This window comes from Alcanivorax hongdengensis A-11-3, from assembly GCF_000300995.1.
Taxonomy (GTDB): domain Bacteria; phylum Pseudomonadota; class Gammaproteobacteria; order Pseudomonadales; family Alcanivoracaceae; genus Alcanivorax; species Alcanivorax hongdengensis.
In genome coordinates, this window is the sequence record NZ_AMRJ01000002.1 from 170236 (window position 1) to 225524 (window position 55289).

At 61.5% G+C, this 55289-nt stretch carries 63 protein-coding genes, 1 tRNA gene and 1 riboswitch (2 of these 65 only partly in view); of the genes, 39 read left to right on the forward strand and 25 right to left on the reverse strand.

The window, feature by feature from the left end; translation table 11 throughout:
* From sufD to A11A3_RS02410, 5 genes are all read left to right on the forward strand, one after another.
* Window positions 1-928: the 3' portion of a Fe-S cluster assembly protein SufD gene (sufD, locus tag A11A3_RS02390; protein ID WP_008927667.1), read on the forward strand. It extends 299 nt beyond the left edge of the window; the window shows 928 of its 1227 coding nt (coding positions 300-1227); its start codon lies off the left edge, out of view; the stop codon is at window positions 926-928.
* Entirely contained in the window at window positions 925-2139 is a 1215-nt protein-coding gene (locus A11A3_RS02395) for an aminotransferase class V-fold PLP-dependent enzyme (RefSeq protein ID WP_008927668.1), read from the forward strand. The genes sufD and A11A3_RS02395 overlap by 4 nt, the downstream gene beginning before the upstream one ends.
* A gap of 82 nt (window positions 2140-2221) precedes the next feature.
* A complete protein-coding gene (locus A11A3_RS02400) occupies window positions 2222-2581 on the forward strand; it encodes a HesB/IscA family protein (RefSeq protein WP_008927669.1) in 360 nt (119 codons plus the stop codon).
* 3 nt (window positions 2582-2584) lie between these two features.
* Window positions 2585-3145, forward strand: coding sequence for a putative Fe-S cluster assembly protein SufT (gene sufT / locus A11A3_RS02405; protein ID WP_008927670.1), 561 nt, complete (start codon window positions 2585-2587; stop codon window positions 3143-3145).
* A 10-nt stretch (window positions 3146-3155) separates the two neighbouring features.
* A complete protein-coding gene (locus A11A3_RS02410) occupies window positions 3156-3695 on the forward strand; it encodes a SufE family protein (RefSeq protein WP_008927671.1) in 540 nt (179 codons plus the stop codon).
* Between the two features lie 20 nt (window positions 3696-3715).
* Here the strand turns inward: A11A3_RS02410 and A11A3_RS02415 are convergent, their stop codons facing one another.
* The 3 genes from A11A3_RS02415 to iscR form a co-directional block, all read right to left on the reverse strand.
* A complete protein-coding gene (locus tag A11A3_RS02415) occupies window positions 3716-4276 on the reverse strand; it encodes a heme NO-binding domain-containing protein (protein WP_008927672.1) in 561 nt (186 codons plus the stop codon).
* Window positions 4277-4368: 92 nt separating this feature from the next.
* Entirely contained in the window at window positions 4369-5523 is a 1155-nt protein-coding gene (locus tag A11A3_RS02420) for an IscS subfamily cysteine desulfurase (RefSeq protein WP_008927673.1), read from the reverse strand.
* A gap of 41 nt (window positions 5524-5564) precedes the next feature.
* Complete coding sequence (iscR, locus tag A11A3_RS02425; protein WP_008927674.1) at window positions 5565-6029, reverse strand: Fe-S cluster assembly transcriptional regulator IscR; 465 nt, start codon at window positions 6027-6029, stop codon at window positions 5565-5567.
* A gap of 218 nt (window positions 6030-6247) precedes the next feature.
* On the opposite strand from iscR, the gene A11A3_RS02430 reads away from it, so the two are divergent.
* Window positions 6248-6324 (forward strand) — tRNA-Met (locus A11A3_RS02430).
* Between the two features lie 208 nt (window positions 6325-6532).
* Here A11A3_RS02430 and A11A3_RS02435 read toward each other — a convergent pair.
* The 8 genes from A11A3_RS02435 to A11A3_RS02470 form a co-directional block, all read right to left on the reverse strand.
* Window positions 6533-6751, reverse strand: coding sequence for a hypothetical protein (locus tag A11A3_RS02435; RefSeq protein ID WP_008927675.1), 219 nt, complete (start codon window positions 6749-6751; stop codon window positions 6533-6535).
* A gap of 105 nt (window positions 6752-6856) precedes the next feature.
* Window positions 6857-7378, reverse strand: a complete 522-nt coding sequence (locus A11A3_RS02440; RefSeq protein ID WP_008927676.1) for an outer membrane protein OmpA — start codon at window positions 7376-7378, stop codon at window positions 6857-6859.
* A 188-nt stretch (window positions 7379-7566) separates the two neighbouring features.
* Entirely contained in the window at window positions 7567-8589 is a 1023-nt protein-coding gene (locus A11A3_RS02445) for a c-type cytochrome (RefSeq protein ID WP_008927677.1), read from the reverse strand.
* Window positions 8586-9209, reverse strand: a complete 624-nt coding sequence (locus tag A11A3_RS02450; protein ID WP_008927678.1) for a c-type cytochrome — start codon at window positions 9207-9209, stop codon at window positions 8586-8588. The genes A11A3_RS02445 and A11A3_RS02450 overlap by 4 nt, the downstream gene beginning before the upstream one ends.
* An 86-nt stretch (window positions 9210-9295) precedes the next feature.
* The gene (locus A11A3_RS02455; RefSeq protein WP_008927679.1) at window positions 9296-9907 is read right to left on the reverse strand and encodes a TPM domain-containing protein; all 612 of its coding nucleotides are present in this window, start codon (window positions 9905-9907) and stop codon (window positions 9296-9298) included.
* Window positions 9907-10620, reverse strand: coding sequence for a TPM domain-containing protein (locus A11A3_RS02460; protein WP_008927680.1), 714 nt, complete (start codon window positions 10618-10620; stop codon window positions 9907-9909). Before A11A3_RS02460 ends, A11A3_RS02455 begins: the two co-directional genes overlap by 1 nt.
* On the reverse strand, window positions 10620-11210 hold the full coding sequence (locus A11A3_RS02465; RefSeq protein ID WP_008927681.1) for a LemA family protein: 591 nt from the start codon (window positions 11208-11210) through the stop codon (window positions 10620-10622). Before A11A3_RS02465 ends, A11A3_RS02460 begins: the two co-directional genes overlap by 1 nt.
* Window positions 11194-11523, reverse strand: coding sequence for a GIY-YIG nuclease family protein (locus tag A11A3_RS02470; protein WP_008927682.1), 330 nt, complete (start codon window positions 11521-11523; stop codon window positions 11194-11196). Before A11A3_RS02470 ends, A11A3_RS02465 begins: the two co-directional genes overlap by 17 nt.
* A gap of 77 nt (window positions 11524-11600) precedes the next feature.
* Here A11A3_RS02470 and A11A3_RS02475 point away from each other — a divergent pair, with 77 nt between their 5' ends.
* From A11A3_RS02475 to uca, 10 genes are all read left to right on the forward strand, one after another.
* The gene (locus A11A3_RS02475; protein ID WP_008927683.1) at window positions 11601-11996 is read left to right on the forward strand and encodes a hypothetical protein; all 396 of its coding nucleotides are present in this window, start codon (window positions 11601-11603) and stop codon (window positions 11994-11996) included.
* A gap of 86 nt (window positions 11997-12082) precedes the next feature.
* The gene (locus A11A3_RS02480; protein WP_008927684.1) at window positions 12083-12448 is read left to right on the forward strand and encodes a HopJ type III effector protein; all 366 of its coding nucleotides are present in this window, start codon (window positions 12083-12085) and stop codon (window positions 12446-12448) included.
* Window positions 12449-12521: 73 nt separating this feature from the next.
* Window positions 12522-12842 carry a hypothetical protein gene (locus A11A3_RS02485; protein WP_008927685.1) on the forward strand — a complete coding sequence of 107 codons (321 nt, stop codon included), beginning with the start codon at window positions 12522-12524 and terminating at the stop codon, window positions 12840-12842.
* 39 nt (window positions 12843-12881) lie between these two features.
* Window positions 12882-13661: a dienelactone hydrolase family protein gene (locus A11A3_RS02490; RefSeq protein WP_008927686.1), complete on the forward strand. Its 780-nt coding sequence runs from the start codon at window positions 12882-12884 to the stop codon at window positions 13659-13661.
* 200 nt (window positions 13662-13861) lie between these two features.
* A riboswitch (guanidine-I (ykkC/yxkD leader) is annotated at window positions 13862-13961 on the forward strand.
* A gap of 56 nt (window positions 13962-14017) precedes the next feature.
* Window positions 14018-15082 carry a putative urea ABC transporter substrate-binding protein gene (locus A11A3_RS02495; protein ID WP_008927687.1) on the forward strand — a complete coding sequence of 355 codons (1065 nt, stop codon included), beginning with the start codon at window positions 14018-14020 and terminating at the stop codon, window positions 15080-15082.
* Window positions 15083-15145: 63 nt separating this feature from the next.
* A complete protein-coding gene (locus tag A11A3_RS02500; protein ID WP_008927688.1) occupies window positions 15146-15964 on the forward strand; it encodes an ABC transporter permease in 819 nt (272 codons plus the stop codon).
* Window positions 15965-15977: 13 nt separating this feature from the next.
* Window positions 15978-16769, forward strand: coding sequence for an ABC transporter ATP-binding protein (locus A11A3_RS02505; protein WP_008927689.1), 792 nt, complete (start codon window positions 15978-15980; stop codon window positions 16767-16769).
* A 23-nt stretch (window positions 16770-16792) separates the two neighbouring features.
* Window positions 16793-17509 carry an urea amidolyase associated protein UAAP1 gene (locus A11A3_RS02510; RefSeq protein ID WP_008927690.1) on the forward strand — a complete coding sequence of 239 codons (717 nt, stop codon included), beginning with the start codon at window positions 16793-16795 and terminating at the stop codon, window positions 17507-17509.
* An 80-nt stretch (window positions 17510-17589) separates the two neighbouring features.
* Window positions 17590-18231 (forward strand): urea amidolyase associated protein UAAP2, encoded by a 642-nt coding sequence (locus tag A11A3_RS02515; protein WP_008927691.1) that lies wholly within the window; start codon window positions 17590-17592, stop codon window positions 18229-18231.
* A gap of 83 nt (window positions 18232-18314) precedes the next feature.
* A complete protein-coding gene (uca, locus tag A11A3_RS02520; RefSeq protein WP_008927692.1) occupies window positions 18315-21902 on the forward strand; it encodes an urea carboxylase in 3588 nt (1195 codons plus the stop codon).
* Here uca and A11A3_RS02525 read toward each other — a convergent pair.
* Genes A11A3_RS02525 through A11A3_RS02535 form a run of 3 tightly spaced genes read right to left on the reverse strand, consistent with a single transcriptional unit; the run spans window position 21899 to window position 23027 of the window.
* Complete coding sequence (locus tag A11A3_RS02525; protein WP_008927693.1) at window positions 21899-22627, reverse strand: glutathione S-transferase family protein; 729 nt, start codon at window positions 22625-22627, stop codon at window positions 21899-21901. The genes uca and A11A3_RS02525 overlap by 4 nt on opposite strands.
* 16 nt (window positions 22628-22643) lie before the next feature.
* Window positions 22644-22835 (reverse strand): DUF1272 domain-containing protein, encoded by a 192-nt coding sequence (locus A11A3_RS02530; RefSeq protein ID WP_008927694.1) that lies wholly within the window; start codon window positions 22833-22835, stop codon window positions 22644-22646.
* A gap of 12 nt (window positions 22836-22847) precedes the next feature.
* Window positions 22848-23027 carry a hypothetical protein gene (locus tag A11A3_RS02535; protein ID WP_008927695.1) on the reverse strand — a complete coding sequence of 60 codons (180 nt, stop codon included), beginning with the start codon at window positions 23025-23027 and terminating at the stop codon, window positions 22848-22850.
* Window positions 23028-23179: 152 nt separating this feature from the next.
* Here A11A3_RS02535 and rapA point away from each other — a divergent pair, with 152 nt between their 5' ends.
* From rapA to A11A3_RS02550, 3 genes are all read left to right on the forward strand, one after another.
* On the forward strand, window positions 23180-26050 hold the full coding sequence (rapA, locus tag A11A3_RS02540) for an RNA polymerase-associated protein RapA (protein ID WP_008927696.1): 2871 nt from the start codon (window positions 23180-23182) through the stop codon (window positions 26048-26050).
* Complete coding sequence (locus A11A3_RS02545; RefSeq protein WP_008927697.1) at window positions 26050-26712, forward strand: alpha/beta hydrolase; 663 nt, start codon at window positions 26050-26052, stop codon at window positions 26710-26712. Before rapA ends, A11A3_RS02545 begins: the two co-directional genes overlap by 1 nt.
* Before the next feature lie 116 nt (window positions 26713-26828).
* Window positions 26829-27242, forward strand: a complete 414-nt coding sequence (locus A11A3_RS02550) for a hypothetical protein (protein WP_008927698.1) — start codon at window positions 26829-26831, stop codon at window positions 27240-27242.
* Window positions 27243-27314: 72 nt separating this feature from the next.
* Here A11A3_RS02550 and A11A3_RS02555 read toward each other — a convergent pair whose 3' ends face one another.
* From A11A3_RS02555 to coxB, 3 genes are all read right to left on the reverse strand, one after another.
* The gene (locus tag A11A3_RS02555) at window positions 27315-28199 is read right to left on the reverse strand and encodes a cytochrome c oxidase subunit 3 (protein WP_008927699.1); all 885 of its coding nucleotides are present in this window, start codon (window positions 28197-28199) and stop codon (window positions 27315-27317) included.
* Between the two features lie 130 nt (window positions 28200-28329).
* The gene (gene ctaD, locus A11A3_RS02560) at window positions 28330-29937 is read right to left on the reverse strand and encodes a cytochrome c oxidase subunit I (RefSeq protein ID WP_008927700.1); all 1608 of its coding nucleotides are present in this window, start codon (window positions 29935-29937) and stop codon (window positions 28330-28332) included.
* A 14-nt stretch (window positions 29938-29951) separates the two neighbouring features.
* Window positions 29952-31115, reverse strand: a complete 1164-nt coding sequence (gene coxB, locus A11A3_RS02565; RefSeq protein WP_237738816.1) for a cytochrome c oxidase subunit II — start codon at window positions 31113-31115, stop codon at window positions 29952-29954.
* A 414-nt stretch (window positions 31116-31529) separates the two neighbouring features.
* On the opposite strand from coxB, the gene A11A3_RS02570 reads away from it, so the two are divergent.
* A complete protein-coding gene (locus tag A11A3_RS02570) occupies window positions 31530-31862 on the forward strand; it encodes a DUF1820 family protein (RefSeq protein WP_008927702.1) in 333 nt (110 codons plus the stop codon).
* A gap of 375 nt (window positions 31863-32237) precedes the next feature.
* Here the strand turns inward: A11A3_RS02570 and A11A3_RS17650 are convergent, their stop codons facing one another.
* Together A11A3_RS17650 and A11A3_RS02575 are read right to left on the reverse strand one after the other, a co-directional pair.
* Window positions 32238-32378: a hypothetical protein gene (locus A11A3_RS17650; protein WP_157375249.1), complete on the reverse strand. Its 141-nt coding sequence runs from the start codon at window positions 32376-32378 to the stop codon at window positions 32238-32240.
* 199 nt (window positions 32379-32577) lie between these two features.
* The gene (locus A11A3_RS02575; protein WP_008927703.1) at window positions 32578-32832 is read right to left on the reverse strand and encodes a twin transmembrane helix small protein; all 255 of its coding nucleotides are present in this window, start codon (window positions 32830-32832) and stop codon (window positions 32578-32580) included.
* A gap of 107 nt (window positions 32833-32939) precedes the next feature.
* On the opposite strand from A11A3_RS02575, the gene A11A3_RS02580 reads away from it, so the two are divergent.
* From A11A3_RS02580 to A11A3_RS02615, 8 genes are all read left to right on the forward strand, one after another.
* Window positions 32940-33692 (forward strand): SURF1 family protein, encoded by a 753-nt coding sequence (locus A11A3_RS02580; protein ID WP_040296644.1) that lies wholly within the window; start codon window positions 32940-32942, stop codon window positions 33690-33692.
* Between the two features lie 5 nt (window positions 33693-33697).
* Window positions 33698-34312 carry a redox-active disulfide-containing membrane protein gene (locus tag A11A3_RS02585; RefSeq protein WP_040296607.1) on the forward strand — a complete coding sequence of 205 codons (615 nt, stop codon included), beginning with the start codon at window positions 33698-33700 and terminating at the stop codon, window positions 34310-34312.
* 99 nt (window positions 34313-34411) lie between these two features.
* The gene (locus tag A11A3_RS02590) at window positions 34412-35467 is read left to right on the forward strand and encodes a COX15/CtaA family protein (RefSeq protein ID WP_008927706.1); all 1056 of its coding nucleotides are present in this window, start codon (window positions 34412-34414) and stop codon (window positions 35465-35467) included.
* Entirely contained in the window at window positions 35464-36375 is a 912-nt protein-coding gene (gene cyoE / locus A11A3_RS02595; RefSeq protein WP_008927707.1) for a heme o synthase, read from the forward strand. The genes A11A3_RS02590 and cyoE overlap by 4 nt, the downstream gene beginning before the upstream one ends.
* 49 nt (window positions 36376-36424) lie before the next feature.
* Window positions 36425-36895, forward strand: a complete 471-nt coding sequence (locus A11A3_RS02600) for an Mpo1 family 2-hydroxy fatty acid dioxygenase (RefSeq protein WP_008927708.1) — start codon at window positions 36425-36427, stop codon at window positions 36893-36895.
* 90 nt (window positions 36896-36985) lie between these two features.
* The gene (locus A11A3_RS02605) at window positions 36986-37573 is read left to right on the forward strand and encodes a LemA family protein (RefSeq protein ID WP_008927709.1); all 588 of its coding nucleotides are present in this window, start codon (window positions 36986-36988) and stop codon (window positions 37571-37573) included.
* 9 nt (window positions 37574-37582) lie between these two features.
* Window positions 37583-39478, forward strand: coding sequence for a M48 family metallopeptidase (locus A11A3_RS02610; protein WP_008927710.1), 1896 nt, complete (start codon window positions 37583-37585; stop codon window positions 39476-39478).
* A 149-nt stretch (window positions 39479-39627) separates the two neighbouring features.
* Window positions 39628-39993 (forward strand): hypothetical protein, encoded by a 366-nt coding sequence (locus A11A3_RS02615; protein WP_008927711.1) that lies wholly within the window; start codon window positions 39628-39630, stop codon window positions 39991-39993.
* Here the strand turns inward: A11A3_RS02615 and A11A3_RS02620 are convergent.
* Window positions 39990-41024 (reverse strand): GNAT family N-acetyltransferase, encoded by a 1035-nt coding sequence (locus A11A3_RS02620; RefSeq protein ID WP_008927712.1) that lies wholly within the window; start codon window positions 41022-41024, stop codon window positions 39990-39992. The two genes, A11A3_RS02615 and A11A3_RS02620, sit on opposite strands and share 4 nt — an antisense overlap.
* 192 nt (window positions 41025-41216) lie before the next feature.
* Here A11A3_RS02620 and A11A3_RS18140 point away from each other — a divergent pair, with 192 nt between their 5' ends.
* Window positions 41217-41807, forward strand: coding sequence for a cold shock domain-containing protein (locus A11A3_RS18140; protein ID WP_008927713.1), 591 nt, complete (start codon window positions 41217-41219; stop codon window positions 41805-41807).
* 64 nt (window positions 41808-41871) lie between these two features.
* Window positions 41872-43407, forward strand: a complete 1536-nt coding sequence (locus tag A11A3_RS02630; RefSeq protein ID WP_008927714.1) for a sodium:solute symporter family protein — start codon at window positions 41872-41874, stop codon at window positions 43405-43407.
* On the opposite strand, the gene A11A3_RS02635 is transcribed toward A11A3_RS02630, so the two are convergent.
* Window positions 43368-44015: a hypothetical protein gene (locus tag A11A3_RS02635; RefSeq protein WP_008927715.1), complete on the reverse strand. Its 648-nt coding sequence runs from the start codon at window positions 44013-44015 to the stop codon at window positions 43368-43370. The genes A11A3_RS02630 and A11A3_RS02635 overlap by 40 nt on opposite strands.
* Window positions 44012-45271, reverse strand: a complete 1260-nt coding sequence (locus A11A3_RS02640; protein ID WP_040296608.1) for an exo-alpha-sialidase — start codon at window positions 45269-45271, stop codon at window positions 44012-44014. Before A11A3_RS02640 ends, A11A3_RS02635 begins: the two co-directional genes overlap by 4 nt.
* Before the next feature lie 401 nt (window positions 45272-45672).
* On the opposite strand from A11A3_RS02640, the gene A11A3_RS02645 reads away from it, so the two are divergent.
* From A11A3_RS02645 to A11A3_RS02660, 4 genes are all read left to right on the forward strand, one after another.
* Complete coding sequence (locus tag A11A3_RS02645; protein WP_008927717.1) at window positions 45673-46377, forward strand: START domain-containing protein; 705 nt, start codon at window positions 45673-45675, stop codon at window positions 46375-46377.
* Between the two features lie 91 nt (window positions 46378-46468).
* A complete protein-coding gene (locus tag A11A3_RS02650; protein ID WP_008927718.1) occupies window positions 46469-47209 on the forward strand; it encodes a lysophospholipid acyltransferase family protein in 741 nt (246 codons plus the stop codon).
* Window positions 47210-47425: 216 nt separating this feature from the next.
* Window positions 47426-48265 (forward strand): SDR family NAD(P)-dependent oxidoreductase, encoded by an 840-nt coding sequence (locus A11A3_RS02655; RefSeq protein ID WP_008927719.1) that lies wholly within the window; start codon window positions 47426-47428, stop codon window positions 48263-48265.
* A 5-nt stretch (window positions 48266-48270) separates the two neighbouring features.
* Window positions 48271-48891, forward strand: coding sequence for a DUF938 domain-containing protein (locus A11A3_RS02660; RefSeq protein WP_008927720.1), 621 nt, complete (start codon window positions 48271-48273; stop codon window positions 48889-48891).
* On the opposite strand, the gene A11A3_RS17890 is transcribed toward A11A3_RS02660, so the two are convergent.
* A complete protein-coding gene (locus tag A11A3_RS17890) occupies window positions 48848-49105 on the reverse strand; it encodes a DUF1145 domain-containing protein (RefSeq protein ID WP_040296609.1) in 258 nt (85 codons plus the stop codon). The two genes, A11A3_RS02660 and A11A3_RS17890, sit on opposite strands and share 44 nt — an antisense overlap.
* Before the next feature lie 135 nt (window positions 49106-49240).
* On the opposite strand from A11A3_RS17890, the gene rhlB reads away from it, so the two are divergent.
* From rhlB to A11A3_RS02680, 3 genes are all read left to right on the forward strand, one after another.
* Entirely contained in the window at window positions 49241-50461 is a 1221-nt protein-coding gene (gene rhlB, locus A11A3_RS02670; RefSeq protein ID WP_008927721.1) for an ATP-dependent RNA helicase RhlB, read from the forward strand.
* Window positions 50462-50463: 2 nt separating this feature from the next.
* Window positions 50464-50784, forward strand: a complete 321-nt coding sequence (glpE, locus tag A11A3_RS02675) for a thiosulfate sulfurtransferase GlpE (protein ID WP_008927722.1) — start codon at window positions 50464-50466, stop codon at window positions 50782-50784.
* A gap of 124 nt (window positions 50785-50908) precedes the next feature.
* The gene (locus tag A11A3_RS02680; RefSeq protein WP_008927723.1) at window positions 50909-51913 is read left to right on the forward strand and encodes a hypothetical protein; all 1005 of its coding nucleotides are present in this window, start codon (window positions 50909-50911) and stop codon (window positions 51911-51913) included.
* Window positions 51914-52067: 154 nt separating this feature from the next.
* Here A11A3_RS02680 and A11A3_RS02685 read toward each other — a convergent pair whose 3' ends face one another.
* Window positions 52068-53534: a PhoH family protein gene (locus A11A3_RS02685; RefSeq protein ID WP_008927724.1), complete on the reverse strand. Its 1467-nt coding sequence runs from the start codon at window positions 53532-53534 to the stop codon at window positions 52068-52070.
* 312 nt (window positions 53535-53846) lie between these two features.
* On the opposite strand from A11A3_RS02685, the gene A11A3_RS02690 reads away from it, so the two are divergent.
* Window positions 53847-54308 carry a methyltransferase family protein gene (locus A11A3_RS02690; RefSeq protein ID WP_040296610.1) on the forward strand — a complete coding sequence of 154 codons (462 nt, stop codon included), beginning with the start codon at window positions 53847-53849 and terminating at the stop codon, window positions 54306-54308.
* Here A11A3_RS02690 and A11A3_RS17395 read toward each other — a convergent pair.
* The gene (locus A11A3_RS17395; RefSeq protein ID WP_237738817.1) at window positions 54223-54876 is read right to left on the reverse strand and encodes a C40 family peptidase; all 654 of its coding nucleotides are present in this window, start codon (window positions 54874-54876) and stop codon (window positions 54223-54225) included. The genes A11A3_RS02690 and A11A3_RS17395 overlap by 86 nt on opposite strands.
* A 212-nt stretch (window positions 54877-55088) precedes the next feature.
* On the opposite strand from A11A3_RS17395, the gene A11A3_RS02700 reads away from it, so the two are divergent.
* Window positions 55089-55289 carry the beginning of a M14 family zinc carboxypeptidase gene (locus tag A11A3_RS02700; protein ID WP_008927727.1) on the forward strand. 852 nt of this gene lie beyond the right edge of the window, so 201 of the gene's 1053 nt are visible here — the first part of the coding sequence; the start codon lies at window positions 55089-55091; its stop codon lies off the right edge, out of view.

Here is a 55289-nt window from a genome sequence, read left to right on the forward strand (position 1 = left end):
CGCGCCCGCCGTGGCCGGCCTGGAAACGCCCTTTGCCGTCTACAACAGCGCCGTGGCCCGTGCGGTGGTGCTGGAAGTGGCCGCCAATACGCGCATCGAGCAGCCCATTCATGTGCAGATTCAGGCCGCCAGCGACGCACCGGCCCACTGCAACCCGCGCGTGATCGTCAAGCTCAACAACGGCGCCGAGGCCACCGTCATCGAGCATTACCACGGTGAAGGCCAGGCACTGACCAACGCGGTCACCGCCCTGATCACCGCCGACAACGCCCACCTGACCCACTACCGTCTGCAGGGCGAAGCGGCCAGCACCCTGCACATCGGCACCCTGATCATTGATCAGCAGGGCATCAGCCAGGTAGACAGCTATCAGCTAATGACCGGCAATCGCCTGCGCCGCAACGATGTGCATGCCCTGGTCGGCAAAAGCGGGGCGGAACTGACCATGAAAGGTATCTTCGTGGTCCGCGACAAAAGCCATGTGGACAACCAGCTGTGCGTGGAGCACCGGGTACCCGACTGCCAGTCCGACCAGAACTTCAAGGGCCTGGCCGGGGAAAACGGCAAGGCCGTGTTCAACGGACGCATTCACATCCATGAAGGGGCCAAGGGCACCAATGCGGAGCTGTCCAACAAGAACCTGCTGCTCAACGTGGGCGCCGAGATCAACACCAAGCCGGAACTGGAAATCTACAACGACGACGTCAAGTGTGCCCACGGCACCACCGTCGGCCAGCTGGATGCCACCCAGCAGTTTTACCTGCAATCGCGGGGCATACCGGCCGCCGAAGCCAAACGCATGCTGAGCCTGGGCTTCGTCAATGAACTGCTGATGGCCCTGCCCCACGAGACCGTGGCCGAATGGGCCCGACCATGGCTGGAAGCCGAGTTGACCCACGCCAGGCCGGCGGGGGAAGGCGCCGCATGAGCGTGGACATCAATGCCCTGCGCGCCCAGTTCCCGATTCTGGACCAGCAGGTCAACGGCAAGCCACTGGTCTACCTGGACAATGGCGCCACCACCCAGAAGCCGGTGGCGGTGCTGGATGCCCTGCAGAACTACTACCGCGGCGTGAATTCCAATGTGCACCGCGGCGCCCATCACCTGAGCGACCAGGCCACCGGCCAGTTCGAGGGCGCCCGCCAGACCGTGGCGGACTTTCTCAACGCCAGCCGCGAAGAAATCCTCTGGACCAAGGGCACCACGGAATCCATCAACATGGTGGCCCAGTGCGTGGCCCGCGAGCGCCTGCAAACCGGTGATGAAGTACTGATCGCCACCAGCGAACATCACGCCAACATCGTGCCCTGGCAGCAGGCCTGCGCCGCTACCGGCGCCAGCCTCAAGGTGATTCCGCTGCGCGAGGACTGCAGCCTGGACCAGGATGCCTTCGAGCAGCTGCTCAACGACAAGACCCGGATCTTTGCCATCGGCCATGCCAGCAATGCGCTGGGCACCCTGAACCCGGTGAAGGACATGATCGCCAAGGCCAAAGCCGCAGGCGCCATCACCCTGGTCGACGGCGCCCAGGCAGTGGGCCACTTCCCGGTGGACGTAAAGGCTCTGGACGTGGATTTCTACGCGTTCTCAGGCCATAAGCTGTTCGGCCCCACCGGCATCGGCGTGCTCTATGGTCGCCGCGAACAGCTGGAGGCCATGCCGCCCTACCAGACCGGCGGCGAAATGATTGAAACAGTGAGCTTCGAAAAGAGCACCTGGAACCAGCTGCCCTACAAGTTCGAGGCCGGCACCCCCAACATCGCCGGCGCCATCGGCCTGGCCGCCGCCATCCAGTGGCTCAACGGGCAAGACCGCGGTGCCCTGCTGGCCCACGAAGACGCCCTGCTGAAGCGGGCTACGGCCCTCGCAGAGGCCTGCGACGGCTTGAAAATCATCGGTACCGCCGCCAGTAAAGTCAGTGTGTTGTCCTTTTTACTGGACGGCGCCCACCCGGCGGATGTGGGCATGCTGCTGGACAAGCAGGGCGTGGCCGTACGCACCGGCCATCACTGCACCATGCCATTGATGGACAGCCTTGGCATTCCGGGCACTGTGCGCGCGTCATTCTCGATTTATAATACCCTTGATGAGGTGGATCGCCTGTTCCAGGCGCTGGAGAAAGTGAAGACGTTTCTCTAACCGACGCACAACAGGCACAACACCTTGCCCGCGACGGCTCCGGGGACAGTTCAACCATGCATTGCGCAAGGTAGGTATCACCATGACAGTTCAGACATTCCAGCCCGGCCAGATCACCCTGCATCTGACTGAGGCCGCCAACAAACAGGCCCTGCGGGAAATCGCCCGCGCCAATGCCGCCGGCATCCGTCTGGATCTGGACGAATCCGGTTGCTCCGGCTTCATGTACGTACTGGATTTCGTGGACGACGCAAAAGACGGCGACAAGCTGTTTGTCATCGACGGTGTGAACCTGTATGTCCCGGAAAAATGGCTGCCCATGCTCAATGGTCTGGTGATCGACTACGTCACCGAGGGCGTCAACAGCCTGTTCAAGTTCCGTAACCCCAACGCCACCGGCGAATGCGGCTGCGGCGAAAGCTTTACTGTCAACGAGGTCTGAGCCTTGTTTGAGACCACCAAGCCCCAGGAACAGCGCACCGTTGTCGTTCAGCGTGATGTGCCGGCCCGCAAGGTGCCGGACGGTACCCGCATTACCATTCCCAAGAACAGTTTCGTCAATTTGCGCCAGGCCCTGGGCGGCACCTACACGGTGACCATCAACGGCAACATGGCACGCATTGACGGCACCGACGCGGATGCCATTGGTCAGCAGCCGCTGGAGCTGGATTTCGCACCGGCCAACGAAGACGGCACCGTCCGCCAGGAAGACCTGGAAAGCACCCTGCAAACCATCTTCGACCCGGAGATTCCGGTCAGCATCAAGGAACTGGGGTTGGTCTATGGCTGCGACGTGATTCACCGTGACGGGCAAAACGTGGTGCAGATTCGCATGACGCTCACCGCCCCCAACTGTGGTATGGGTCCGGTACTGGTCGGCGATGTGGAAGACCGGTTGGCCAAGGTGCCCAATGTGGACAAGGTGGAAGTGGCGCTGGTGTTCGATCCGCCCTGGAGCCGGGACATGATCAGCGAGGAAGCGCAGCTGGAACTGGGATTGTTTTAATGAACGTCTGATGTCGGACGTCCGACACCAGGCCCAACGGCCGATTCCCTTCTTTTGTTTTGCGTCCGACATCCAACGTGCGACCACGGAGTTCAATGACGTGCAATTCGACATTCACAGCATCAAGCTTGGCCAGGATGTAACCGCCGAGGACATTGCCGAGGACCTGGAATTCCTGGATGACTGGGAAGAACGCTACCGCTATATCATCGACCTGGGCAAACAGCTGCCAGGCCTGCCCGACACGCTGAAAACCGAAGACCGCTTCGTGCGTGGCTGCCAGAGCCAGGTATGGCTGGAAACCGATTACGACAGCGAGGCCGACACCCTCTACCTGGCGGTGGACTCCGATGCCCTGATCGTCAAGGGCCTGGCCGCCATTGTACTGTCAGCTCTTAATCGCCAGAGCCCGCAGGCGGTGCGCGACTACGACATGGATGCTTTCTTCGACAGGATCGACCTGCTGGGCCACCTGAGCCCGACCCGGGGCAACGGCCTGCGTGCCATGGTCGCCAAGATCAAGCAGCAGGCCGGACAGCTGGCGGCCTGAGCCCCTGCGCCTGGCAGGCCCTAGACCACCGCACGCCGGGCCGGCGCCCCGATCTGCACCACAAAACGGCGCTGGCCACTCTCTTCCCGCCCCTCCTCCAGCAACGACACCGATTCGCCATAATAGGCGGCCACGCCGCGCACACAGCCAATCGCCAGAGCACTCATGTTGCGGTGGGATTTGTAGCTGACTTCCAGGCGCCCCGGCGCCAGCTCCGTCACATCGATGCGCGGGGGTTTAGCCTCCGGGTCTTTCATGCGGATCACCCGCTGATGGATGCGCTCTTCCATGTTGAGCAGAAAGGTCACCGCATCCCATTCGGTAGGAATCATGGCCTTGTACATGCGAATCAGCGGCGGGATCACCCACTCACCAAAGTCTTCCAGAATGGCATCCCGGGTCGCACCGGTGAGCGAGACGGCGGCCTCCAGCAACGCATCCAGCTCCCGGTCCGGATAAATGCGGATCGGCACATAGGCCCGGCCCGCCAGGTCCGCCCGCTGGCGAATTGCCTGCCAGGCCTCACTGCCATGTTTTTCCACCACGTAGTGCTTGAGATTGGACAGAATCACACCATGCATACCACATCCCCCATTGTTACTCTTACAGGATAACAATGGAAAACGGCGTAACAGGCACCGTCCACCGGTGAAATACTGCCGTCAGGAAGGTATCAGCCGGCCCGCACTTGGCGAAGCCGGTTCACCGTCTCGGTAACATGGGCAATGACCCGTTCGATATCCTCGGCGCGGGTGAAACGGCCCACGGAAAAACGGATGGAGCCATGGGCCAGGGCATCGGCAATGCCCATGGCCTTGAGTACGTAGGAAGGCTCCAGCGACGCGGAAGTGCAGGCGGAACCGGAAGACACCGCCACCTGGTTCATGGCGGTCAGCAGCATCTCGCCATCGACACCGGCAAAGGCCACGTTCAGGTGTCCGGGCAGACGCTCGGCGCCCTCGCCGTTAAGGGTCACCTGGCCCAGTGCCTGCAGCCCGCTCCAGAGACGATCGCGCAACCCGGCGATTCGTTCGTTGTCCGCGTCGCGCCGGCTCATGGCCAGGGCAAACGCCTCACCCATACCAACAATCTGGTGACTGGCCAGGGTGCCCGAACGCATGCCCCGCTCATGGCCACCGCCGTGGATCTGCGCCGCCACCTGCACGCCCGGAGTCCGGCGCACATAGAGCGCGCCGATGCCCTTGGGGCCGTAGATCTTGTGCGCACATACTGACACCAGATCCACCGGCAACGCCTGTACATCCAGCGCCAGCTTGCCGGCACTCTGGGCCGCATCGGTATGGAACAGCGCGCCATGCTCACGGCACAGGGCGCCAATGGCGGCAATGTCGTTGATCACCCCGGTTTCGTTGTTGGCATGCATCACGGACACCAGCACGGTGTCCTCACGCAGCGCCTGGGCCACGCTTTGCGGCGCGATACGGCCGCTGGCATCGGGTTTCAGGTAGGTCACCGGGTGGCCCTGGCGTTCCAGCCAGCCACAGGCATCCAGCACCGCCTTGTGCTCAGTGGCCGCCGTGATCACATGGCCACCGCCGCGGGCTTCCAGCACCCCTTTCAGGGCCAGGTTGTTGGCCTCGGTGGCGCCACTGGTCCAGACGATTTCCCGGGGATCCGCGTTGAGGGCATCGGCCACCTGCCGGCGGGCGTTTTCCACCGCCTCCTCGGCCAGCCAGCCATACAGGTGGCTGCGCGAAGCGGGGTTGGCAAAGGTCCCTTCCGGGCCCAGATAGCGGACCATCACGTCGACCACCGCCGGGTCCACCGGGGTAGTCGCCGCGTAATCCAGATAAACGGCATGACTCATGATCAGAAAACTCGGCTAAGCGTAGGGCTGGGGCAACAATTTCAGAGGCTGCTAACGGACAAACGTTGTTGATGGCGATCCTGGCGCTCGGCCACCTGCTTCACTTCCTGGCGGGCCACCAGCTCACCCAGGGAAATGCCACTGAGAAACTGCTGAATCTGATCGGACAGATCACACCACAGATGGTGTGTCAGGCAGGTATCCCCTTCCTGGCAGTCACCGTGCCCCCCACAGCGGGTGGCATCCACGGACTCATCCACCGCGGCAATCACCGCCGCCACATCAATCTGGTCACTGGTGCGACTGAGCTGATAGCCACCGCCGGGCCCGCGCACACTGCTGACCAGTTCGCGCCGGCGCAACTTGGCGAACAGCTGCTCCAGGTAGGAGATGGAGATGCCCTGCCGCTCGGAAATGTCCGCCAGCGACACCGGTCCGCGCTCGGCATGCAGAGCCAGATCGAGCATGGCGGTGACCGCGTAACGGCCCTTGGTGGTCAGACGCATATCCACACCTTTTTTACGTGTATTTCAAAGTCCAAAGCCTAGTAATCCCGAGCAAATCGGTCAAGTATTATAGCATGTTATCGATAATCATTATCAACTTCGGCATGCCACCACCCCGCCCTGCCAGCGGCGCCGGGCAAACTGCTCAAACATTGCCCAGCCATGGCCACCAGCGCTTGACACCCGCAGCCGCCTCGCGGAGAATTCGCGCCTCAAATGGCAAGGTAGCTCAGCTGGTTAGAGCACAGCACTCATAATGCTGGGGTCGGCGGTTCAAGTCCGCCCCTTGCTACCAATACGAAAAGGCCTGACGGAAACGTCAGGCCTTTTTTGTTGCTCGCAGGAAGGGAAACGGCGACAACCTGCTGATTTGCCGATTGCCACTTTTCTGGAAGGCACTCTCTCCAGCCCCTCTCCCGCAAGCAGGAGAGGGAAAAGGGCCAAAGGGGCTTGATGAAGAGGATTACAGACGAGAAGGGGCTTTCAAAGACAGCCCCTCGCCATCAGGGCCGAATCACAAAACAATAATCGTGGCTGAGCTGCATGCGCAGGCAATGTTGTTCGGGGCAACCCTCTTCCCAGCGAGTTTCACCCAGATCCAGATCAAAGAAGGCGGTGTTGCGGGCAATGCGCTTCAACCGCTCCACATCACTGGATTCGCTGATCAATACCGCATCATAGTCAAATTTGGCGTCACTGCTTTTTTCTTTAAATAATTTCATAGTGCCTCCATGTGCCGCCTTGAAAACACCGGGTGTCTTCACCGGTGTGAAAACGGCTCTGTCCTGATACTGCATGGAGTCTGTTTTGTTGGAAAGCCCAGGTATTCATTTAAAGGTGTACTGTAACCCCAGGGTATAGGTGTCCACCCGGTTGTCATCCAGCTCGTAACGGTTATAGCCCCCGCGGAACCGAAGCGCATCCAGCCCGTAGATAAACCCGGCTCCCCACAGCACATCCACGCCGTCATCGTTGCTGCCACCATCCACATCCGCCTGCCAGCGCGATGCCCCCAGGCGGGCGAACAGGTCGGTGCCGGTGGCCACATGCACGGTACCGATGGCGGCCATTTCAAGGGCGGTAATCGTCAGATCATGGTCGGCATAACGCCCCAGACTGCCATATCCCCCTTCCAGCCCCAGAGAGGCGCTTTCCGGGTAGGCGCGGAAGGCCATGCCGCCGAGGGCGGAAAAGGTGTAATCGGTGGAGTCAAAACCGGACGGGGCCGATCCCGCGTCCAGATCCGTCCAGCCACCCCGGAAGGTGCCGTAGACGGTGGATTCAGCCCAGCCTGGGCTGCTCAAGGACAAGGCGCCAAGCATCAGTGCGCCATACCAGCGTGTCTTCATTATCCGCTCCCTGCGTATTGTTTATTTCCTGAAGGGCAAACTCTAGCACAGGGTTTCCCCTGTGCCAGGCCACCGGGACAGGCGGAAATTTCCGGCGCCCGACGGCATGCTTCTTCGCCATGAAACATTCACCTTGACCATGAAAAGAGGCGCCGCAGCGCCTCACGGGTATTCCCGGTGACAGCCCCTCAGGGCACGGTCGCGGAGGGCGGTGCCTGACTGCCCAGTACCTGGCCATCCACGCTTTGCCCATAGCGCGCATAGTCATGGTGATGGAATTGTTTGGCGGTGCCTTGCACCGAGCCGTCAAAGCGCGGGTCCTGCGGGCGCTCGTGGCTGTTGACGAAAAAGGCCACGTCCCAGGCCTGTTGCTCGGTGAGTGCCGGATTCCCCAGTGGCATCGCTGCCTTGATAAAGCGAGCGGCGGTTTCCACCTTGTGCATGCCGGCGCCCCAATTGTAGGAGTGCTTGCCCCACAGGGGCGGAAAACCATAACCGCCATCGGCGGCCTGCTGCCCCTGGCCATCGGCACCATGGCAAAGCGCACAGTTGGCCTGAAAGACGGCCTGGCCCCGCTCGTAGGAGGGGGCCTGCTGGGGCTTGCCGATGTCGGGGAAGCCCTTGCTGGGCAGGCTCTCGCCGACAGTGGTGCCTTTGGCCAGCCAGAAGGAATACGCCTCAAGGGCCTGCAGGATATCGCTGCCGCGCGGCGGCGCCTTGCCGTTCATGCTATAGGTGAAGCAGCCCTGCAGACGTTCGGCAAAATCATTAACGTGCTGGTTCTTGCTGCGATACGCCGGGTACATGGGCCAGGCGGCCCGCATGGGGGCGGTCTTGTCATAGCGACCGGCGTCAAAGTGGCAGCTCTGACAACGCAGATCATTACCCACGTACTGGCCGGCATACTGCCCGGGATCGGCAAAAATCTGCTCGCCCTTGCGCACCAGCGCGCCGAACTCGTTATCCGGTATGGCACTGCGCGGGGGCGGCCCGGCATCCGGGCCTGCGCCGGTATTATCCGTGGCAGAAGCCGACTCGGGCGATGACGCTTGGGGCGGGCTATCCGGCGAGCCATCGCTGTTGTGTACCACGATGTCACTGCGGAAACTCTGCGGGCCGCCACCGGTGAGCCAATAGCCGAGTCCGGTGGCAACGCTGCCCAGCAATACACAACCGCCAATCACGATCAGCAAGGGATGCGACTTGTTCATGGTTGCCCCTCCTGGCCAGGAGCCGCTGACAACGACGCCAGATAATCCGCTACCGCGGCCAGATCCGCATCATCCAGCCGCTTGGCCACGGCGCTCATGAGCCCCTGGGGGTCCCCCTGGCGTTTGCCATTGCGCCAGGCTTTCAGTTGGTCCTGGAGGTATCCGGCGGGCTGGCCGGCCAGGCCCGGGAAATCCTTGCCAATCCCTCGGGCATCCGGGCCGTGGCACTGCACGCAGGCGGGGATGTCATCCTGCCAGCGACCGTGGCGCACCAGCTCGGCACCGGCGCCATTGTCAGCCGGGGGATTGCTGCCGGGTGCAGCCGGGGATTGTTTGCTGAAATAGCGGGCCAGCGTGGCACGCTGGGCGTCACTAAGACCGGAGGCCATGGGTTTCATGATGGGGTTGTCGCGCTGGCCGCTGGCGAAGGCATCCAGCTGGCGTTTGAGGTAGGTTTCCCCCAGCCCGGCCAGATGTGGGTAGGCGCCCATGCCGCCCTGGCCCTTCTGACCGTGGCAGGCGGCACAGGGTTGTGCCAGCGATTGCGCCGTATCGGCGGTTTCAGCCAGCGCCGCCGATGACAGTATCAGCAGGCCGGCCAGTAGCGGGATTCTTGTCATGATTGGCATCCTCTCCCTGAATGCGGGGGCGACCCCTGATCATGACAGTAGCACCAACCAAACCCCTGCGACCAGCAAGGGTATGACTACAGAATCACCAGATGATTGGGCAGTTCGTTTTTCTGTTCCGTGGCCGGCACATGTTCGGCCAGCTTGTCGCCGCAGGCCTGGATGCAGGCCACAAACCCTTCGGCCACCTGGCCGGCTTTTACGCGGGCGATAAAGGCATCGACGATGCGCTGCCACTCGCTGTCATCCACATGGCGGGCAATGCCGGCGTCGGCGAGGATTTCCACATAATGCTCGGCCTCACTGACAAAAATCAGCACGCCGGTGGCTCCCCGGGTGTGGTGCAGGCCCTGTTCGATAAAGGCACGCCGGGCCAGCCCGGTGGCACGCCAGTGCTGCAGACGCCGGGGTACCAGCCGGCGCTGCAACGGCGCCAGCCGGAACAATACCGCCAGCACGATCAGCGTGGCCCACTGGGCCAGCAACACCTCTACCGGAGACAACCACACCGGGGTAAACGCCAGCACCAGCGGGACCAGTAGTGATAACAGCGCCGCCCACAACAGGGTCACGTAGCGATAATCGTCCGCCTGCCGGGCCAGTACCGTGACCAGCTCGGCATCGGTGCGCTTTTCCTGCTCAGCAATGGCTTGCGCCACCTGCTTGCAGGCCTGTTCACTCAACAGCATTACCAGCCTCCCGAGGCGCCACCGCCCCCAAAACCACCACCGCCGCCGCCGAAGCCGCCGCCTCCAAAACCACCGCCGCCAAAGCCGCCACCGCCGATGGGCATGAACATGCCGCCACGACCCCCACGGCCGCCGCCCATGCCACCAAACGTCAGCAGCACAGTCACCACGATCAGCACGGCAAAGATGATCAGTGAGGTCAGGGGGGATGCCTTGTGATGGCTGGGCTGGCGCCCTTTGTATTCACCCTTGATGGCCTGCAGGATCGCCGTGGTACCGGCATCGATGCCGTTGTAGAACTGGCCCTGCTTGAAGGCCGGCAGGATTTCCCGCTGGATAATGACGCTGGACAGGGCATCGGTGAGCGTGCCTTCCAGACCATAGCCCACCTCGATGCGCACCTTGCGTTCGCTGGGCGCGACAATCAGCAGCACGCCGTTATCGTGTTCCTTGCTGCCGATCCCCCAGTGGCGGCCCAGCTGGTAGCCGTAATCAGCAATGTCGTAACCTTGCAGATCCGCCAGCGTCACCACCACCAGCTGATTGGAGGTGCCCTTCTCGGCCCGGGCCAGTTTGGCAGACAGGGCCTGCTGCTGGCTGGCATTCATCAGCTTGGCCTGGTCCACCACCCGGCCACTGAGCTCGGGGAAGGTGGGGGCGGCCCAGGCCTGGGCCGCCGCGACCAGCAATAGTAACAGACTGAAAAAGCGCATCAGTTGAAGTTCACGGCCGGCGCCTGGTCGGCGTCTTCGCTGGTGGCTTCGTAGGTATCGCGGATCGGCATGTCACTGTAGAGCAGGCTGTGCCAGATTCGCCCGGGGAAAGTACGAATCTCGGTGTTGTACTTCTGCACCGCGGCAATGTAGTCACGGCGAGCGACACTGATACGGTTCTCGGTGCCTTCCAGCTGGGACTGCAGAGCCAGGAAATTCTGGTTGGCCTTCAGGTCCGGGTAGCGCTCGGCCACTACCATCAGACGCTGCAGGGCAGAGCCCAGCTGACGCTGGGCCTGCTCGAACTGCTTGAGCTTTTCCGGGTTGTTGAGCAGGTTGCCGTCCACCTGGATGGAGCCCACCTTGGCGCGGGCCTGGGTCACATCCACCAGCACCTCTTTCTCGTGGCTGGCATAGCCCTTGACGGTATTGACCAGGTTGGGAATCAGGTCCGCCCGGCGCTGGTACTGGTTTTCCACCTGGGACCAGGCCGCCTTGACCTGCTCGTCATAGGAGGGAATGTTGTTGACGCCACAACCGGCCAGCCAGCCGGCCAGGGTGATCAGAATCAGGCTACGCCACAGTGTCATTACCTTGTTCTCCATCAGTGTCTTCTATCCAGATCGATAGCGGCGAACGACGTTTTTCCTCGCGCAGCGCCATCAGCAATTTGTCCTTGTTGGCCCGGCTTAGCTGTTTGAGCCGAGCCTCCAGCTGGCTGGCGGTGGAACGGTCGCCCCCCGGCAACAGCAGAATCGGCACCACCGGGCGACGCACGCGGGTATAGCGCGCCCCTTTCGGGCCGTGATTGTGTTCATGAAAGCGGCGTGCCGGCTCGGTGCAGATACCCGTATAGAGGGATCGGTCCGCACAACGCACCATATAGACCCACCACTGTTGCATGCTTTTACATCTGTCCGCGAAATCATTGCTATGATGCCAGAGACGATTCTGACAACAAGCTCAACAAGGATGAAAATATGGTTACCTACCTTTACTGGTTCCTGGTCGCCGTACTGGTGATCGCCACCCTGGTCGGTATTGGCGCCCGTGCCGGCAAATGGAAACCCGCGGTGATCATCGCGGTGATCATCTGGCTGGCGGCCACCCTCGCCTATTACTTCTGGCTGCAGCAGGTCTTCGTGAAACGCTTTGGTGGCACCATGAGCATCGCTATCGAGGAAGGTCACTACCATCTCAATGCCACCTGGAAAGACGACAATCTGTGGATCGAGGACTACGACCCGGAAACCAACGAATGCATTTTCCGCGAGTATTCCCGCGGCAACATGCTGCAGGGCAAGGTGGTCTTGAAAGACTGTAATCCCCTGGGGGCCCGCCGCATGGCGCCCGCGCTACCGGCGGCTGGCGAGTAACACGGCGGCCTTCCCCTGTTCCGGTGATGACGCTACCCTTTGCGCCTCTTGCAGGCTGCTTTCCCCATCACCGGAACAGGATTCCCATGAGCAACTCCGTTGAAACCCTTCTGTTTGCCCTCAAACTGATGCCCGAAGCCGTGGCTTTCGAGCAGGTTCAGGCCGCCATCGACGAAAACTACCACTACACCCCGACCCGCTTCACCAACGGCAGCGGTGAAGACATGGTGGTGAACGAGGCTGGCACCAATGAGGGCTCGTGCAAGATTTTCGCCTTCGCCAAATTGCACAGGCTCAATGACGCGCAAACCCTGGCCTGCTTTGGCCATTTCTTCCGCGAGCACGTGCTGGGCAATCCGGGCGGCGACGACCATGCCAACATTCGCACCTTCATGCGCCATGGCCACGCTGGCATCCACTTCGACGGCGATGCCCTGAGCCCGAAAAACTGACCGCCGGCGGGCTGGCGAGGCCACGCCAGCCCTGTTATGGTCAGTAGTTCACTCGCAACCCCAGACCGGTCCCGTGAAAGTTCTCAGCAGCAAGGAACAGCAGCGCCAGCAACTGGAGCGCGACATGGAACGCTTCCTGTCCCGCGGTGGCGAGATCCAGCAGGTCCCCAGTGGCGCCAGTGGCACCAACCCGGTCAACGGGAAAGGCCATCAAACCGTCCTTTTCAATGGCCCGCGGCGGCTCGCGCGCACCGACCTCTCCGAGGTGGCGGCCACCATTGACGCCCGCAAGCACAAACCACGCAGAACGCGACTGACGCACTCACGCCCGCGCCGCCGTTTGATCTATGATGACTTTGGTGAACCCCTGCGCTGGGTCTGGCAGGACAAGTAACACCGCAAGCAATATTCACAATCAAGGGAACTGCACGTGATGAAACAGCTGCTGATGTGGCTGGTGGCGGGGCTGCTGTGCGCCTCGGCCCGGGCCGAAGTGATTGAAACCCCGGTCAAACTGCCCGATAATCTGGGCAGTGGCTATCTCTATGTGAACGACGATTATGACACCCCCGGCCAGGCGGTGATTGTGGTGCACGAGTGGTGGGGCCTGAATGACTATGCCCGCAGCCGGGCTCGCATGCTGGCGGAAAAAGGCTATGTCAGCCTGGCCGTGGACATGTACGGCAACGGCAAGGTCGCCACGCACCCCAAGGACGCCAAGGCCTTCATGGACGCGGCCATGGCCGAACCGGACCTGATGAATGCCCGCTTCGATGCGGCCCGTAAACTGTTGCTCAAGCAGCAGCAGGTCAATCCCAAACAGATTTACGCCATCGGCTACTGCTTCGGCGGCGGCATTGTGCTGCAACAGGCGCGACGCGGCCTGGACCTGGCCGGTGTCGCCAGCTTCCATGGCAGCCTGGGAACCGATCACCCGGCGGGCCCCGGTGATATCAAGGCCCGCATTCTGGCCGCCGTGGGTCAGGATGACCCGACCATCCCGGCTGATCAGGTACGCGGCTTTGTGGCGGAAATGCTCAACGCCGGCGTGGACGTTCAATTGCTGAGCTTCCCGGGGGTCAAGCACGCCTTCACCAACCCCAAGGCGGACGAACTGGGCAAGCGCTTTTCCCTGCCGCTGGCCTACGATGCCCATGCGGATCAGGCCAGCTGGGCGGCCCTGCTTGCCTTTATCGGCCCGAGAAAGCGCTAACCTTCTCCGGCAGGCACCGTTTTGGTGCGCCCGCCCCGCTCTTGCGCACGCTACTGCCCACAGCAGCGCGCGCAAGACGCCTTGCTCCCTTGCCAGCCCGTGTATTCCGGCCTTCCAGCGGAGTTGGCATCGCTCTTGCTCTGATTTCCTTCGAGGAATCGAATGGCCTCGCTGCCATCACGCACTCACGACAATCTGACGCAATAGACAGCTAGGGTTCCGGTCAGCACCGCTGATGCCTGGTCCGAGAGCGGTCGACCTTCTAGCAAGGTTACACGGCGGGACAAAAGCCCGGGAGGACACGATGACGGCATTGTCATTGGATTCCTCACCGTCCGTAGCCAAGGAGGTCCGTCATGACCCGTTCCGCAAAAACCGCCGTCGCCGCCGGCGCACTGGCCCTGTTCACTGCCCTGATGCCGGTATCGGCATTCGCCAAGGATAAATTCAGCGTCTGCTGGTCCATCTACGTGGGCTGGATGCCCTGGGATTATGGCGCCGAGCAGAAGATCGTCGACAAGTGGGCGCACAAGTACGGCATCGACATCGATGTGGTACAGATCAACGATTACATCGAATCCATCAACCAGTACACCGCCGGCCAATATGACGGCTGCACCATGACCAACATGGATGCCCTGACCATCCCCGCCGCCGGCGGCGTGGACTCCACCGCCCTGATCGTCGGCGATTTCTCCAACGGTAACGACGGCATTGTGCTCAAAGGCAAGGACAAGCTGGCCGATATCAAGGGCCAGAACGTCAACCTGGTGGAATTGTCCGTGTCCCACTACCTGCTGGCCCGGGCCCTGGATACCGTGGGTCTCAGCGAAAAGGACCTGACGGTGGTGAATACCTCCGATGCGGATATGGTCTCCGCCTATGCCAGTGACGATGTCACCGCCGTGGCCACCTGGAACCCGCTGCTCAGCGAAATCAGAAAAATGCCCAACAGCCACGAGGTGTTCAATTCCTCGCAGATCCCCGGCGAGATCATCGACCTGATGGTGGTCAACTCCGACACCCTGAAGACCAACCCCAAGTTCGGCAAGGCGCTCACCGGTGCCTGGTATGAAATCATGGCCACCATGGCCGCCGACACCCCAGCCGGCAAGGCCGCCCGCCAGTTCATGGCCAAGGCCTCCGGCACCGACCTGGCCGGCTATCAATCCCAGCTCGACTCCACCCGCATGTTCTACCAGCCGTCCGAGGCGGTGGATTTCGTCAACAGCGCCACGCTCAAGAGCACCATGGGCAAGGTGGCGGAGTTCTCCTTCCAGCATGGCCTGCTGGGTGAAGGCGCTCCGGATGCCGGCTTTGTGGGTATCGAAACACCCACCGGCGTGTACGGCAACAAAGGCAACGTGAAGCTGCGCTTTATCCCCGACTACATGGCCATGGCCGCCGACGGGACCCTGTAATCAGGCACGCGCCAGGCGTCCGTTTCCGGGCGTCTGGCATCTCATGCATTGCCGGAAATCGCCATGAAAAAACTGATCAACCGCCAGCCGGGCCGCGTGGGCCAGTGGGCACTGGGGCTGCTGCCCTTCGTGCTGCTGATCATTGCCTACCTGATAGCCTCGGACGCCAGGCTGGCGGCCAATGCCAACGACAAGTTGCTGCCGGCGCTGAACAGCTTCGCCGATGCCATTCAGCGCATGGCCTTCGAGCCCAGCAAGCGCAGCGGTGACTACCTGCTGTGGGTCGACACCCTGGCCAGCCTGCAGCGCCTGGCCATGGGCGTGGGCATCAGTGCCCTGATGGCGCTGGCGGTGGGCATTGCCAACGGCACCATTCCCTACATTCGCGCCACCCTGTCGCCGCTGGTCACCGGCCTGTCACTGGTGCCGCCCATGGCCATGCTGCCGGTACTGTTCATTATTTTCGGGCTGGGAGAACTGGCCAAGGTGATGCTGATCATCATTGGCATCACGCCTTTTTTGATTCGCGATCTGCAACAACGGGCGCTGGAAATTCCCCGCGAGCAGATCATCAAGATGCAGACCCTGGGAGCCAACAGCTGGCAGATCATTACCCGACTGGTTTGGCCACAGCTGATGCCACGGCTGATCGGCGCCGTGCGCCTGTCGCTGGGCCCGGCCTGGCTGTTCCTGATCGCCGCCGAGGCCATCGCCGCCACCGAAGGGCTGGGTTACCGCATCTTTCTGGTACGGCGTTATCTGGCCATGGATGTGATTCTGCCCTATGTGGTGTGGATTACCCTGCTGGCCTTTGCCATCGACTTCATGCTCAGCCGCTACTCGCGCTGGCGTTACCCCTGGTTCCATCAACAGGGCCATTAACGGAGGAGTGACGATGGCGATTATCGAAATGAAAAACCTGTGGAAGGAATACGGCGACCAGGTGGTGCTGGAGCGCCTCAATGCCCGGGTGGAAGAAGGCGAATTTGTCACCGTGGTGGGCGCCTCCGGGTGCGGCAAGACCACCTTCCTGAAACTGCTGCTGGGTACCGAACAACCCAGCCGTGGAGAAATGCTGCTGGACGGCGCACCGCTGCCCGCCGAACCGGACGAAAGCCGCGGCATCGTGTTCCAGCGATATTCCGTACTCAGCCACCTGACCGCCCTGCAGAACGTGATGCTGGGCGGCGAGCTGCAAAACAGCCGCTGGCTGGGCCACTGCGTGGGCAAGACCCGCAAGGCCCTGCAGAAAGAGGCGCGGGCCATGCTCGACAGCGTCGGCCTGGGCCAGGCCATGGACAAGTATCCCCACGAACTGTCCGGCGGCATGCAGCAACGACTGGCCCTGGCCCAGGCACTGATCAAGAAGCCGCGCATCCTGCTGCTGGACGAGCCCTTCGGCGCCCTTGACCCGGGCATCCGTGCCGATATGCATCAGCTGGTGCTGTCATTGTGGAAGAGCCAGAAGCTCACCGTCTTCATGATCACCCACGACATTAACGAAGGCTTCTACCTGGGCACCCGGCTGTGGGTATTCGACAAGCCACGGCTGGACCCGCAGGCCCCCGGCGCCTATGGCGCACGCATCACCTATGACCTGCCGGTGGGCAACTGCGAGAAGAATACCCTCACCCGCATCAACCGGAGCGTCGGCAATACCAGCCGCGCCATCAATGACACCCTTTAACGAGCCCATGCAAGGAGTTCACCATGACCGATGTGCTCTACCACACCACCCTGCCCGGCAGCGCCCACTGGTCGTTGCGGGTACGGCGAGGCATGCAGCTGCGCTTCACCGACCTGGAAGGCGGCGCCAACCTGGCAGTGCTGATGTACAACCCGGAAGACCTGCTGGAACGCTATAACGCCCCGGACACCCTGAAGGGCCAGCACACCTTCAAGCTGACCCGCGGCAACTGCCTGTACTCGGACATGGGCCGGGTCTTTGCCTCCATGGTGGAAGACGACTTTGGCTGGCATGACAGCGTTTGCGGCACCCTCACCGAGAAAACCCTGCGGCAAAAATACGCCGTGCGTTCCTACCAGGATTGCCACAACCAGTGGACGTTGAGCGGCGAACACAGCTTTCTCACCGAGCTGGCCAAGTACGGCCTCGGCGAACGGGACCTGGCCGCCAACCTCAACCTGTTTTCCAAGGTGGCCGCCGATGACGACGGCAACCTGGTGTTCGATGCCGGCGCCGCGAAAGCCGGTGCCCGTGTCACCCTCAGGTTTGAAATGGACACCCTGGTGATCCTGCACACCTGCCCGCATCCGCTCAACCCGGCAGCGGACTATCCCATGAAGCCGGTACAGATCGAGATGCTGAAAGCCGAGCCGGTCCGCGACGACGATTACTGCAAGACCTTCCTCCCGGAAAACGGCCGCGCCTTTGAAAACAACCGGCTCTACCACCTGGGAATTTAATTTTTTGTGGGAGCTTGCTTGCAAGCGAAATATCCACCATTCGCGTGCAAGCACGCTCCTACAGCACGAAGGAAACGGACATGATCAAAGAAAGCACCCGACAGCCGGAACAGGCCTGCTTCCGTGAAGTGGTGGCCGCCGGGGATTATTTCATCCGCACCCTTGACCAGGGCCAGACCGTGCGCCTGCTGGACCTGGAAGGCAACCAGGCCGCCGACACCCTGTTCTACAGCGCCGCCGACCCGGCCGAGCGCTACAGTGCCATGGACACCATCCGTGAACAGGGCAATGTCTATCTCACCGCCGGCACCGTGCTGATGAGCAATCGCATGAACCCGCTGCTGGAGATCGTCGCCGATACCTGCGGCCGCCATGACACCCTGGGCGGCGCCTGTGCCACGGAAAGCAACACCGTGCGCTACGACCTTGAAAAGCGCTGCATGCACGCCTGCCGCGACAGCTGGATGCTGGCCGTAAACCAGCACCCGGAATTTCACCTGGGCAAACGCGATATCACCCACAACATCAATTTCTTCATGAATGTGCCGGTGACGGCGGAGGGCGGGCTGACCTTCGAGGATGGCATCTCCGCCCCGGGCAAATACGTGGAACTGACCGCCCGCATGGATACGGTGATCCTGATTTCCAACTGCCCGCAGCTCAACAACCCCTGCAACGGCTATAACCCGACCCCCATCGAAGTGCTGATCTGGGACCACTGAGCCCCGTCACACTCCCCGGGGACGACCCCGGCGGCCAAGGATTCACGGCGGGACGACCCGCTGAGCCAAAAAGAGACACCGTCATGTTTAGCAAAGTGCTGATTGCCAACCGCGGCGCCATTGCCACCCGGGTTACCCGCACCCTGAAAAAGCTGGGCGTCACCGCCGTGGCGGTCTACGCGGAAGCGGACCGGGATTCCCTGCATGTCAGCCAGGCGGATCAGGCCTTTTGCCTGGGCGACGGCAGTGCCCGGGATACCTACCTGAACCAGGAAAAACTGTTTGACCTGATGGAGCAACACGGCATCGATGCGGTGCATCCGGGTTACGGCTTTCTCAGTGAAAACCCGGACTTTGTACAAGGCTGTGAAGCGCGGGGCATTGCCTTTATCGGCCCGACGGCCGAGCAGATGAACACCTTCGGCCTCAAGCACACCGCCCGGGCACTGGCGGAAAAAACCGGGGTTCCCCTGTTACCCGGCACCGGCCTGTTGGCAGACAAGGAGGCCGCCCTGCAAGCCGCCCATGACATCGGCTACCCGGTGATGCTGAAAAGCACCGCCGGTGGCGGCGGCATCGGCATGCAGATCTGCGACAGCGCAGACAGTCTCGACAAGGCCTGGGACAGCGTGCGTCGACTCAGTGCCAACAATTTTTCCAACGACGGCGTCTTTATCGAAAAATACATCGCCCGCGCTCGCCACATTGAGGTGCAGGTGTTCGGCGACGGCCAGGGCCTGGCCGTGACCCTGGGCGAGCGTGACTGCTCCGCCCAGCGGCGCCACCAGAAAGTGCTGGAAGAAACCCCGGCGCCCAATTTGCCGGATGCGGTACGCGCGGATCTGCAGGACACCGCCCGCGCCCTGATGGAAGCCGTGCAGTACCGTAATGCCGGCACGGTGGAATTCATTCTCGACCAGGACAGCAACACCTTTTATTTCCTGGAGGTGAATACCCGCCTGCAGGTGGAGCACGGTGTCACCGAGCAGGTTTACGGTGTGGACCTGGTGGAGTGGATGGTCAAACTGGCCGCCGGCGATCTGCCTGCCCTGGATTCGCTCGGCCCTTTCACCGCCAGCGGCCATGCCATTCAGGCACGGATTTACGCGGAAGATCCCAACAAGGATTTCCAGCCCAGCGCCGGCCTGCTCACGGCGGTGGCGTTTCCGCAGGCCGATGGCAAGGCACGGCGTATTGATCACTGGGTGGAAGCCGGGCTGACCGTCTCCCCCCTCTTCGACCCCATGCTGGCCAAGGTCATCATCCACCAGGCAGACCGGGCAAGCGCCCTGAACGCATTGCGCACCACCCTGGCTGCCATCAGCCTGGAAGGCATCGAAACCAACCGGGATTACGTGGGCGCCATTCTGGCCGACCCGGTGTTCACGCAGGGCCGCATGACCACCCGCTATCTGAACGATTTCCACTACGCCCCCTTTACCCTGGACGTGCTCGCCGGCGGCACCCTGACCACGGTGCAGGACTACCCGGGTCGACGTGGCTACTGGCCGGTGGGCGTGCCACCGTCCGGGCCGTTCGACAACCTCAGCTTCCGTCTCGCCAATCGCCTACTGGGCAACGGGGAAGACGCCGCCGGCCTGGAGTTCACCCTCAACGGCCCCACCCTGAAATTCAACCAGTGCACCCGCATCGCTCTGACCGGCGCCGACATGCAGGCCACCCTGGATGGCACGCCGCTGCAAATGTATCGGGCCATTGCCGTACAACCGGGCCAGGTACTGAAACTGGGCAAGGTCAACGGCGAAGGCGCCCGCAGCTATCTGGCGATCGCCGGCGGCATCCAGTGCACGCCCTATCTGGGATCACGCAGCACCTTCACCCTCGGCCAGTTTGGCGGCCATGGCGGGCGGGCCCTGCGCACCGGCGATGTGCTGCACTTCAGCGAGGATGCCGGCACGGCAGCCGCCGTGACCGTGCCTGACAGCCTGAAACCCGCGCTGGGAAAACCATGGACCCTGCGAGTGATCTACGGCCCCCATGGCGCACCGGACTTTTTCACCGATGACGACATGGCCACCTTCTTTTCCACCGACTGGCAAGTGCACTACAACTCCAGCCGTACCGGCATTCGTCTGGTAGGCCCCAAACCGAACTGGGCACGCAGTGACGGCGGTGAAGCCGGCATGCATCCGTCCAACATTCACGACAATGCCTACGCGGTGGGCACGGTGGATTTCACCGGTGACATGCCGGTGATTCTGGGCCCGGACGGGCCGTCCCTGGGCGGTTTTGTCTGCCCGGCCACGGTGATACTGGCCGACCGCTGGAAGCTCGGGCAGCTGAAAGCCGGCGACACCCTGCGCTTCGAGCCCGTCAGCCTGGTCGATGCGGATGCCCTGGCCGCCGAGCAGGACGCCTGTGTCGCGGGCCTGAGTGAGCCGATAACGCAAGCGGTCAGCACCGCCATTACCACACCGATCCTGGCAACCCTGAGCGAAGACGAAGCCGGGGTGGAGGTGGTCTACCGGGCCGCCGGGGATCGTTACCTGCTGGTGGAATACGGCCCACTGGTACTGGACCTGCGCCTGCGCTTTCGCGCCCATGCGCTGATGCTCTGGCTGCAACAGCAAACGCTGGACGGCGTGATCGAACTGACCCCGGGCATCCGTTCCCTGCAGATTCATTTCGACCCGGTGGCACTGCCCCGCACACGACTGCTGGCGCTGCTGGCACGGGCCGAGCGCGAACTGGAAAAGCAGAACGATCTGGAGGTGCCCTCTCGCATCGTGCACATCCCGCTGAGCTGGGATGACGAGGCCTGTCACCAGGCCATCGACAAATACATGCAGTCGGTGCGCAAGGATGCTCCCTGGTGCCCGTCCAACCTGGAATTCATTCGCCGCATCAACGGCCTGGGCAGCATTGATGATGTCAAAGACATTCTCTTCAGCGCCAGCTATGTGGTCATGGGGCTGGGAGATGTCTATCTCGGTGCGCCGGTGGCGACCCCCTACGATCCACGTCACCGCCTGGTCACTACCAAGTACAACCCGGCGCGTACCTGGACCGCGGAAAACTCCGTGGGCATCGGTGGCGCCTACCTGTGCGTTTACGGCATGGAAGGCCCCGGCGGTTATCAATTTGTCGGCCGCACCCTGCAGATGTGGAACCGCTATCGAAAAACGCAAGCCTTCGACAACCCCTGGTTACTGCGCTTCTTCGACCAGATTCGCTTTTACGAAGTCAGCCACGAAGAACTCAACCAGATCCGCCGGGACTTCCCGAAAGGGGACTACCCCATCAAGGTGGAGGAAACCACTTTCAGCCTGAGCGCCTACCAGCGCTTTCTGGATGACAACCAGCAGGACATCGCGCAATTCACCGAGACCCGCAACCAGGCCTTTGAAGAAGAGCTGCAACGCTGGGTGGAAAGCGGCCAGATCCACTTCCAGTCCGAGCAGAACCTGGATGCCGACACCCCTGGCGACACCGTGGACGGCACTCCGGTGGAGTCCCCGGTGGCCGGCAATATCTGGAAACTGCAGGTGCAGGAGGGCGAGACCGTCAATCAAGGCGATGTAGTGGCGATCCTGGAATCCATGAAGATGGAGATCGAAATCACCGCCCCGCAAAGCGGCAAGGTGATCGCCATCAGCCGCCAGGAAGGCCAGCAGATCAACGCCGGCCAGGCCATCATGGTGCTGGATTAACGATGCCGGCGATACAGCCCGGATGGCCAGGCGAGGCGGGGTTGCTGGCTGTCTACCCAGCCCTGTAGCGGCTCGGGCATTTGTGCCGGCCACGCCAGGCCGTATTCCGGCGGCATGAACAGCGGGGCCAGCAGGCTGGCCGCAGCCAGATCGGCGCGGGTAAAGCACTCGCCGACCAGGTACTCCCGGTCACGGGTGGCCTCATCCAGCTCCCGCAGCGCCTGTTCAACCCTCTCGCGGCTTTGCGTTACCTCGGGTTCGCGGATGACCATGGCCTTGCGCATGATGCCCTGCAATTTGGGGAATACCGCCCGCAGGAACCAGCTTCCCCACAGTGGCCCCCCTTTGGCAAAGAAGGGGATGACGATATCCGGATGGTGCAGCAGGGTGTCATAACAGTAACGGCGCAGGTGCGGACCGATCTGCTCGTCGCAGAACGCCTCCCAGCGCAGGGCCTCATCTCGCAGCGCCGGCTCCGCCGGGGTCAGGCTGTGTTGCGGAAAACGCTCATCCAGATAACTGATAATGGCCGCCGAGCCTTGCACCACCCGACCGTCATGGACCAGCACCGGCACGCTACTCTGGCCTGCCAGCTTGCTGATTTTGCGCAGATGCAGGCCCGGCAGGTGGTTCTTGATACGGTAATCGAGCCCCTTGTGGTCCAGCGCCCAGCGGACCTTTTCACAGTAATGGGAGATGGGAAACTGGTGTAGCGTCAGGGTCATGGCAACGGCTCCGGCATCAGTCGGGGGAATTACTGGCTTCCTGGCGCCGCGGGCGACGCACCAGCTCGCCACCGCAGTCCGGGCAGCGCGCGCCATGGACCGTGCAACAATCAACACAGAAGGTGCACTCAAAGGAGCAGATATAGGCGTTCCCGCTGGCCGTCAACGGCACATCACATTCCTTGCAGCGATCTTTCATTTCCAGCATGGCTTCCCCCGATCAATGTGCCGTGACCTTTTCCTTTCCACAGCGCTGGCAGCGGTAGACCGTCACCAGACGCCCCTGCTTCACATCAAACTGTTTTTCCTTGCAGACCACCCATTTGTGAAAGCCATGCTGGCACATGCCCCGGTTGGGGCTCTTTCTGAGCGGCTTCTTGAACGGAACCACATCCCCCATAACCTTGCCTGACGGTGGTGAACAACCCCTTGAGCATACCCGATTTCAGCCCGACGCACGTGGCCGAAGGCCATTGGTAACCACAGTATCATCGAATACCGCGCCACAACCCCGTATAATCCGCCGCCCCAGGATCTGACACGGCAGGCAGAATGACTGACTTTATCCCCGGCCAGCGCTGGCTGAGCGAATCCGAGACCGAGCTGGGCCTTGGTATCATCAAGGAACTGGATTACCGGCTGGTCACAGTGGAATATCCGGCCGCGGAAGAGGAGCGCACCTATGCCAAGGGCAATGCGCCGCTGTCGCGAGTCACGTTCGACGCCGGTGACACCATTCGCACCGCCAATGACCTGGAGCTGGTGGTGGCCGAGGTCAACGAACTCAACGGCCTCAAGGTCTACATGGCTCACCCGGTGGATGATCCCGAGGACATTCAACCGGTGCCGGAAATTAACCTGGGCCACACTCTCAAGCTTAACGCCGCTCTGGATCGCCTGCTTTCCAACCAGCTGTCCTCCAATCGCTGGTTCGAATTGCGCATGGCTGCGCTTGAGGCCCACAGTCAGCAACAGCAATCCCCGATTCAGGGACTGCGCGGGCCACGCATCGATCTGATCGGCCACCAGCTTTATATTGCTGACCAGGTGGCCAACCGCTTTGCGCCGCGGGTACTGCTGGCCGACGAAGTGGGCCTGGGCAAGACCATCGAGGCGGGCCTGATCCTACACCAGCAGCTGCTTACCGGCCGCGCCAGCCGGGTACTGGTGGTGGTCCCTTCACCGCTGGTGCACCAGTGGTTTGTGGAAATGGTGCGCCGTTTCAACCTGCACTTTTCCATCTTCGACCGTGAACGCCTGAACGCCCTGCAGCCCGAGGACAACATCAAGGACATGCTGGCCGACATCATCGCCGAAGAGAAAGGCGAAGCCCCGGCTCAGAAGGACAACCCCTTCCTCAGCGAACAGCTGGTTCTGTGCAGCACGGATTTTCTCAGCGAATGTGATATCGACCAGCTGGCCGCCGCCGACTGGGATTTGATGGTAGTGGACGAAGCGCACCATCTGGAGTGGGCCCCGGACGCGCCCAGCGGGGATTACCAGCGGGTGGAAGCCATCGCCCGCCAGGCTCGCGGTTTGCTGCTGCTGACCGCCACCCCGGAACAGCTGGGACTGGAAAGCCACTATGCCCGCCTGCGGCTGCTGGACCCGGACCGTTACCCGAGCCTGGCCGCCTTCCGTGAAGAACAGGCCCAGTACCAGCATATCGCCACCCTGGCCGGCCAGCTGCATGACCAGCCCAACTGGGATGACGCCCTGAAGGCAGAAACCGCCGCACTGCTGCCGGAAATGACCATCGAGGAAAGCCAGCGCGAGGCCATTCTCAAGGAACTGCTGGACCGCTCCGGCCCCGGCCGGGTGATGTTCCGCAACAGCCGCCACAACATCGCCGGCTTCCCGGCCCGCCATGTTCACGGCGTACCGCTGGCGTTGCCGGCGGACTATGACTACGGCGACGACGAAGGACTGGACAGCCACCTGCACCCGGAAACGCTCTACCATGACGACCGCTGGTGCAGCCTGGATCCACGGGTCAGCTGGCTGGAGCAGTTCTTCAAGCAACACCGCCACGAGAAGGTGCTGGTGATCTGCGCCAGCCGCCATACCGCCACCGACCTGCATGCCCACTGCAACTACAAGCTGGGCATGAACGTGGCCATGTTCCATGAAGACATGGACCTGATCGAACGGGACCGGGCCGCCGCCTTCTTCGCCGACGAGGTGGACGGCGCCCAGGCGCTGATCTGTTCGGAAATCGGCTCCGAGGGCCGCAACTTCCAGTTTGCCCATCACCTGGTGCTGCTGGACCTGCCGCTCAACCCGGATCTGCTGGAGCAACGCATCGGTCGCCTGGATCGTATCGGCCAGACCGAGGATATCCAGATACACGTGCCCCATTTCCAGCAGCATGCCCAGGGCGTGCTGTTTGCCTGGTACCACCAGGGCATGAATGCCTTCGAACACACCAATCCGGCCGGCCACGACATCTATCTGCGCACCCGCGAGGCGCTGGAAGACGCCCTGGCCCATCCGCAGGATGCCGACAAGCTGGCCACCCTGGTGGAACAGACCCGGGCCATCACCGGTGAACTGCACACCCTGCTGGAAACCGGCCGTGACCGCCTGCTGGAGCTGAGCTCCTTCAATGCTGCCCGGGCCGAACAGCTGCGCGAACAACTGGACGACGCCGACTGGCACAGCCCACTGCCCTTCATGCAGCGCCTGTTTGACCGTTACGGCGTGGACCAGGAAGAGCACTCCGACACCGCGGTGATACCCAAGCCCGGCCCGCACATGCGCGATGCCTTCCCCGGCCTGCCCGAGGAAGGCATCACCATGACCGATGACCGCGTCACCGCCCTGGCCCGCGATGACATGCAGTTCCTCACCTGGGAACATCCCATGGTCACCGGCGGCCTGGAAATGGTGCTGGGCGAGAACCGTGGCAAGGCCGCGGTAAGCTTGCTCAAGAACCCCAAGATCAAGGCCGGCACCCTGCTCATCGAAGCCATCTATACCATTGAGGCGGTGGCGCCGAAGCATTTGCAGGTGGACCGCTTTCTGCCCACCACGGTGATTCGCCATCTGCTGGATGCCAACGGCAAGGACATCAGCCGGGCCATCAGCCACGACGGCCTGTGCCAGCAATGCCACAAGATGGACAAGGCTCTCAGCCGCAAGATTGTCGCAAGCCAGAAACCGCTGCTGGAGACACTGCTGAAAAACGATGAAGCCCAGGCCAGCCAGGCCGCCGAGGCGGTGATCGATGACGCGCGCCAGGCCATGCGCGCCGAACAGGACCACGAACTGGCTCGCCTCAAGGCCCTGCAGGCAAAGAACCCGGCTGTCCGTGACGAGGAAATTGCCGCCCTGCAGGCGCAGACCGATGCACTGGAAAAAGTGCTGGCCGAGGCCCGTTGTCAGCTCAACGCCGTGCGTGTCATCGTGGCAGGAGGCGAATAATGGACGAGCTGTTGCCCCGTATCGAAATCGAGCCGGCCAACCCGGCCACGGCCAGCGTCATCTGGCTGCATGGCCTGGGCGCGGATGGCCACGATTTCGAACCAATCGTGCCGGAACTGCAGCTGCCCGCCGAGCTGGCGGTGCGCTTCATTTTCCCCCACGCCCCGCAGATACCCGTGACTGTCAATGGCGGCCATGTCATGCCCGCCTGGTATGACATTCTGGCCATGGATGTGGAACGGACCGTGGACGTGGCCGGGCTGGAGGCATCCTCACAGGCGGTTGGCACACTGGTCGAACGGGAAATCGAACGCGGCATCCCCGCCCATCGCATCATATTGGCCGGCTTCTCCCAGGGCGGCGCCGTGGCCTACCACACGGCCCTGCAGTGGCCCGAGCGGTTGGCCGGACTGATGGCCCTGTCCACCTATCTGGCCACCGGCGATCGTCTGCAACTGGCCGACGCCAACCGGGATCTGCCGATTCTGGTCTGCCATGGCAGCCATGACCCGGTGGTGCCGGAAAGCCTGGGCCGTCAGGCCGTCGCCACCCTGCAGGCACAGGGCTATCAGCCGGACTATCATCACTACCCCATGGAACACGCGGTCTGCCTGGAAGAAATCCGTCAGATCAGCCAGTGGCTGCAATCGGTATTGCAATAACCGATTTGCCCTCCATCACAGTGTGCAGGGATTTCACAATTGCTGCGCACTGTTTGCACATTGTGCTCCTAGCCTGACGCCATGAAGGTGCGATCGCACCGTCACTGGAGCAGAACATGAACACAATCGCATTCAAGCCGCTCATTCTTGCCAGCTTGCTGCTGGCAGCCCCGGCCATGACCCTGGCCGATCCGCCTTCCTGGGCGCATAACGGCGGCCATCACGGTAACCAAAAGGAATACCGCAACGGACATGACCGGGGGCGGGATAATGGCGGTAATCACCACTGGCACCACAACGACCGCCACCATGAAAGACGGGTCGTCCATGTTAAGCCGTTGGCCGTGAACTGGTATCAGCATGCCTATGTGGGCCAGCGGTTACCCGTGGAAATCGACAACCATAACTACCGCTTGCCGCGCCATGCCCGTATTCACCATCTGAACAGCGGCGTCACCGAGCTGGTGGTGGCCGATCAGATTATCCGCATCCTGGATGCCACCCAGACCATCATCGCCGTCAGCCGCTAGGGATAGCCCCGGAATGAAAAAAGGCGCCACCAGGCGCCTTCACTCTTTCGGTTTGCGTTACCGCTCTCCGCTCTACAACCAGTAAACGCAGACGAACAGGAACAGCCAGACCACATCCACAAAGTGCCAGTACCAGGCACTGGCTTCCCAGGCAAAACAGTTATCGGCGCTGAAGTGACCCCGAATCACACGTGTCAGGGTAATGATCAGAAAGATCGTGCCGATGGTCACATGGGCCCCGTGGAAGCCGGTCAGCATGAAGAACAGGCTGCCGTAGATACCCGCATGCAGGGTCAGCCCCATCTCCGTGTAGGCGTGGTGATACTCCACCGCCTGCAGACTCAAAAAGGAAATGCCCAGCAGCACGGTCAGAAACTGGAAAAAAATCAGCCGACCCCGCTTTCCCTCTATCAAGGCATGGTGACCGATGGTCAACGTCACGGAGCTGGTCAACAACACGGCGGTATTCAACGCCGGCAGCCCCCAGGCTTCCATGGCCTGGGTGGCCCGGCCATCCGGGGTCATCACCAGCGGCCACATGGACTGGAAGTTGGGCCATAACAGCTCATGGGTCATGGCGTTGTTACCGGCCCCGCCCAGCCAGGGCACGATCAACCAGCGGGTATAGAACAGGGCGCCGAAGAAGGCGCCGAAGAACATCACCTCGGAGAAGATGAACCACATCATGCCCTGCCGGTAGGATCCGCCCAATACCCGGTTGTGCAGCCCACCCACGGACTCGCGAATGGTATCGCGCCACCACAGGGTCACCGTGACCAGCAAAATGGCCAGGCCGGCCATGAACACGAACTTGCCCCAGGCACCGGGGTAACTGTCCGGGTTAAAGCTCTGATGGATGAATTCGGCGGCCCCGAAGGCGGTGGTAAACAGCCCCACCGACGCCACCACTGGCCAGGGGCTGCCATGTTCGGGAATGTAGTACTTGTCAGTCGCCATGCTCGCGTCTCCTGTAGCAGGCCTTTGGCCCCGGCTCTACGTTCGAGTCGCTTTGTCACTACCCTTACAGGCAACTGCGTGACCTGCGTCCTTGCCCGCCGGGCAACCCGGCGGGCTTGTTGTGTTGTGGTTACTTGATCAGCGGCGGTGTTTCATGGGTGTGGAAGGGCGCCGGCGAAGGCACTTCCCATTCCAGCCCGTCCGCGGCGCCCCAGGGATTGGCCGGCGCCTTTTCGCCTTTCTTCATTGCGCAACGCACTGCCACGGCCACAAACAGCAGCTGGGACAGGCCAAACCAGAAACCACCGATGGAAATCCAGAAGTTGTAGTCCGCGAACTGCAGGGCATAGTCCGCGTAACGGCGCGGCATGCCCGCCAGCCCCACGAAGTGCATGGGGAAAAACAGCAGGTTGGCGGAAATCAGCGAGCTCCAGAAATGCAGCTCCCCAAGCAGCTTGCTGGGCATCACCCCGGACCACTTGGGCAGCCAGTAATAGGCGGCGGCAAAAATGGAGAAGATGGCACCGGTGACCAGCACATAGTGGAAATGGGCCACCACGAAGTAGGTATCGTGGTACTGGAAGTCCACCGGCGTGATGGCCAGCATCAGGCCGGACAGGCCGCCACAGGTAAACAGCACCACAAAGGCAATGGCCCACTTCATCGGCAGCTCGAAGGTCAGCGAGCCTCGCCACATGGTCGCCACCCAGTTGAATACCTTCACGCCGGTGGGCACCGAAATCAGCATGGTCATGTACATGAAGAACAGGGTGCCCGCCAGCGGCAGCCCCACGGTGAACATGTGGTGGGCCCAGACCACGAAACTCAGCAACGCAATGGAGGCGGTGGCATAAACCATGGACGCATAGCCGAACAGGGGCTTGCGGGAAAAGGTGGGCAGAATCGCCGAGACAATACCGAAGCTTGGCAGAATCATGATGTACACCTCCGGATGCCCGAAGAACCAGAACACATGCTGGAACAGCACCGGATCACCGCCGCCGGCGGCATCAAAGAAACTGGTGCCGAAGTGTCGGTCCATCAGCACCATGGTCACCGCCCCGGCCAGCACCGGCATCACCGCGATCAGCAGGAAGGCGGTAATCAGCCAGGTCCACACGAACAGCGGCATTTTCATCAGGGTCATGCCCGGCGCGCGCAGGTTCAGCACGGTCACGATCACATTGATGGCCCCCATAATGGAGGAAATCCCCATCATGTGAACCGAGAACACGAACAGGTCAGTGGAGTCGGGCCCGTAGGTGGTGGACAGCGGCGCATAGAAGGTCCAGCCGAAGTCCGGCGCCGCCGGGTGCCCGGGGGCAAAGGCACTCATCAAAACCGAGCCGATCAGCAGCGTAAAGGCAAAGGGCAGAATCCAGAACGACCAGTTGTTCATCCTCGGCAGGGCCATGTCCGGTGCCCCCACCATCAACGGGATCATCCAGTTGGCCAGCCCGACAAAGGCCGGCATTACCGCCCCAAACACCATGACCAGGCCGTGCACCGTGGTCATCTGGTTGAAGAATTCCGGGTCCACGAACTGCATGCCCGGTTCCAGCAGTTCCGCGCGGATCACCATGGCCATGAAGCCGCCAGTCATGAACATGGCAAAGCTGAACCACAGGTACATGGTGCCGATATCTTTGTGGTTGGTACTGAACAGCCAGCGCTTCAGGCCGGAAGGCGCATGGTGATGGTCATGGTGAGCATCATGGGTTGCCGTGGCAGTGGTCATCACTCTCCCCTCCCTTACTGGCTTTCGTGGTCGTTGACGTCAGCGGGTTGAACCAGATCGCCGCTGTCGTTACCAAAGGCATTACGCTCGTAGGTCACCACTGCCGCGATATCCCGCGGCGAAAGCTGGGCCTTGAAGGACGGCATGGCATTGCGGCCGTTGATCAGCGTGTCGATATGCTCGGGCAGGTGTTTTGCGTCGGTCATGAACTCGCTGCCAGCGAACTTGAGGCCGATACCCCCCTCACCGTTATTGCCGTGGCAGAGTGCGCAGTTGGCCTTGTAGACACCTTCACCGGCATCCATGGCTTCCTTGAGATCCGCGAACGGTGTCAGATCCGGCGCTGCGGCGGCCTTGGCTTTTTCGTCGGCCAGCCAGGTATCGAACTTGTCCTGGCTGACCACCTTCACCTCAATGGGCATGAAGGCATGGCCCTTGCCACACAGTTCGGTGCACTGGCCGTAATAGGTGTCTTCCTTGCCTTCGGGAATCTTGGCCCACATCTCGTTGACGTAGCCGGGAATGGCGTCCTTCTTGCCACCGAAATCCGGCACCCAGAAGGAATGGATCACATCATCGGAGGTAATCAGAAAGCGCACCTTGATGCCCGATGGCAGCACCAGCGGTTTGTCCACCTCCAGGTTGTAGTTGTGGTCTTTCTTTGGTGCCGGCTGGCCGCCCCGGTCACTGGCTGTGCCATAGGGAAACAGGCCGGCGGAAAAGACTGGCGTTTCCCGCTGTTCCACCGGTGTGGCGATATTGGAGTAGAACGACAGGTTGACCTGGTTGTCGTCCTTGTAGGTCAGGTACTCATAGTTCCATTTCCAGCGCGAACCGGTGACCTTCACCGTCAGTTCGGAGCCGGAGCTGTCCTCCAGCTGAAACAGCACCAGGGTGGCAGGCACCGCCATGGCAATCAGAATAATGAAGGGAACAATGGTCCACAGCAGTTCCAGAACGATGTTCTCGTGGAAGGTGGACGGGTTGGGACGACGGGAGCGGCGATGGCGGATCATCGCGACCAGGATCAGCCCGAAGACCAGCAGGCCGATGGCGGTAACGATCCAGAGGATGGTGGTGTGCAGGTCGTGCACTTCCTGACTGACCTGGGTAACGCCCGGACGCAGGTCCAGATCGGAACGCGTGGCCCAGTCACTGGCATTTGCCGTTGTCGCCATGATCACCGACAACAGCCCCGCAGCCCTGCGGTACAACGGAGTTAACTGCATATGCGTTTGCTCCTTGTTTTTATGGTGCGATCCCAATCCACGAGCACACCTGTTCTTGTACTGTCGCTCCGTCGCCCGGAACCTGAGTATCAGGGTATCATCGGGTCTCCCCCAAGAACGAAGACAGTCAGCGATGCTGACGTCCCATCAGGCAAACCACCGTGCAGACAGACACCCCGGGCGTTGGCCCGCCCCGGTCCGGGCAGGCTGCGCCGCTACACATTGGAAATAACTCTAGACCAGTCAATTGGTTAAAGTCCAGCCAGTTGAGACCGCCCGGTCACCGCCACGACACTGGCATCACAAAAGCGCAAATATGGTAGACTTCGCTCCCCCCTACGGCACGCGTTCACAGGCCCGCGAATGTCCAAGCCCCGCCAGATCTACAAAGTGATTTTTCTCAATAACGGCAAGGTCTACGAGCTGTATGCCAGCCATATCTACCAGAGCGAGTTGTACGGTTTTATCGAGGTGGAGGCCTTCCTGTTCGGAGAACGGGCCCAGATGGTGGTCGACCCGTCCGAGGAAAGGCTCAAGAATGAATTCGCCGGGGTACAGCGCTCCTTTATCCCCCTGCATGCGGTGATCCGCATCGACGAGGTGGAAAAGGAAGGTATCAGCAAGATCAGCGAAGCCGGCGGCTCCAATGTATCGGCCTTTCCCATGCCCCTGGGGCCGGGCGGAAAAAAAAGTTAGTGGCCGGAAAATCCCGGCCACTAGCCGGGGTCTGTTGGCACTACAGAAATGACAACTGCTGAATGCATTTTTTCGTCCAGTAGTGTCAACCGATGAGCCATGTAGTCATTCTACATAAACAGCGGATGGCGCTGCTGGGCGGAAAAAGGGATCAGCCCTTCGGGTTGAGCCCCAAAAGCCACCACTCGTCGTTATTCGCTGCTCATTTGGAGTCACCAAACGTCGCACCTCATGCCTAGATTTGTGGCTTTTGGGGCTCAACAGGTGCCATTTCGGTAGTGCCAACAGGCCCCAAGGAGAAGGGCGCCAGCCTGACTGAACGCCCGGAGGGTTGCCTGTTGGAGTCAAAAAGCACTCATCTGTCTGATTAGTGCATCAGTAACGGCCATTGGTTCCCGGGCGATGCAAAAAAACCTGGCCGGAACGGGTGTCACGGGTCACCCGCACGTTCGCCCGCTCCACCCGGGCGACTAGGCGTACAAACAACATCAACGATAATCGCGCAAACATATCCATATCCGGTCTCCTGAAATCCCGGCAAAGTGCATCCCTGCTCCCTGGCCATCCCTGCTGGCCCTTTACCGGTGAACACCGTCAGCCGGTGTCAGGGAATCAGAGGGGGCACAGGGGCATTTTGTTCGCCACCGTCATCGAAAATGTGACCGCTGCACGCGCCTTTTACTGCGCTTTTACAGTCCGGCACGCCTGCCGCTCATTACCGGGGGCCAGCCTGCTCGATGGGCTGGCCGTGGCGCATGGCCGGGTTCACGTCATGGGGTTTGATCCAGCCCATGTACATGCTCAGCAAAATGAACAGGAATACCGCCACAGAGAACCCCACCCGCCAGGCCAGTGCCCGCATGGTCTTGCCTTCCCGGCTCTCGCCCCGGGCCAGTGACATGAGCGCCCGGCCCAGGGAAAAGACCGCGGCCAACAGCAGAATCACGACAATCGCTTTTACCCACCACATAGTACTGACCCTTCACGCAGAACCTGTAGAATGTGCCGCCATTGTACTGGCAGCCGCTGTGCACGCGCGAATCGCGCCCCGGCGGCATCGGCGTACCGAGGGACACCATGGCACAACGCAAACGTCGGTTTTCCATCACGGCCTTGCTGGCAACCCTGGCCGTGACCCTGCTGTGCGTGCGCCTGGGGGTGTGGCAGCTACACCGGGCAGAGGAAAAACGCCAGTGGCTGGCCCAGCAGGCCGAGCGCGCCGCCCTGCCCGCGGCCACCGTCAGCGAACTGCTGGCCGCCCGCCCCGACCAGCGCCAGCATCGCCCGGCGCAGGCCCGGGGCCAGGCTGACAATGCCCACGCCATCCTGCTCGACAATCGCATCAACAATGGCCGACCGGGCTATCACCTTCTTACTCCCCTGCTCACCGACGATGGCCATTGGGTCCTGATCAACCGGGGCTGGCTACCCTGGGGGGCCAGTCGCGACACCCTGCCGGCCATCACGCCCCTGAACGGCCCCGTGCAGCTCAAAGGTACGGTCTATGTGCCCTCCAGCGACGAGCTGGTGCTGAAAAATGTCCCCTTGCCCGACAATCAGTGGCCATTGCGGGTACAAAAAGTCGATTTTGCAGCCATTGGCGAAAAACTTGGGGTAGAATTGGCGCCCTTTGAAATCCGGGTGGCCCCGAAACTGGCCCTGACCGGGGTGAAACCGCTGCCGCGCCACTGGCAGGATGCCACGGTAATGACGCCCCAGCGCCATCAGGCCTATGCCCTGCAGTGGTTTGCGCTGGCGGCCGTCGCCGTGATCTTTTTTGTGGCGGCCACCTGGCGCAGCAGCAAACGCGACGGCGAACAGGACACGTGACTGACATGTCTCCACGAACCCGTAACCGGCTTGTGCTTCTGGCCATTATCAGCCCCTTTGTGCTGTTCTTCCTGGCCGGCCGCTACCTGGTGGACCCCTGGTCGTTGCCACGGGTCAACAAGGGTCAGCTACTGATCCCCCATATTCCGCTGGCCAGCCTCAATGCCAGTGATACCGGGGGGCAGCCATTTACCGGCACCGACACCACCGGTAAATGGTCCCTGCTGTACATTGCCGGCCCGGATTGCGATCCGGCCTGCAAGAACGGCCTCTATTACCAGATGCGTCAGGTTCGGCTGACCCTGGGCGAAAACAGCCAGCGGCTGCGGCGGGTGATCCTGCAAACCGCGCCGCCGGGCCCGGCGCTCTCGGCCTTTCTGGCCGACAAGGTGGACGGCATGGTGGTGCTGAACGCCGATCTGGACAAGGTGAAGCAGGCCCTGGCGCCGGCTTACACCCCCGGCCCCAGCAAACCACGGGGCGATATTTTTCTGGTCAGCCCGGATGGCCAGATATTCATGCGGTATCCCACCCATGAAGACATGGATGCCACCCTGGAAGAGGCGGAGAACATCCGCGTCGATCTTGAACGCACCCTGAAAGGGTCACTGATCGGTTAACCGGTTGTTGGAAAACAGCCTTGAGCTGGTGGCCTGACAAGGTCGCTGAAAAAACGCGATGAGGCTTTTTCAACAGCCTGTTAAGGGAAACTGTTACCTATGCAAGCGCTTACCCCTTCACAAATCTGGCTGCGCCGGCTCTGTGTACTGGCCGTTTTTCTTGCCGCCGGTGTTATTACCCTGGGCGCCTGGACCCGCTTGTCCGATTCCGGCCTGGGCTGCCCGGACTGGCCCACCTGCTACGGCCATATGGATGTGCGCAAGGCTGTGGAACACGTCACCGAAGTCAACGACGCCACCCCCGGCAGCCTGCGTGAAGCCCACAAGACCATCCCGGAGATGGTGCACCGTTATTTCGCCTCCACCCTGGGGCTGGTGATCCTTCTTATCGCCAGCCTGTCGCTGATCAACCGCAAACGCGAGAAGCAGCCGGTCAAGTTGCCATTGTTTCTGGTGGTGCTGGTCATCTTCCAGGGCATGCTGGGCATGTGGACGGTGACCCTCAAGCTGCAGCCGGCCATTGTCATGCTGCATCTGCTTGGCGGCTTCACCACCTTTACCCTGCTGGTGTTGCTGACCGCCCGCATGTACCGCTGGCCCAGCTTCCTCAATGACTGCGACGTGCTGACCCTCAAACCCCTGGCCTCGGCCTGTCTGGTGGCGGTGATCCTGCAGATTGCCCTGGGCGGCTGGACCGCCAGCAACTATGCCGCCGTGGCCTGCACCGAACTGCCCGTCTGCGAGCCCGGCTGGCAACAGCGGCTGGACTTCAAGGAAGCCTTCACCTTCTGGGGCCACGACGCCGAAGACTACGAGTACGGCGTGCTGGACAACCATGCCCGCACCACCATCCATGTGATGCACCGCTTCGGCGCCCTGCTGGTGACGGTGCTGGTACTGAGCCTGGTATTGAAAATCCTGCTGCGCGCCCGCAGCGTGTTTTTCCGCAATTTCTCACTGGTGATCCTGGCCCTGCTGGCCGTGCAAATCACGCTGGGCATCAGTAACGTGGTATTCGGCGTCCCCCTGCGGGTGGCCGTGGCCCACAACTTTGTGGCCGCCCTGCTGCTGGCCAGCCTGGTGCTGTTCATCCGCGCCATTAACGTCAAATGTGGTAAACGACGCCCCGCCCGGCGGGAAGGAACCAATTCATGAGTGAAACCAGCCGTTGGCGCGATTATCTGGCGCTGACCAAACCCGGCGTTGTCATGCTGTTGATGGTGACCGCCGTGGCCGGCATGTTCCTGGCGACCAACCCGGCCGGCATGGTGCCACTGCGCATCTTTGTGCCGGCCTTCATCGGCCTGGCGCTGGCCATGATGGCCTCCGCGGCCATTAACCAGATCATGGACCAGAAAATCGATGCGGTGATGGAACGCACCGAGAACCGTCCACTGGTGGTGGGCAAACTGACCCCCCGCGCCGCCATCACCTTTGCGGTGCTGCTGGCGGTGGCCTCCATGGTCATGCTGTATTTTCTGGTCAACCCTCTGACCGCCGGCCTGACCCTGTTCGGCTTTGTCGGCTATGCCTTCATCTACACCCTCTACCTCAAACGCGCCACGCCGCAGAATATCGTCATCGGCGGGCTGGCCGGCGCCATTCCACCGTTGCTGGGCTGGGTGGCGGTAACCGGCGAAATGCACCCCTATGCCTGGCTGCTGGTGCTGATCATCTTCGTCTGGACACCGCCGCACTTCTGGGCCCTGGCCATCCACCGCCGCGATGAGTACGCCAAGGCAGATATTCCCATGCTGCCGGTAACCCACGGCGTGGAGTACACGCGCAAGTCCGTGCTCTATTACACCGTCCTGCTGTTCGTCTGCTCGCTGCTGCCGTTCCTGACCGGCATGAGTGACCTGATCTACCTGCTCAGCGCACTGGTATTGGGGCTGCTGTTCCTCTACTACGCGGTGCGTCTGCGCTTTTCCGAAGACCCGGCCCTGCCGATGAAGACCTTCGGCTATTCCATCACCTACCTGTTCATCCTCTTTGCCGCCCTGCTGGTGGATCACTACCTGCCTGTCACACCGGCCACCATCGCCGGCTGGCTGGGCGTCTGATTGCGGCGTTATACTCCCGGTAGACAGCATGACTACCGGGAGTATGACCATGGCAGGCCGCACGATGGACGACTGGCTCGACGCCTACGGCGAAAGCCACCAGAACCCCACCAACAAGAAGGTCCACTTTGTCTGTGTACCGGTGATTTTCTTCACCGTGGTTGGCTTTCTGTGGGCCATTCCCGTGCCCGGTCTGATGGCGGCGCTGCCCGGGCTGAACTGGGCCAGCCTGGCTCTGGCACTGGTGACGCTCTACTACGCCCGCCTGTCGCTACCCATCGCCATCGGCATGCTGGTATTCAGCCTGCTGTGCCTGGGCCTGCTCGCCCTGATGGAAGGCGCCGGCCTGTCCGTGGGCTGGGTCTGCCTGGGGCTGTTCGTGGTGGCCTGGATCGGTCAATTCTGGGGCCACAAGGTGGAAGGCAAGAAACCCTCCTTCTTCGAGGACATCCAGTATCTGATGATCGGCCCCGCCTGGATCATGGGCTTTCTCTACCGCCAGTGGGGAATTCGCTACTAGCAACCTGCTAAGGCCCGTTCAGCTTCCCTGCCTACGAATTTTGCAGTAGCGTATTGCCGATAAAATCGTTGCGGGGAAGGATAACCACACATGGGCACTCTGATTTTCTTTGGCGTCATCATTGCCGTCGTCGTCTACATCATCGCGGTGTACAACCGGCTGATTTCACTAAAAAACCGCTTCAAGAACGCCTTTGCACAAATCGACGTACAGCTGCAGCGCCGTCACGACCTGATCCCCAACCTGGTGGAAACCGCCAAGGGCTACATGGAGCACGAGCGTGAAACCCTGACCCGCGTCATCGAGGCCCGCAATCAGGCGGTAAGCGCCAAGAAAGCCGCAGCGGCCCACCCGGACGACGGCCAGGCCCTGACCGCCCTGGGCAAGGCGGAATCGGCCCTGTCCGGCTCGCTGGCCAATTTCTTCGCCCTGAGCGAAAACTACCCGGATCTGAAGGCCAACCAGACCATGGCACAGCTGATGGAAGAGCTGACCAGCACCGAAAACCGTATCGGCTTTGCCCGCCAGGCCTTCAACGATGCGGTGATGAATTACAACACCTACCGCGAACAGTTCCCGCAGAATTTTATTGGCGGCCTGTTTGGCTCATTCCAGGAAGCCAAGCTGCTGGCCATTGAAACCGAGCAGGCCCGGCAGACGCCCAAAGTCAGCTTCTGATCCGCGGCCATGGATTTCTTTCAACATCAGCAGCGGGCGCGGCGCAAAACCGGCCTGCTGGTGCTCTACTTCACCCTGGCCGTACTGGCCACGGTGGCCTGCGTCAATCTGGCCATGCTGGCCATCCTGCACCTGAGCGGTTTTCGCGTCAGCGACAGTCGTGACTGGCTGGGCCACCCCAACCCCACCCTGCTGCTGTGGGTCAGCGTCATTACCCTGGCGGTGATTCTGGGCGGCAGCCTGCTGAAACTCTGGCAGCTGCGGGGCGGCGGCGTGGCCCTGGCCAATCTGCTGCATGCCCGCCGCATCGATATGGCCAGCACCGACCAGCAGGAAAAGCGGCTGATCAATGTGGTGGAGGAAATGAGTATTGCCTCCGGCATTCCCACTCCGCAGCTGTTCGTGCTGGACCAGGAAACCACCATCAACGCCTTCGTGGCCGGCTTCAAACCGTCGGAAACGGTGCTGGTCATTACCCGCGGCAGCCTGACCCATCTCAATCGTGATGAGTTGCAGGGCGTCATCGCCCACGAATTCAGCCATATCTTCAACGCCGACATGCGCCTCAACCTGCGGCTAATGGCGATCCTGGCCGGCATTCTGGCGGTGGGCAAGATCGGCCGGTTGCTGCTGCACTCCCGGTCCCGCTCCTCATCATCCAGTAACCGCAAGGGCAACAGCCTGCCCCTGGTGGGCCTGGCCCTGCTGGTGATCGGCTATGTGGGGCTGTTTTTCGGGCGTCTGATCAAGGCCGCCATTTCCCGCCAGCGGGAACTGCTGGCAGATGCCTCGGCGGTGCAATTTACCCGCAACCCGGCGGGCCTGGCCGGGGCCCTGATTCATATCCGCAATGACGGCGGCTCTCACCTGCAAAGTCGTCATGCCGAAGACATGAGCCACATGTGTTTTGGCGAGACCGTCACCCTGCACTTTCATCGCCTGCTGGCCACCCACCCGCCCCTGGATGCACGACTCAATGCCCTGGGCCCGGATTGGGTCGCTCGGGCCCGTACCCGGGCGCGGCAACCCGCCAGCAGCGACACCGCCACCGGCACCGCACCGCCGGCACCGGTCAGTGCCTTTGCCGGCCAAGGTGGCGGCGCGGGCGAGTCCCGGGCACCGTCGCGGCACGTGGCCACCGTGCGCGAAGAGGACATGGGCTATGCCCGTACCCTGCTGACGCTGATTCCCGATGACCTGCTCGACACCCTGCATGATCGCCGGGGCGCCGAGCAGGTCCTCTATGCCCTGCTGTTGAGCCTGTCCGGGGATGCGCAGGAGGCCGTGAAGGTCTGTCAGCCAGAATCGCAGGCCGACCTGCAAGCGCTGACCACGCAAATCGCCGGGCTCGGCAGTCGCCTGCGGCTACCGCTGCTGGATCTGGCACTGCCCACCCTGAAAGCCCTGTCTCGCCAGGAGCGCCAGGCACTGCTTGCGCGACTGCGCGCCCTGGCGGCGGCCGACCGCCGTCAATCCCTGGCGGAATGGGTGCTGCTGACCCTGGCCGAACAACAGCTGGGAGCACGCTCGCAGCGCAATACCCGTACCCGCTTTCACCGCTACCCGGCGGTGGCCGGCGACCTGCAGGTCTGGTTCTCCCTGCTCACCTGGGCCAGCGGTGCCCGGGACCAGCAGGCACAGGCCCTGTTTCAGCGCGCCAGCCACGGCCTGCTGCCGACCGGCCGCACACTCTTGCCGCTGGCGCAGTGCGGCGGCGAAAGACTGCGCCGGGCCAGCGAACGATTACAGGCCCTGTCCCCGCTGCTCAAGGCACCCATACTGGATGCCGCCGCGGACCTGGTGCTGGATGACGGCAAGGTACAGGTGGGCGAAGCCGAATTACTGCGTGCCTTTGCCAGCCTGCTGGAATGTCCACTGCCGCCCCTGTTCAACCAAACCGTGTAAGCTTTTTCCTACACATCTTGTGGTTAATAGCCTGCAAGGAAGCCGCGCCGGACAGGGCAGAATGTATCTGACTACCATTCGTCGGCAAGTGAGTGATTTCGCTGTCTTTTTTAAGGAAGCTGACAGCAAGGAAAACAGGAAGAGACGGTATGGATCTGGACAAGGTAAGTCTTCGCAACGCCTGGCAGGCGGTAGCAGACACCACCGAACAGGTCAGAAACGGAAGCCTGGCCCCAGGCCTGGGCCAATGGCTGGAACAGGCCGGCTTCCGGCTGGATGACACGGTATTTTCCGGTGTCTGCCAGTTCGATGAAGACGTGTTCAGCGGCACGCTGGTGGATGGCAATGGCCACGCCTGGGAATTCGTCGCCGACCTGCAGGACAGCGATGGCTGCTGCCTGGAAGATGTCACCGACGCCCTGGGCCCGAAATCCCCGGACCACCCCGGCGCCGATCTGTGTGATCGGGTGACCATGGCGCTCTATTATCAGCGCCAACAAATGGCCGCCGCCTAATCGCGCCGGAACGGCAATAGACTGCGAGCTTCCTCCCGGTAGGCCTGCACATGGCGGGCCTCCTCTTCACAGAAATCCCCAATGGCGCGCTGGAATGCCGGCTCCACCAGGTGATGCATTGACCAGGTAATCACCGGCTCGAAACCGCGCAAAATCTTGTGCTCCCCCTGCACGCCGGGGTCAAATTCTGCAAGCCCGCGCTCAATGGCAAACTCGATGCCCTGGTAATAGCACAGCTCGAAGTGCAGACAGTCGATGTCCGCCAGTGCCCCCCAGTAGCGCCCGTACAGTCTCGTGCGGTCAAACAGGTAAAGCGCCGCGGCTACCGGCTGCCCGTCACGGCTGGCCAGCACCAGCATGACCTGATCGCCCAGCCCCTCGGCCAGGGCGGCAAAGAAGGCTTCATTGAGATAGGGCATCTGGCCACGCTTGTAGTAGGTGTCCGCGTAGCAGTGGTAGAAGAAGGCCCAGTCCCGGGCGTCAATTTGCGTGCCGCAGCGGCGCTCGACCACGATACCCTGATCACTGACTCGGCGGCGTTCCTTGCGCAGGTTCTTGCGCTTGCGCGACTGGAAAGCCGCCAGATACCCCTCAAAGTCGGTGTAATCCCGGTTGAACCAGCGAAAATGACAGGCCTGCCGACTGACCAGTGGCAGCTCCGCCAGTGCTTCACGACTGGCCGCATCGGGGAACAGCAGATGCCAACCACTGGCTCGCTGCGAGTGCAGCCGCTCCTGCACCGCCTCCCACAGGGACGCCGGCGTCCAGTCTCCCCGCCAGCGGGGTCCCACCACCGGCGTGTAGGGGACCGCCGTCACCAGCTTCGGGTAATACGCCAGACCGTGGCGCTGGTAGGCATCCGCCCAGCTGAAATCGAACACGTATTCGCCACGTGACTGGTTGCGGCTGTACAGCGGTAACCAGCGGTCACCCTCACGGACATGACAGGGCCCCCAGCCCTGACCCGGCGCGGCGGCGCCGGAGGACTCCAGGGCGGTAAAGAAGGCCTCGCTAAGGAAGGGGTAATGCAACGGGTAGCTCCCGAATGAGTTTCTGCCAATGCTTGGGTACAATAGTGCCGCGCCAGCCTGACCACAACAGAGCCTGCGGTGGCCTTTCCTCCACCTGACCGGCGCGGGCCGGCGTACCGCCTCTTTGCTGGCGGTTTTTTCTTTACTTGTTGTTTTGTTCTTTCATTTATCAATATAGGTAGTGTTAATCCCATGAAAGTGTCCAAGTCGCTGGCGTATTTCTACGTCATTGTGGCCGTTTTACTGGCCATACCCGGCGCCTGGCTATTGTTCGCTCCGGACATGGCCATCGTCACCATCCACAACAACATCACCATGGTGGAAATTTCCTCGGTGCACGGTCAGCAAACCGGCCTCGGCCTGCTGCTGGCAGCCGCCGTGAACCTGGTGTGCCTGCAGGGGGGCAAGCAACGTTTGCCGCTGCACCTTGCCGTTCTGTTTTATCTGGCCGGTCTGGTGGCCAGCCATGGCAGCGCCGCCTTCGGTATCATGTGGTGGCTGTGGATTCCCGTCATCGTGTACCTGCTGCCGCTGTTCGGCCCGTTGCCGGTTCGCAAGGTACTGCCCATGGCCCCCGGCCAGCAGCGTGGCGAGGTGAAGTGGTTCAACCCCAACAAGGGCTTCGGCTTCATTCTCACCGACAAGGGTGAGGAGCTGTTTGTCCACTTCAAGGCGGTGCAGAACGGCGGGCGCCGCAGCCTGCGCACCGGTACCCGTGTGCGTTTCAGCACCCGCATGTCGGACCGCGGCGAGCAGGCCGACAATGTTTATATCGAGCAGTAACGCTGCAATCTGCACGCATCAAGGCGGAGCCCGGCTCCGCCTTTTTTCTGTCAGGAGAATAACAATGACACTTGCCATGGCTGACTGGCTGGTACTGCTGGCCTATCTGCTGGTGGTTCTGGGCATCGGTTTCTATTTTTCCCGCCGCAACACCAGCACCGAGGAATACTTTGTCGGCGGGCGACGCTTCCGGGGCTGGGTGATCGGCCTGTCACTGGTGGGCACGTCGATCAGTTCCATCACTTTCCTTGCCTACCCGGCGGACGCCTTCAAGACCGACTGGCTGCGCTACCTGCCCAACCTGGCCTTGCTGCCGGCCATGCTGGTGGCGGCGTTTGTGTTTTTACCGTTTTTCCGGCGCGGCAACATGACCAGCGCCTACGAATTTCTGGAGATGCGCTATGGCCCCTCGGTGCGGGTCTATGGCGCCATCGCCTTTCTGGTGGCCCAGCTGGTACGACTGGCCATGATTCTCTGGTTGTTGTCACTGCTGATCCAGCAGGTCACCGGCCTGTCACCGCAGGCGGCCATTGTGATGGGCGGCCTGTTCGTGGGCCTTTACACGGTGATTGGCGGCATCGATGCGGTGATCTGGACCGATGTGCTGCAGACAGTGATTCTGCTGCTGGGCGGCGTGGTCTGCCTGTGGGTCATTGTCGATGCGCTGCCCGGCGGCCTGGGCCAGATCTGGCGTGACGGCAGCCAGGCCGGCAAGTTTGCGCTGGCACCCTGGCAGGATGGAGCCCCGGGGGCAACATCCTGGCGGCTGTCCCTGAGTGAAAAGACCGCCACCATGATGCTGCTGATCGGCCTGACCAACTGGCTCACCGAGTACTCAAGCAACCAGAACACCGTGCAGCGTTACTGTGCCTCGCGCTCCACCCGGGAGGCCCGCCGTGGCCTGTGGGTCTATCTGTTCACGGCCCTGCCGGTGTGGGCGTTTTACATGTTTCTGGGCACCGCCCTGTGGGTGTTCTTCCAGAGCCACCCGGACAGCACCGCCAGCGCCATTCTTGATGGCCGCGAGCGCGCCGAAGCCCTGATGCCCCATTTCATTACCGCCTACCTGCCCGCCGGGGTGGCCGGGCTGGTGATCGCTGCGGCGCTGGCCGCCGCCATGAGCTCGCTGGATTCCAGCATCAATTCGGTGACGACGGTGGGCGTGGTGGACCTCTACCGGCGTCATCTGCGCCCCGGCCGTGATGATCGGCACTACCTGAAGGTAGCCTGGGCCATGGCGGTGGCGGTCACCGCGGCCATGATCGCCGGCGCCCTGTGGCTTAACAGCGCGGACACCAAAACCCTGCAGGATACGGCCACCATTCTGGTGTCACTGCTGGGCGGCGGCATGCTGGGGCTGTATCTGCTGGGTTTCCTGACTCGCCGGGGCAATGCGCGGGCCGCCTGGGCCGGCATTGCACTGACCCTGGTATTTACCGGCTGGACGGTACTGACCAACAAGGGGCTGCTGCCGGAGGCGCTCAGCGCCCCCTTTGATCTGTACTACACCGGTCTGATCGGCAACCTGCTGATGTTCCTGGTGGGTTATCTGGTTGCCCGTTACTGGCCCTCGGCCCGGGCAGCCAGCGGGCAGTCCTGAGCCGGCGCCGCCGGCTCGCCTTCCTCCTCGGGCAGGCGGGCCCCGGCGGCCAGAATGCGATCGCGGATCAGCCAGCCCAACGCCCAGCAGACCAGCCAGGGGTCCATCAGGTAATCCCACAGGTTATCGGTATGCAGCAGATCCAGGGCAAAGGCCCCCTGCACCAGCACCAGCACCACACAGGTGGCGTAGGCGCGGCACACCCAGGCAAACAGGCCCACCAGCAACAGCACGGTGGCAAAGCCGAAGTTGCCGAAACCCAGGGCATAGGGGTCCACATAACTGGAGCCCAGGCTCATGGGGTAGAACCACAACGCCATCAGTACCAGCATGATGCAGACCGCACGCAATTGCCCCACCGGCAACCAGTAATGGCCGACAATGCGGTGCTGGATGGCCAGCAGTGCCAGCAGACCGGTGGCAATGCTGAAGCCGGCCAGGTAGCTCAGTAGCCAACCGGCCAGCCCCCAGGGCCAGGGCAGCATGGCCCAGACAAACACCAGCACCGCCAACACCGCGCGTGTACGTCGTGTCATCAGCGGCGCACAGATACGCAGCTGCACCGCCACCAGCACCAGGGCCGCCAGCAGGTAATCAAGACTGATCATGCGCCACCTCCGTCAGCTCTCAGCCAGGCATGGCGGATGGCTGCCTTGTTCCAGGTGTAGAGCACATGCAGGTCGCCGTTGCTGGCTCGCAGCATATAGGGATAGTCGTACTGGAAGGTGCACTCGCCACGGCGACACTTGTTTTCCCGCACCCGATCCAGATAACGGGCCGGATTATCCACCTGCACGGTCTTGTCCAGTTCGTTGTCGATCATGTTCAGGAAGGGCCGGGGCTGCATCTGGTCATCACGCCAGGCCTGGCGGTTATGGAAAAACCAGCGCGGTGTCCAGCTGGCGCCTCCATCACGGGTTTCGCGAATACACAGATCATCGCGTTCCTCGGTATTGCAGTTGGTGGCCAACAACCAGTGGCCGGGCGCGATCACCACGCCCCCCAGCGCCGAGCTGGGGTTGGTCAGGCGGGAATAGGTCAATGGCTGCCAGTCCCAGCCCCCGTTCACACTGTGGGACTGGTAGAGATGGCCGTTGTTGGGCCGTTGCTCGTTACGCAGAAACGCTGCCGCATGGGTCGGGCTGTCCACCAGCACCAGCGGTTGAATGGCCTTGCGACCATGGCCGATACGGGCCTTGCCGAGAATGTGGTTTTGCGGGTCCAGACGCAGGATCTCGCCAAACTTGCCCAGCATTTCATGGTAGACCGGCAGGCCCACGGTGCCATCGCTGTAACGAATCGGCGGGGCCTTCACCAAGGTGCTGATATTCATGAAGGGGCTGGTGGTCAGGGCATCCTCGAACTGCCAGCTGGTACCCAGGTCATCCGAGCCCAGCACCACCAGCCGGCTGGCCGCCCAGCCACCGAAGCTGACGGCCACCACGAACAGGCGCATATGACCGTTATCATCCAGTACCGGCACCGCATTGCCCAGCTTGCGCACATAGCGGCCCCACTGGTCGGCAATCTGTTCGCGGGTTACCGCCACATGCTCGTCAGCCCAGCTGCCATTGCGCGGATCAAACAGTGCCGAGTGTATGGCCACATCCGAGGCGCCTTCGCGGCTGCCGGCAAACCAGAAGGCGCGCAGACGCCCGTCGGGCAGCTCCACCATGGACGCAGCGTGCACCATGGTGGTGTCCGCATCGGAGGCAAACGTCATGCGCCAGTGATCACTGGCGGGCATTCGCCCCTGCGGAGCCGGTTTCAGCAATGGCGGTGCCTGCCATAAATGCGCCGGTGTCGCCCAGAAATAGGCGGCCACCAGGGCGGCACCGATCAGCAAATGAATTATTCTTCCCATAAACGATAAACAACGTAATGCATATAAAAAAGCCCCAAAAACAACCACCTGCAGGATTTACCGTGGAACCCATGCAGGGGGCGCGCCAGTCTAACACTGGTGCCCGCCAATACGGTTCACTGTGACCGACGGAATTGACCGATTATCCGATTTGATGAACTTGAAGGTCGGTTATCTGCCTAAAATTTGCCGGACCGCCCCCTTCTGGTGGCATAATGCCTTATTACTAATTTCAATAATCAATGACGTCTCTAAAAACCCAGCGTGTTAAAGGCGTGCACTTGCACCCCCACCTGTTCGCCTTCACCGGTGCCCGGCAAGCGGGTCTGTGGGCGTTTTTTGTCAACATGCTGAAACCGGTATGCGGAGACATGACCAGCGCAAGGATAAAACCCAAGCCCATGGAAAGGTCTATTTTAAGCGTCTTTTTAGTACTTCTTCTCGCGATCAGTGCGCAAACCCGGGCCGCCGACGAAGACTGGAAGCTGGTCAGCGACCGCAACGGCATCCAGGTATACATGAAGCACAACGATAATTCGCGGCTGAAAACCTTCCGCGGCGTCACCCGCTTCGAGCTCAAGGATGAGTATTCCCTGGTGGCTCTGCTTAATGACTATCCGTCCTATCCCAAGTGGCTGCATTTCGTCGACAGCGCCGAGGAATTTCGCCGGACCAGCCCCCTGAAGCGCTGGCTGCGCTTTACCACTCAGCTGCCCTGGCCACTGGCCGACCGGGAAGCGGTGCTGGAAGCGGACGTAAAAGTCATTGATGACGGCAAGAAAAACCAGCAGGTGGTGGTCAACCTGATCAACCAGCCGGACCAGCTACCGCCCAATAACGACTATATCCGCTTCCCGGAAATGCACGGTATTCTCGGTTTCAAGCGCCTGGGTGATGACCAGGTGGAAATGACCTACGAACTGATTCTTGATCCGGGCGGCTATATCCCCGCCTGGATCGCCAACATCCTGCTGCGTGATGCGCCCTATTTCACCCTGGAACGTCTGCGCCGCATCGTGCACAAGCCGGAGTACCAGAACCATTATTACGATTATCTGGACATGCTCCACGGCCCGGGCCGACCGGACACCGAACCGGGTAATTAAAACGTAACAAAACATCTTCCCCCCCTGTCATTTTCGGCCAGCTCCATTACCATGCGGGTAATCCTTCCCTTGTCATGGAGTCAGGCCGGAAATGCGGGTTATCTACTTCCTCTACTGCTGGCTGGTGTTTGTTCCCCTGATGGCCATCGCCACGGTGACCGCCGGCCTGCTCTGCGCCCTGCTGATTCCCTTCCTGCCCGCCGCCCAGGTGGCCAACCTGACCGCCGTGCCCTGGTCACGCCTGGGCCTGATACTCAGTGGTGTGGATACCCGCTTCGACGGTCGTGAACATATCCAGCCCGGCCAGAGCTACGTGATCGTTGCCAACCATCTGAGCCAGTTCGATATCTGGGTGCTCTATGGCTACCTGGGTGTGGACTTCCGCTGGGTGATGAAGCATCAGCTGCGCAAGGTGCCGGTCATTGGTATCTGCTGCGAATGGCTGGGGCATATCTTCATCAACCGGGAAGACCCGGAACAGGCCATTGCCTCGCTTAACGAGGCCCGTGGCCGGCTGGTCAATGGCACCAGTGTATTGTTCTTCCCCGAGGGCACCCGCAGCCGTGACGGCCAGCTCAAGCCCTTCAAGAAAGGCGCGTTCAAAATGGCCCAGGATCTGCAACTGCCGGTCCTGCCGCTGACCATTACCGGGACCCACGAAATCCTGCCGGCCGGCTCGCTGAGCCTGCGCCCGGGGTCGGTACAGGTCACCGTGCACGCGCCGTTACCGGCCATCGGGAACAGCGACGCGGAGTTGCTGGCCCTCAAGGAACGCTGCCAGACCCTGATTGCCGCCCCGCTTGGCAGCGGTTACCCCGAGCCACTGGTCTGACCCGACCCTTAACAGGTATACAGACTGTCCCCAGCGCCAGCTTTTGCTGGCGCCCACGTCACTGAGCCGCCACAATTGGCCCATTCTGCACTGACAATGTCGCTACACTCTGCGCTCTTGAAATCGGTTTGCGATCATTATGCCGCCAGCATCCATCGTGCTGGCAGGCCTGTGGCGCCCAGGTCGCGTCCTTGCTCTACCTTCTAGGGAGTTGATATGAAAAGCTTTAACGACAAAGTTGCCGTGATCACCGGCGCGGGCTCCGGCATCGGCCGGGCCCTGGCACAGGAACTGGCCGCCGCCGGCGCCAAACTGGCCCTGTCCGACATCAATGAGGCCGGCCTGAAAGAAACCGCTGATGGCCTGGGCCTGGGCGAAGACCGCCTGATGACCCGGGTACTGGACGTGGCCAACCGCCAGGCGTTCTATGACTTTGCCGATGAAGTGGTCAACCATTTCGGCCAGGCCAACATGATCTTCAACAACGCCGGTGTGGCCCTGGGTGCTACTGTGGAAGACATGAACTATGACGACTTCGAGTGGTTGATGAACATCAACTTCTGGGGCGTGGTGTATGGCACCAAGGCCTTCCTGCCCTACCTGAAGCAGGCCGACGAAGGGCATATCATCAATATCTCGTCCATCTTCGGTCTGGTAGGCATCCCCACCCAATCCGCTTACAACGCCGCCAAGTTCGCCGTGCGCGGTTTCACCGAATCCCTGCGCATCGAGCTGGAAATGGAAAACAGCACCGTCTCCTGTACTTCCGTGCATCCGGGCGGCATCAAGACCAACATTGCCAAGGCGGCGCGCTTTGACTCCAGCGTTGCGCGGATTACCGGTGGTGACAAGGAAAAATCCATCCAGGATTTCGAGAAACTGTTCCGCACCACCCCGAAGGAAGCGGCCAACACCATTCTCAAGGGCGTGCGTGGCAACAAGCGTCGTGTGCTGATCGGCTCCGACGCGGTGGCCGTGGACACCATGCAGCGTCTGCTGCCCACCAGTTACCAGAAGCTGGTGGCCATGGGTCAGAAATACATGAGCAAGAAGTAGACGCCTTGCCTCAACGCCCCTTCTCCCAGGCCTGCGAGAACAACAAGGGCCCGATCCTGGCGGTGCTGCAACAGCACTGCCAGGCGCCCGGCAGCCTGCTGGAAATCGGCGCCGGCACCGGCCAGCATGCCGCCTGGCTGTCGGCGCAACTGCCCCATCTTCACTGGCAGCCCAGCGACGTGGCCGCCAATCTGCCCGGCATCCGCCAATGGCTGGAAGAGCCCGGCAGTCGCGCACAACCGCCCCTGGAACTGGATCTAACCGGGGACTGGCCTGCCGGCCCCTACGACTACCTGTTTACCGCCAATACCTTTCACATCATGGCCATGCCACTGGTAGAACGCTGCGTGGAACAGGGATGTGCAAGACTGGCCAGTAACGGCCGCTTTCTGGTCTACGGTCCCTTCAACGAAGACCGGCGCTTTACCAGTGATTCCAATCGGGCCTTCGATCAGGCGCTAAAGAACACGGACCCGCAACGTGGCATCCGTGACCGGCAGTGGGTTGCCGATCTGTTTGAAAAGCAGGGATTACACCAGATTGCCGACCACGCCATGCCGGCCAACAACCGGGTGCTAGTGTTCAGCCGTGGCGCAGCTGACGCATGCGCGGTTTCAGATAGATAACGCCAAAGATCAGCACCATTAGAGCGTCCGCGGAGCTCACCCCGCCCTTGCCCCGGCGCCACATAAAGAAGCCGAAAAGCTCCAGCACATGGAGTACCATGACTACCGTGCCGGCAATAACCAGCAGGCGGTCAAACGGTGCCGGCAGGTCCGTGAAAAGGGCTAACAATACCGCCAGCCAAAACACTACAATAACGGCCCTCAGCAAACCCATGGTGAATACCCTCTGACAGCGCTGATTATTTTTTCTACAATGCGTGGTTTGCGGGCACCGGCAGACGGTTGAAAACAATCCGCCAAAGACCGACCCGACATCCCGGAACCTCTGGCATTCAGACTGAGCGAATAGATGCAAAAAGACAAGGCAAGCGACTGGACCCTGGAGCAGTTCCAGGTCCCGGCCAAAGACGGCGAGCACCGGTTCCATGATTTTGATCTGGACCTGGCCCTGATGCACGGCATCGCCGATGCCGGTTTCCAGTATTGCACCCCGATCCAGGCCGAAGTGCTGGAACATACCCTGTCCGGGGCCGATGCCATCGGCCGCGCCCAGACCGGTACCGGCAAGACCGCCGCCTTCCTGATCACGGTGATCAATGATCTGCTGAAAAACCCGGTCACGGTAAAACGCTTTGCCGGTGAACCCCGCGCCCTGATCGTCGCCCCCACGCGCGAGCTGGCCATGCAGATCGAGAAAGACGCCAAACAACTGGCCAAATACACCGACCTGCAGGTCATGAGCGTGGTCGGCGGCATGAACTTCAACCGCCAGCAGGAGCGTCTGCAATCCAGCCTGATCGATATCCTGGTTGCCACACCGGGGCGCCTGCTGGACTTCGGCAAGCGCCGGGACCTGTGGCTGGACCGGGTGGAATTTCTGGTGCTGGACGAAGCGGACCGCATGCTCGACATGGGCTTCATCCCGGATGTGAAACGCATCGTCGGCATGACACCCAAGAGCCGTTATCGCCAGACCCTGTTGTTTTCGGCCACCTTCAACGACGATGTCATGAACCTGGCCCGTCGCTGGACCGAAGACGCCGAAGTGGTGGAAATCGAACCCGCCCAGGTGACCACGGAAACCGTGGAGCAGAAGGTCTACATCACCAACACCGATGACAAGTTCAAACTGCTTTATAACCTGATCACCGGCCTGAAGATGGAAAAGGTCATCGTCTTCGCCAACCGCCGCGACATTACCCGGCGTCTCAACGACCGCCTGCAGAAGAAGGGCCTGAAAGTGTCGCTGATCTCCGGGGATGTGCCGCAGAATCAGCGCATGAAGACACTGGAAAACTTCCGCAACGGCAATCTGCAGGTACTGATTGCCACCGATGTGGCCGGCCGCGGCATCCACATCGACGGCGTCTCCCACGTGGTCAACTACAACCTGCCGGAAGACCCAGAAGACTACGTACACCGCATTGGGCGCACCGGTCGGGCCGGCGCCAGTGGCATGTCCATCAGCTTTGCCTGTGAGGACGACGCCTTCCTGCTGCCGGAACTGGAAAACGCCATCAGCATGAAGCTGGACTGCGAGTATCCGCCCGCAGACCTGCTGACGGAGTAACCATGGCAACGCGCATTTCCCCGCAACAGGGCAAGGCGGCCTTTGATGAAGGTGACGCCCTGTTCGTCGACATCCGCGACCCGGCCAGCTATGCCGCCGGCCACCTGCGTGGCGCGCTGCACCTGACCCAGGCCAACGTGGAACCCTTCCTGGCGGACACCGCCCGGGAGCGGCCACTGGTGATCTATTGCTACCATGGCAACAGCAGCCAGGGGGCGGCTGACTGGCTTACCGAGCAGGGCTTCCGCCGTGTGGTCAGCCTGGATGGTGGCTACGAGCATTTTCGCACTGCCTACCCGGAATGCCTGGAAGAAATGGCCTGAACGCCAGGCACCGCTGGCGTAACGGTGGCTTACAGCGCCGCCTGATTAACGCACTATAGGGCCATTCCATTCCGGGGTGGCATACCATCCCGTGGCAAACAATCAAGACAATAAAGAGGTCCCCATGGAACCTGCCCAACTGATTGATGCACTCAGCAAGGCCCACCGTGCCCACCTGCTCGCCCAACTACAGAGCGAAGACCACTGGCAGGCACAAATGACCCATGCCAGCGAGGTACTGGCGGACAAGCCCCTGGGCAGCCTGGTCGACAGCGACATTCTCACCCGGGTGGTGGACAACTGGCTGCAGCTGGCGTTTTCCGCCGAAGGGGTTCAGCCGGTGGTGGAAGCGGTCAGCCTGCAGGTCTGGGAAGCCGCCAGTCAGGACCCGGCCACCGTCGCGCAACTGCTGCGCGAGGAGCACTTCGATGCCGTGCTCGAACAGGTACTGAAACTGCAATCCCTGCGCGAAAAGGCCATTCATGCCGCCATGAGCCACCCGCTGGTCAGCGAGATGGTCAGTGAAATGCTGTACACCGGCATCAAGAACTTCCTGCTGGAAGAAAATGCCCTGGCCAAACTGCCCGGCGTCAGCAGCGTCATGAAAATGGGCCGCAAAAGCGTGGTCGGCAAGGCCATGGGTGGCATGGAAGAGAACATCCGCGATTACCTGCGCAAGAACATCCGCGTCACCCTGAGAACCGGCGAACAATGGCTCAACCGCCAGCTCACCAATGAACGCATCGAACAGCTGGCCCGTGACGGCTATCGGCGCATGGCGCCCCTGAAACCGGCGGATGCCCTCAAGCTGATACCCGACGGTACCGTCACGGAAGTGGTTCGTCAGGGCTGTCTGATCACCGACGAAAGCGCCAAACTCGAGTACACCCGCCGACTGGTGTCCGTGGGCATCGTGGCAGCGGTCAAGGAGCTGGAAACCCTGCCCCTGGGCAAGTTGCTGGAAGGCATGAAGATCAGCGAACAACAGGTGCGTGACCTGCTGGCACCGGCACTGGCCCAGGGGGCCAAGGTGCTGGTGGAGGCCGGCGTACTGGAGCCGCTACTGCAATGGACGCTGGATGATTTTTATCAGTCCGACGCCTGCAAGGACGCCATCAGCCAGGCGTAATCGAGCGGGGCAAAATCCAAGAAACCTCTGAAAAGGCGCACCCTTGTGGTTGCGCCTTTTTGGTTGGGTGAGCATCTCTCCCCGGGCGTTTGCATGATGTGTGTGGGAGCCTGCCGGCACACTTCGCGTGCCGGCAAGCTCACACAGAGACAACCTACAGATAGGTCTCCGCATATTCCGCCAACAGCGAGCGGGGCACCCCGTTGAGCTGCACCGAGCCACCATGGGCAAAGCGCTTGAAGCGCTCGGTCATGTAGGTAAGTCCGGAGCTGGTTGGCGACAGGTAGGGCGTATCGATCTGTGCCAGGTTCCCCAGACAGATGACCTTGGAGCCCTCCCCGGCCCGGGTGATGATGGCCTTCATCTGATGGGGCGTCAGGTTCTGGCTTTCGTCGATCAGGATCAGGGATTTCTGGAAGCTGCGCCCGCGGATGTAATTCATGGCCTTGAACTGGATGTTGGCCCGCTCCTTGACGTACTGAATACTGCCCGAAGGGTTCTCGTCATTGAGATGCAGCGCCTCGATATTGTCATTGATGGCCCCCAGCCACGGGTCCATTTTCTCCTCCTCGGTCCCGGGCAGAAAACCATGCTCTTCGGCCAGCGGCGGCGTGGAGCGGGTGGCGATGATCTTGTTGAAGCGTTTCTGCTCTACCGTCATCTCGATGGCTGCGGCCAGGGCCAGGATGGTCTTGCCGGAACCGGCGGCCCCGGTGAGCGTAACCAGATGCAGGTCCGGATCCAGCAGCATCTGCAGGGCCATGGCCTGCTGAATGTTCATGGGCTTGAGGCCCCAGGCCTCCTGGTCAAGCAGGCTGTCGGCCTTGTAGTGACGCAGGGTGACAATGCCGTTGTCCGCCGACATCACGCGGCCGACAAAGCCCTGTTCGTCGACGATGTACTGGTTGGGGTAAACCTCTTCGCCAAGAATCTCGCTGACCAGCAGCCCGTGTGACAGGTGATGCAGGGTTTCGGCGCCGACCTGCTCGGTCTCCACCTCCGTGACCTGGTCCCAGAAGGAGCCGGGCACCTCGAAATAACCGCGGGTCAGCTGCTTGATGTCCGATACCAGCTGGTCGTTGTGATAATCCTCCGATTCGATGCCGCAGGCCCGCGCCTTGAGGCGCATGTTGATATCCTTGGTCACCAGGATGAAACGCCGCTCTGGCTCCAGGGCTTTCATGGCCACCACATCATTAATGATGCGGTTGTCGTTGAGATCATTGGGTAGCGGGGTGGAAACCTTGCCCTGGCCGGACATCAGTACCGTCAGGGTGCCCTGGGTCACGTTCTCCGGCCCGCGCGGGATGGGAATGCCCTCTTCCACCTGCTCCGGCGTGGCGCTGCCCAGTACCCGGTCGATCTGGCGGATGGCCGCCCGGCAATCCGCTGCCGTGTGCGACTTGCCACTTTTCAGCTTGTCCAGCTCCTCCAGCACGGTCATGGGAATCACTACCCGGTGCTCTTCGAAATTGAGCAACGAGTTGGGATCATGAATCAGCACATTGGTATCGATGACGTAGGTTTTTTGTTGTTCTAGTTCCTGGCCCGAGATGTCGCTGCGATTGGCGCTTGCGTGGTTGACGGAGAGAGTGTGAAGTCTGGCCGCGCGCTCTTCCATGCGTATCCCCTGTAAGGTTGGCATCGGTTCGGCGGCGTTGGCGTGGGCGTCGGGTCTGATAATGCGAGAGTGACGCCTGCACCTGCCGCCATGGTTTAAGCCTTTTGGCGGTTCAGTTGCTTGAGCTGCTAACAGCTTTTGATCGCGATCACTCCCGCAAGGGCGGGATTGGAATTACCATAACCCAGCTTTTTGCAAACGATCAACAGGATTGTCCCTCCGTTTTTTGATTGGCGGATTAATTACCCGTTTCGCTTGATCCCGGTATGCACGCCACCGACAATCAGCGAACACGTTTTCCGAGGTCTCGCCATGCCATTGCAACACCCCCAGGTTCTGATGCCACCGCCGGCCCTGTATCTTGGCGGGCTGCTGATGGGCTACGGGCTGGACCATGCGGTGCACCCGCCGCGCATCCAGTTCCCGGGCCAGCCCTGGTTGGCACTGGTACTGCTGGTGCTGGGTACGCTGCTGGTGGTCACCGCGGTCTGGCAGCTGCGCCGGGCCCATACCACCCTGATGCCCCACCGGGCCGCCAGCAAACTGCTCACCAAGGGCGCTTTCGCCCTGAGCCGTAACCCCATCTATCTGGGCTTTGCCTGTATCTATCTGGCCATGGTGCTGACCCAGGCCAGCATCGGCATGCTGGTGATGCTGGCACCGGTGTTGTGGGTGATTCACACCCACGTCATTGCAGCGGAAGAAGCGTTCCATGCGCAGCAGTTTGGCAGTCAGTGGCAGGATTACTGTTCGCGGGTAAGGCGCTGGTTGTAGTGAGGGTCGGTTCCCCTTTGAGAATCGCCAGCGGTCCGAGCTTGCCGGCGACCAGCCGCATGCGCCGGGAGCCAAAATGGCCCGGCACAAAAACACTGGGACGGATATCCGGCGGCAACCAGCCCAGTCGCCGATAGAGTTCGGCTACCAGCTCGGAACAGAACCAGCCGCGCTGGTCCGGACGGCGGGAGAAGCCAGTCAGCACATCCAGGGCATTACAGAGCAGATAGTTCTTGTAGGGCCGGTGCAACAGGCGCTGCACCATGCGGGCCAGCAGCCGTTGCTGGTAGCTATCCAGATCCGGACCGTGGCGCCGGCGCAGGGCCACCTCGCCGGGGTATTCGCGGATCTTGTCCGACAGCGGAACCAGTGACACCCCCGGCACCGGCCGCCCCAGCATAATGTCGCGGGACTCCCCCAGCGTGGTCGACTCCAGCACCAGTGGCTCCGCCTGCTCCGGCAGACACACCACCATGCCCACATGACTCCAGCGACTGCGGGTAAACACCCGGATCACGTCACTGGTCCAACCGCGACCGGAAAACAACAGCAAATCCCCGGAACGCACCGCAACATCGCAATTGCCTGGCTGGGTCACCGCGTAGCTTCCATTGTGGAGGTCAGCTGCCCCGGCATCCTGCAGCCGCCGGGCCCAGCTTCACGCTAGGCAACGGCCATGACAGCAAACTGACAGCCGCATCACACTTGCATGACACAGGCCACTGTCATCTTTCTGTTATCTCTTTGCCCCAGCATGGTCTCCCCACCCTGGGCACCGCTATGGAAGAAACGCTTTACCTGCTGCAACGACATCTGCCGGAACAACTGGAGCTGGATGCCCTGATCCACGAGGGCGCCCGTCACCTGCGTGTCAGCGTGGCGCACCGGGTCCCCATGGGCGATATGGAACTGCCGGTTCACGTGATCGAGCTGGGCAGCCGCTCGCCCCAGGCCCCCGCCATCGGATTTTTCGGTGGCGTC

Coding starts and splice junctions, on each gene's coding strand:
- cyoE (WP_008927707.1), top strand. CDS start 35,464: ATGAGTGAAACCAGCCGTTGGCGCGATTATCTGGCGCTGACCAAACCC.
- A11A3_RS02440 (WP_008927676.1), bottom strand. CDS start 7,378: ATGAAGACACGCTGGTATGGCGCACTGATGCTTGGCGCCTTGTCCTTG.
- A11A3_RS02525 (WP_008927693.1), bottom strand. CDS start 22,627: ATGACCCTGACGCTACACCAGTTTCCCATCTCCCATTACTGTGAAAAG.
- A11A3_RS02590 (WP_008927706.1), top strand. CDS start 34,412: ATGCAAGCGCTTACCCCTTCACAAATCTGGCTGCGCCGGCTCTGTGTA.
- A11A3_RS02410 (WP_008927671.1), top strand. CDS start 3,156: ATGTCGGACGTCCGACACCAGGCCCAACGGCCGATTCCCTTCTTTTGT.
- A11A3_RS02615 (WP_008927711.1), top strand. CDS start 39,628: ATGGATCTGGACAAGGTAAGTCTTCGCAACGCCTGGCAGGCGGTAGCA.
- uca (WP_008927692.1), top strand. CDS start 18,315: ATGTTTAGCAAAGTGCTGATTGCCAACCGCGGCGCCATTGCCACCCGG.
- A11A3_RS18140 (WP_008927713.1), top strand. CDS start 41,217: ATGAAAGTGTCCAAGTCGCTGGCGTATTTCTACGTCATTGTGGCCGTT.
- A11A3_RS02470 (WP_008927682.1), bottom strand. CDS start 11,523: ATGCAACAGTGGTGGGTCTATATGGTGCGTTGTGCGGACCGATCCCTC.
- A11A3_RS02445 (WP_008927677.1), bottom strand. CDS start 8,589: ATGAACAAGTCGCATCCCTTGCTGATCGTGATTGGCGGTTGTGTATTG.
- A11A3_RS02545 (WP_008927697.1), top strand. CDS start 26,050: ATGGACGAGCTGTTGCCCCGTATCGAAATCGAGCCGGCCAACCCGGCC.
- A11A3_RS02490 (WP_008927686.1), top strand. CDS start 12,882: ATGAAACAGCTGCTGATGTGGCTGGTGGCGGGGCTGCTGTGCGCCTCG.
- A11A3_RS02400 (WP_008927669.1), top strand. CDS start 2,222: ATGACAGTTCAGACATTCCAGCCCGGCCAGATCACCCTGCATCTGACT.
- A11A3_RS02465 (WP_008927681.1), bottom strand. CDS start 11,210: ATGACACTGTGGCGTAGCCTGATTCTGATCACCCTGGCCGGCTGGCTG.
- A11A3_RS02475 (WP_008927683.1), top strand. CDS start 11,601: ATGGTTACCTACCTTTACTGGTTCCTGGTCGCCGTACTGGTGATCGCC.
- rapA (WP_008927696.1), top strand. CDS start 23,180: ATGACTGACTTTATCCCCGGCCAGCGCTGGCTGAGCGAATCCGAGACC.
- A11A3_RS02655 (WP_008927719.1), top strand. CDS start 47,426: ATGAAAAGCTTTAACGACAAAGTTGCCGTGATCACCGGCGCGGGCTCC.
- A11A3_RS02645 (WP_008927717.1), top strand. CDS start 45,673: ATGGAAAGGTCTATTTTAAGCGTCTTTTTAGTACTTCTTCTCGCGATC.
- A11A3_RS02535 (WP_008927695.1), bottom strand. CDS start 23,027: ATGGGGGATGTGGTTCCGTTCAAGAAGCCGCTCAGAAAGAGCCCCAAC.
- iscR (WP_008927674.1), bottom strand. CDS start 6,029: ATGCGTCTGACCACCAAGGGCCGTTACGCGGTCACCGCCATGCTCGAT.
- glpE (WP_008927722.1), top strand. CDS start 50,464: ATGGCAACGCGCATTTCCCCGCAACAGGGCAAGGCGGCCTTTGATGAA.
- A11A3_RS02500 (WP_008927688.1), top strand. CDS start 15,146: ATGAAAAAACTGATCAACCGCCAGCCGGGCCGCGTGGGCCAGTGGGCA.
- A11A3_RS02690 (WP_040296610.1), top strand. CDS start 53,847: ATGCCATTGCAACACCCCCAGGTTCTGATGCCACCGCCGGCCCTGTAT.
- A11A3_RS02575 (WP_008927703.1), bottom strand. CDS start 32,832: ATGTGGTGGGTAAAAGCGATTGTCGTGATTCTGCTGTTGGCCGCGGTC.
- A11A3_RS02605 (WP_008927709.1), top strand. CDS start 36,986: ATGGGCACTCTGATTTTCTTTGGCGTCATCATTGCCGTCGTCGTCTAC.
- A11A3_RS02630 (WP_008927714.1), top strand. CDS start 41,872: ATGACACTTGCCATGGCTGACTGGCTGGTACTGCTGGCCTATCTGCTG.
- A11A3_RS02610 (WP_008927710.1), top strand. CDS start 37,583: ATGGATTTCTTTCAACATCAGCAGCGGGCGCGGCGCAAAACCGGCCTG.
- ctaD (WP_008927700.1), bottom strand. CDS start 29,937: ATGACCACTGCCACGGCAACCCATGATGCTCACCATGACCATCACCAT.
- A11A3_RS02685 (WP_008927724.1), bottom strand. CDS start 53,534: ATGGAAGAGCGCGCGGCCAGACTTCACACTCTCTCCGTCAACCACGCA.
- A11A3_RS02580 (WP_040296644.1), top strand. CDS start 32,940: ATGGCACAACGCAAACGTCGGTTTTCCATCACGGCCTTGCTGGCAACC.
- A11A3_RS17890 (WP_040296609.1), bottom strand. CDS start 49,105: ATGGGTTTGCTGAGGGCCGTTATTGTAGTGTTTTGGCTGGCGGTATTG.
- rhlB (WP_008927721.1), top strand. CDS start 49,241: ATGCAAAAAGACAAGGCAAGCGACTGGACCCTGGAGCAGTTCCAGGTC.
- A11A3_RS02505 (WP_008927689.1), top strand. CDS start 15,978: ATGGCGATTATCGAAATGAAAAACCTGTGGAAGGAATACGGCGACCAG.
- A11A3_RS02680 (WP_008927723.1), top strand. CDS start 50,909: ATGGAACCTGCCCAACTGATTGATGCACTCAGCAAGGCCCACCGTGCC.
- A11A3_RS02460 (WP_008927680.1), bottom strand. CDS start 10,620: ATGCGCTTTTTCAGTCTGTTACTATTGCTGGTCGCGGCGGCCCAGGCC.
- coxB (WP_237738816.1), bottom strand. CDS start 31,115: ATGGCGACAACGGCAAATGCCAGTGACTGGGCCACGCGTTCCGATCTG.
- A11A3_RS02510 (WP_008927690.1), top strand. CDS start 16,793: ATGACCGATGTGCTCTACCACACCACCCTGCCCGGCAGCGCCCACTGG.
- A11A3_RS02395 (WP_008927668.1), top strand. CDS start 925: ATGAGCGTGGACATCAATGCCCTGCGCGCCCAGTTCCCGATTCTGGAC.
- A11A3_RS02415 (WP_008927672.1), bottom strand. CDS start 4,276: ATGCATGGTGTGATTCTGTCCAATCTCAAGCACTACGTGGTGGAAAAA.
- A11A3_RS02450 (WP_008927678.1), bottom strand. CDS start 9,209: ATGACAAGAATCCCGCTACTGGCCGGCCTGCTGATACTGTCATCGGCG.
- A11A3_RS02650 (WP_008927718.1), top strand. CDS start 46,469: ATGCGGGTTATCTACTTCCTCTACTGCTGGCTGGTGTTTGTTCCCCTG.
- A11A3_RS02585 (WP_040296607.1), top strand. CDS start 33,698: ATGTCTCCACGAACCCGTAACCGGCTTGTGCTTCTGGCCATTATCAGC.
- A11A3_RS02530 (WP_008927694.1), bottom strand. CDS start 22,835: ATGCTGGAAATGAAAGATCGCTGCAAGGAATGTGATGTGCCGTTGACG.
- A11A3_RS02495 (WP_008927687.1), top strand. CDS start 14,018: ATGACCCGTTCCGCAAAAACCGCCGTCGCCGCCGGCGCACTGGCCCTG.
- A11A3_RS02600 (WP_008927708.1), top strand. CDS start 36,425: ATGGCAGGCCGCACGATGGACGACTGGCTCGACGCCTACGGCGAAAGC.
- A11A3_RS02480 (WP_008927684.1), top strand. CDS start 12,083: ATGAGCAACTCCGTTGAAACCCTTCTGTTTGCCCTCAAACTGATGCCC.
- A11A3_RS02455 (WP_008927679.1), bottom strand. CDS start 9,907: ATGCTGTTGAGTGAACAGGCCTGCAAGCAGGTGGCGCAAGCCATTGCT.
- A11A3_RS02550 (WP_008927698.1), top strand. CDS start 26,829: ATGAACACAATCGCATTCAAGCCGCTCATTCTTGCCAGCTTGCTGCTG.
- A11A3_RS17650 (WP_157375249.1), bottom strand. CDS start 32,378: ATGGATATGTTTGCGCGATTATCGTTGATGTTGTTTGTACGCCTAGTC.
- A11A3_RS02635 (WP_008927715.1), bottom strand. CDS start 44,015: ATGATCAGTCTTGATTACCTGCTGGCGGCCCTGGTGCTGGTGGCGGTG.
- A11A3_RS02515 (WP_008927691.1), top strand. CDS start 17,590: ATGATCAAAGAAAGCACCCGACAGCCGGAACAGGCCTGCTTCCGTGAA.
- A11A3_RS02420 (WP_008927673.1), bottom strand. CDS start 5,523: ATGAGTCATGCCGTTTATCTGGATTACGCGGCGACTACCCCGGTGGAC.
- A11A3_RS02555 (WP_008927699.1), bottom strand. CDS start 28,199: ATGGCGACTGACAAGTACTACATTCCCGAACATGGCAGCCCCTGGCCA.
- A11A3_RS02435 (WP_008927675.1), bottom strand. CDS start 6,751: ATGAAATTATTTAAAGAAAAAAGCAGTGACGCCAAATTTGACTATGAT.
- A11A3_RS02640 (WP_040296608.1), bottom strand. CDS start 45,271: ATGGGAAGAATAATTCATTTGCTGATCGGTGCCGCCCTGGTGGCCGCC.
- A11A3_RS02570 (WP_008927702.1), top strand. CDS start 31,530: ATGTCCAAGCCCCGCCAGATCTACAAAGTGATTTTTCTCAATAACGGC.